Annotated in this window: 61 protein-coding genes and 3 tRNA genes (2 of these 64 running past the window's edge); 32 read left to right on the forward strand and 32 right to left on the reverse strand. The window is 64.2% G+C overall.

Annotation, left to right across the window (positions count from 1 at the left end; genetic code table 11):
- Positions 1–498: the 5' portion of an alpha/beta hydrolase gene (locus CB0205_RS0103700; RefSeq protein ID WP_010314470.1), read on the reverse strand. It extends 123 nt beyond the left edge of the window; 498 of the gene's 621 nt are visible here — the first part of the coding sequence; its start codon is at positions 496–498; its stop codon lies off the left edge, out of view.
- Between the two features lie 59 nt (positions 499–557).
- Here CB0205_RS0103700 and purH point away from each other — a divergent pair, with 59 nt between their 5' ends.
- Positions 558–2,117 (forward strand): bifunctional phosphoribosylaminoimidazolecarboxamide formyltransferase/IMP cyclohydrolase, encoded by a 1,560-nt coding sequence (gene purH, locus CB0205_RS0103705; protein WP_010314471.1) that lies wholly within the window; start codon positions 558–560, stop codon positions 2,115–2,117.
- Between the two features lie 38 nt (positions 2,118–2,155).
- On the forward strand, positions 2,156–2,620 hold the full coding sequence (locus CB0205_RS0103710) for a DUF4079 domain-containing protein (protein WP_010314472.1): 465 nt from the start codon (positions 2,156–2,158) through the stop codon (positions 2,618–2,620).
- Here CB0205_RS0103710 and CB0205_RS0103715 read toward each other — a convergent pair whose 3' ends face one another.
- From CB0205_RS0103715 to sfsA, 3 genes are all read right to left on the reverse strand, one after another.
- Positions 2,621–3,259, reverse strand: a complete 639-nt coding sequence (locus CB0205_RS0103715) for a DUF1997 domain-containing protein (protein WP_010314473.1) — start codon at positions 3,257–3,259, stop codon at positions 2,621–2,623.
- 95 nt (positions 3,260–3,354) lie between these two features.
- Positions 3,355–4,575, reverse strand: coding sequence for a 4-hydroxy-3-methylbut-2-enyl diphosphate reductase (locus tag CB0205_RS0103720; protein ID WP_010314474.1), 1,221 nt, complete (start codon positions 4,573–4,575; stop codon positions 3,355–3,357).
- Between the two features lie 25 nt (positions 4,576–4,600).
- On the reverse strand, positions 4,601–5,371 hold the full coding sequence (sfsA, locus tag CB0205_RS0103725; RefSeq protein WP_010314475.1) for a DNA/RNA nuclease SfsA: 771 nt from the start codon (positions 5,369–5,371) through the stop codon (positions 4,601–4,603).
- 45 nt (positions 5,372–5,416) lie between these two features.
- Here sfsA and murJ point away from each other — a divergent pair, with 45 nt between their 5' ends.
- A complete protein-coding gene (murJ, locus tag CB0205_RS0103730; RefSeq protein WP_029626094.1) occupies positions 5,417–7,039 on the forward strand; it encodes a murein biosynthesis integral membrane protein MurJ in 1,623 nt (540 codons plus the stop codon).
- On the opposite strand, the gene CB0205_RS0103735 is transcribed toward murJ, so the two are convergent.
- The 3 genes from CB0205_RS0103735 to CB0205_RS0103745 are packed head-to-tail and all read right to left on the reverse strand — an operon-like array spanning position 7,036 to position 7,866.
- Positions 7,036–7,290, reverse strand: coding sequence for a hypothetical protein (locus CB0205_RS0103735; RefSeq protein ID WP_010314477.1), 255 nt, complete (start codon positions 7,288–7,290; stop codon positions 7,036–7,038). The two genes, murJ and CB0205_RS0103735, sit on opposite strands and share 4 nt — an antisense overlap.
- A gap of 25 nt (positions 7,291–7,315) precedes the next feature.
- Positions 7,316–7,603 (reverse strand): DUF3181 family protein, encoded by a 288-nt coding sequence (locus CB0205_RS0103740; protein WP_010314479.1) that lies wholly within the window; start codon positions 7,601–7,603, stop codon positions 7,316–7,318.
- A 23-nt stretch (positions 7,604–7,626) separates the two neighbouring features.
- Entirely contained in the window at positions 7,627–7,866 is a 240-nt protein-coding gene (locus tag CB0205_RS0103745; RefSeq protein ID WP_010314480.1) for a hypothetical protein, read from the reverse strand.
- A gap of 80 nt (positions 7,867–7,946) precedes the next feature.
- On the opposite strand from CB0205_RS0103745, the gene CB0205_RS0103750 reads away from it, so the two are divergent.
- The 7 genes from CB0205_RS0103750 (at position 7,947) to CB0205_RS14225 (ending at position 14,511) form a co-directional block, all read left to right on the forward strand.
- Positions 7,947–8,020 (forward strand) — tRNA-Arg (locus tag CB0205_RS0103750).
- Between the two features lie 107 nt (positions 8,021–8,127).
- A complete protein-coding gene (glyA, locus tag CB0205_RS0103755) occupies positions 8,128–9,417 on the forward strand; it encodes a serine hydroxymethyltransferase (RefSeq protein WP_010314481.1) in 1,290 nt (429 codons plus the stop codon).
- Positions 9,418–9,533: 116 nt separating this feature from the next.
- A complete protein-coding gene (locus tag CB0205_RS0103760) occupies positions 9,534–10,631 on the forward strand; it encodes a glycosyltransferase family 4 protein (RefSeq protein ID WP_010314482.1) in 1,098 nt (365 codons plus the stop codon).
- Positions 10,621–11,862: a competence/damage-inducible protein A gene (locus tag CB0205_RS0103765; RefSeq protein ID WP_010314483.1), complete on the forward strand. Its 1,242-nt coding sequence runs from the start codon at positions 10,621–10,623 to the stop codon at positions 11,860–11,862. Before CB0205_RS0103760 ends, CB0205_RS0103765 begins: the two co-directional genes overlap by 11 nt.
- A gap of 32 nt (positions 11,863–11,894) precedes the next feature.
- On the forward strand, positions 11,895–13,304 hold the full coding sequence (gene leuC, locus CB0205_RS0103770) for a 3-isopropylmalate dehydratase large subunit (RefSeq protein ID WP_010314484.1): 1,410 nt from the start codon (positions 11,895–11,897) through the stop codon (positions 13,302–13,304).
- A 25-nt stretch (positions 13,305–13,329) separates the two neighbouring features.
- Positions 13,330–13,953, forward strand: a complete 624-nt coding sequence (leuD, locus tag CB0205_RS0103775; RefSeq protein ID WP_010314485.1) for a 3-isopropylmalate dehydratase small subunit — start codon at positions 13,330–13,332, stop codon at positions 13,951–13,953.
- Between the two features lie 93 nt (positions 13,954–14,046).
- Entirely contained in the window at positions 14,047–14,511 is a 465-nt protein-coding gene (locus CB0205_RS14225) for a pentapeptide repeat-containing protein (RefSeq protein WP_232197226.1), read from the forward strand.
- Here the strand turns inward: CB0205_RS14225 and CB0205_RS14230 are convergent.
- The 3 genes from CB0205_RS14230 to CB0205_RS0103790 all read right to left on the reverse strand — a co-directional run bounded on the left by CB0205_RS14230 (position 14,505) and on the right by CB0205_RS0103790 (position 17,973).
- Entirely contained in the window at positions 14,505–16,625 is a 2,121-nt protein-coding gene (locus CB0205_RS14230) for a DUF3769 domain-containing protein (RefSeq protein ID WP_050778419.1), read from the reverse strand. The two genes, CB0205_RS14225 and CB0205_RS14230, sit on opposite strands and share 7 nt — an antisense overlap.
- A gap of 20 nt (positions 16,626–16,645) precedes the next feature.
- Entirely contained in the window at positions 16,646–17,767 is a 1,122-nt protein-coding gene (locus CB0205_RS15040) for a hypothetical protein (protein WP_198001900.1), read from the reverse strand.
- Positions 17,768–17,853: 86 nt separating this feature from the next.
- Entirely contained in the window at positions 17,854–17,973 is a 120-nt protein-coding gene (locus CB0205_RS0103790; protein ID WP_010312075.1) for a photosystem II reaction center protein I, read from the reverse strand.
- Between the two features lie 100 nt (positions 17,974–18,073).
- On the opposite strand from CB0205_RS0103790, the gene CB0205_RS0103795 reads away from it, so the two are divergent.
- Positions 18,074–21,052 carry an alpha-mannosidase gene (locus tag CB0205_RS0103795; RefSeq protein WP_010314487.1) on the forward strand — a complete coding sequence of 993 codons (2,979 nt, stop codon included), beginning with the start codon at positions 18,074–18,076 and terminating at the stop codon, positions 21,050–21,052.
- Here CB0205_RS0103795 and psbN read toward each other — a convergent pair.
- Positions 21,049–21,189 (reverse strand): photosystem II reaction center protein PsbN, encoded by a 141-nt coding sequence (gene psbN / locus CB0205_RS0103800; protein WP_010314488.1) that lies wholly within the window; start codon positions 21,187–21,189, stop codon positions 21,049–21,051. The genes CB0205_RS0103795 and psbN overlap by 4 nt on opposite strands.
- Before the next feature lie 86 nt (positions 21,190–21,275).
- Here psbN and psbH point away from each other — a divergent pair, with 86 nt between their 5' ends.
- The 4 genes from psbH to CB0205_RS0103820 are packed head-to-tail and all read left to right on the forward strand — an operon-like array spanning position 21,276 to position 22,637.
- Entirely contained in the window at positions 21,276–21,476 is a 201-nt protein-coding gene (gene psbH / locus CB0205_RS0103805) for a photosystem II reaction center phosphoprotein PsbH (protein WP_010314489.1), read from the forward strand.
- 4 nt (positions 21,477–21,480) lie between these two features.
- Entirely contained in the window at positions 21,481–21,732 is a 252-nt protein-coding gene (locus tag CB0205_RS0103810; RefSeq protein ID WP_010314490.1) for a TatA/E family twin arginine-targeting protein translocase, read from the forward strand.
- 8 nt (positions 21,733–21,740) lie between these two features.
- Positions 21,741–22,373 carry an aminoacyl-tRNA hydrolase gene (gene pth, locus CB0205_RS0103815; RefSeq protein ID WP_029626095.1) on the forward strand — a complete coding sequence of 211 codons (633 nt, stop codon included), beginning with the start codon at positions 21,741–21,743 and terminating at the stop codon, positions 22,371–22,373.
- Positions 22,374–22,379: 6 nt separating this feature from the next.
- Positions 22,380–22,637 (forward strand): DUF3146 family protein, encoded by a 258-nt coding sequence (locus tag CB0205_RS0103820; RefSeq protein ID WP_010314492.1) that lies wholly within the window; start codon positions 22,380–22,382, stop codon positions 22,635–22,637.
- Here CB0205_RS0103820 and CB0205_RS0103825 read toward each other — a convergent pair.
- From CB0205_RS0103825 to rph, 4 genes are all read right to left on the reverse strand, one after another.
- Positions 22,634–23,071 carry a polyamine oxidase gene (locus tag CB0205_RS0103825; protein ID WP_010314493.1) on the reverse strand — a complete coding sequence of 146 codons (438 nt, stop codon included), beginning with the start codon at positions 23,069–23,071 and terminating at the stop codon, positions 22,634–22,636. The two genes, CB0205_RS0103820 and CB0205_RS0103825, sit on opposite strands and share 4 nt — an antisense overlap.
- A complete protein-coding gene (locus CB0205_RS0103830; protein WP_010314494.1) occupies positions 23,068–24,249 on the reverse strand; it encodes a DUF3084 domain-containing protein in 1,182 nt (393 codons plus the stop codon). The genes CB0205_RS0103825 and CB0205_RS0103830 overlap by 4 nt, the downstream gene beginning before the upstream one ends.
- A gap of 75 nt (positions 24,250–24,324) precedes the next feature.
- On the reverse strand, positions 24,325–25,065 hold the full coding sequence (gene ntcA / locus CB0205_RS0103835; RefSeq protein WP_029626096.1) for a global nitrogen regulator NtcA: 741 nt from the start codon (positions 25,063–25,065) through the stop codon (positions 24,325–24,327).
- A 64-nt stretch (positions 25,066–25,129) separates the two neighbouring features.
- Positions 25,130–25,864 carry a ribonuclease PH gene (rph, locus tag CB0205_RS0103840; protein WP_010314499.1) on the reverse strand — a complete coding sequence of 245 codons (735 nt, stop codon included), beginning with the start codon at positions 25,862–25,864 and terminating at the stop codon, positions 25,130–25,132.
- A gap of 117 nt (positions 25,865–25,981) precedes the next feature.
- Here rph and CB0205_RS0103845 point away from each other — a divergent pair, with 117 nt between their 5' ends.
- Both CB0205_RS0103845 and dcd read left to right on the forward strand, forming a co-directional pair.
- On the forward strand, positions 25,982–26,560 hold the full coding sequence (locus CB0205_RS0103845; RefSeq protein ID WP_029626097.1) for a cob(I)yrinic acid a,c-diamide adenosyltransferase: 579 nt from the start codon (positions 25,982–25,984) through the stop codon (positions 26,558–26,560).
- The gene (gene dcd, locus CB0205_RS0103850) at positions 26,560–27,153 is read left to right on the forward strand and encodes a dCTP deaminase (RefSeq protein ID WP_010314503.1); all 594 of its coding nucleotides are present in this window, start codon (positions 26,560–26,562) and stop codon (positions 27,151–27,153) included. The genes CB0205_RS0103845 and dcd overlap by 1 nt, the downstream gene beginning before the upstream one ends.
- A gap of 3 nt (positions 27,154–27,156) precedes the next feature.
- On the opposite strand, the gene thyX is transcribed toward dcd, so the two are convergent.
- Together thyX and CB0205_RS0103860 are read right to left on the reverse strand one after the other, a co-directional pair.
- Complete coding sequence (thyX, locus tag CB0205_RS0103855) at positions 27,157–27,879, reverse strand: FAD-dependent thymidylate synthase (protein ID WP_010314505.1); 723 nt, start codon at positions 27,877–27,879, stop codon at positions 27,157–27,159.
- A 54-nt stretch (positions 27,880–27,933) separates the two neighbouring features.
- Complete coding sequence (locus tag CB0205_RS0103860) at positions 27,934–28,473, reverse strand: thioredoxin domain-containing protein (protein WP_010314507.1); 540 nt, start codon at positions 28,471–28,473, stop codon at positions 27,934–27,936.
- Between the two features lie 84 nt (positions 28,474–28,557).
- Between CB0205_RS0103860 and CB0205_RS14235 the strand changes: the two genes are divergently transcribed.
- Together CB0205_RS14235 and CB0205_RS0103870 are read left to right on the forward strand one after the other, a co-directional pair.
- Positions 28,558–28,986 (forward strand): NIL domain-containing protein, encoded by a 429-nt coding sequence (locus CB0205_RS14235; protein ID WP_010314511.1) that lies wholly within the window; start codon positions 28,558–28,560, stop codon positions 28,984–28,986.
- Positions 28,986–29,513, forward strand: coding sequence for a hypothetical protein (locus CB0205_RS0103870; protein WP_010314513.1), 528 nt, complete (start codon positions 28,986–28,988; stop codon positions 29,511–29,513). Before CB0205_RS14235 ends, CB0205_RS0103870 begins: the two co-directional genes overlap by 1 nt.
- A gap of 9 nt (positions 29,514–29,522) precedes the next feature.
- Here the strand turns inward: CB0205_RS0103870 and CB0205_RS0103875 are convergent, their stop codons facing one another.
- Positions 29,523–31,538: a lytic transglycosylase domain-containing protein gene (locus tag CB0205_RS0103875; RefSeq protein WP_010314516.1), complete on the reverse strand. Its 2,016-nt coding sequence runs from the start codon at positions 31,536–31,538 to the stop codon at positions 29,523–29,525.
- Positions 31,539–31,635: 97 nt separating this feature from the next.
- On the opposite strand from CB0205_RS0103875, the gene glmM reads away from it, so the two are divergent.
- On the forward strand, positions 31,636–33,012 hold the full coding sequence (glmM, locus tag CB0205_RS0103880) for a phosphoglucosamine mutase (protein WP_010314518.1): 1,377 nt from the start codon (positions 31,636–31,638) through the stop codon (positions 33,010–33,012).
- On the opposite strand, the gene CB0205_RS0103885 is transcribed toward glmM, so the two are convergent.
- The 4 genes from CB0205_RS0103885 to CB0205_RS0103900 are packed head-to-tail and all read right to left on the reverse strand — an operon-like array spanning position 32,991 to position 37,241.
- Positions 32,991–33,950, reverse strand: coding sequence for an N-acetylglucosamine kinase (locus CB0205_RS0103885; RefSeq protein WP_010314520.1), 960 nt, complete (start codon positions 33,948–33,950; stop codon positions 32,991–32,993). The genes glmM and CB0205_RS0103885 overlap by 22 nt on opposite strands.
- The gene (locus tag CB0205_RS0103890; protein WP_010314522.1) at positions 33,943–35,250 is read right to left on the reverse strand and encodes an IctB family putative bicarbonate transporter; all 1,308 of its coding nucleotides are present in this window, start codon (positions 35,248–35,250) and stop codon (positions 33,943–33,945) included. The genes CB0205_RS0103885 and CB0205_RS0103890 overlap by 8 nt, the downstream gene beginning before the upstream one ends.
- On the reverse strand, positions 35,247–35,957 hold the full coding sequence (trmB, locus tag CB0205_RS0103895) for a tRNA (guanosine(46)-N7)-methyltransferase TrmB (protein WP_029626098.1): 711 nt from the start codon (positions 35,955–35,957) through the stop codon (positions 35,247–35,249). The genes CB0205_RS0103890 and trmB overlap by 4 nt, the downstream gene beginning before the upstream one ends.
- A 9-nt stretch (positions 35,958–35,966) precedes the next feature.
- Positions 35,967–37,241: an FIST N-terminal domain-containing protein gene (locus CB0205_RS0103900; RefSeq protein ID WP_010314526.1), complete on the reverse strand. Its 1,275-nt coding sequence runs from the start codon at positions 37,239–37,241 to the stop codon at positions 35,967–35,969.
- Between the two features lie 50 nt (positions 37,242–37,291).
- On the opposite strand from CB0205_RS0103900, the gene CB0205_RS0103905 reads away from it, so the two are divergent.
- Both CB0205_RS0103905 and CB0205_RS0103910 read left to right on the forward strand, forming a co-directional pair.
- Positions 37,292–37,909: a DUF3177 family protein gene (locus CB0205_RS0103905; RefSeq protein ID WP_010314528.1), complete on the forward strand. Its 618-nt coding sequence runs from the start codon at positions 37,292–37,294 to the stop codon at positions 37,907–37,909.
- A 9-nt stretch (positions 37,910–37,918) separates the two neighbouring features.
- Positions 37,919–38,233, forward strand: a complete 315-nt coding sequence (locus CB0205_RS0103910; RefSeq protein ID WP_010314532.1) for a hypothetical protein — start codon at positions 37,919–37,921, stop codon at positions 38,231–38,233.
- Here CB0205_RS0103910 and ileS read toward each other — a convergent pair.
- Positions 38,230–41,094 (reverse strand): isoleucine--tRNA ligase, encoded by a 2,865-nt coding sequence (gene ileS, locus CB0205_RS0103915; protein WP_304412080.1) that lies wholly within the window; start codon positions 41,092–41,094, stop codon positions 38,230–38,232. The two genes, CB0205_RS0103910 and ileS, sit on opposite strands and share 4 nt — an antisense overlap.
- A gap of 114 nt (positions 41,095–41,208) precedes the next feature.
- Positions 41,209–41,766, reverse strand: coding sequence for a Ycf66 family protein (locus tag CB0205_RS0103920; protein WP_010314535.1), 558 nt, complete (start codon positions 41,764–41,766; stop codon positions 41,209–41,211).
- Positions 41,767–41,817: 51 nt separating this feature from the next.
- On the opposite strand from CB0205_RS0103920, the gene CB0205_RS0103925 reads away from it, so the two are divergent.
- Together CB0205_RS0103925 and crtR are read left to right on the forward strand one after the other, a co-directional pair.
- Positions 41,818–41,899, forward strand: a tRNA-Leu gene (locus CB0205_RS0103925).
- 47 nt (positions 41,900–41,946) lie between these two features.
- Positions 41,947–42,972 carry a beta-carotene hydroxylase gene (gene crtR / locus CB0205_RS0103930; protein ID WP_010314537.1) on the forward strand — a complete coding sequence of 342 codons (1,026 nt, stop codon included), beginning with the start codon at positions 41,947–41,949 and terminating at the stop codon, positions 42,970–42,972.
- Positions 42,973–42,975: 3 nt separating this feature from the next.
- On the opposite strand, the gene gatC is transcribed toward crtR, so the two are convergent.
- From gatC to CB0205_RS16265, 3 genes are read right to left on the reverse strand one after another with little or no spacing between them, the layout of a single operon-like run.
- Positions 42,976–43,269 carry an Asp-tRNA(Asn)/Glu-tRNA(Gln) amidotransferase subunit GatC gene (gene gatC / locus CB0205_RS0103935; RefSeq protein ID WP_010314539.1) on the reverse strand — a complete coding sequence of 98 codons (294 nt, stop codon included), beginning with the start codon at positions 43,267–43,269 and terminating at the stop codon, positions 42,976–42,978.
- A gap of 9 nt (positions 43,270–43,278) precedes the next feature.
- A complete protein-coding gene (locus CB0205_RS0103940; RefSeq protein ID WP_010314542.1) occupies positions 43,279–44,055 on the reverse strand; it encodes a creatininase family protein in 777 nt (258 codons plus the stop codon).
- 47 nt (positions 44,056–44,102) lie between these two features.
- Positions 44,103–44,240, reverse strand: coding sequence for a hypothetical protein (locus tag CB0205_RS16265; RefSeq protein WP_010314543.1), 138 nt, complete (start codon positions 44,238–44,240; stop codon positions 44,103–44,105).
- Between the two features lie 95 nt (positions 44,241–44,335).
- Between CB0205_RS16265 and CB0205_RS0103950 the strand changes: the two genes are divergently transcribed.
- Positions 44,336–44,962, forward strand: a complete 627-nt coding sequence (locus CB0205_RS0103950; protein WP_050778425.1) for a DNA-3-methyladenine glycosylase — start codon at positions 44,336–44,338, stop codon at positions 44,960–44,962.
- 26 nt (positions 44,963–44,988) lie between these two features.
- Positions 44,989–45,990: an aspartate carbamoyltransferase catalytic subunit gene (locus tag CB0205_RS0103955; RefSeq protein ID WP_029626099.1), complete on the forward strand. Its 1,002-nt coding sequence runs from the start codon at positions 44,989–44,991 to the stop codon at positions 45,988–45,990.
- A 1-nt stretch (position 45,991) separates the two neighbouring features.
- Here CB0205_RS0103955 and CB0205_RS0103960 read toward each other — a convergent pair whose 3' ends face one another.
- From CB0205_RS0103960 to CB0205_RS0103975, 4 genes are all read right to left on the reverse strand, one after another.
- Positions 45,992–46,234 (reverse strand): DUF565 domain-containing protein, encoded by a 243-nt coding sequence (locus tag CB0205_RS0103960; protein WP_010314550.1) that lies wholly within the window; start codon positions 46,232–46,234, stop codon positions 45,992–45,994.
- Positions 46,235–46,428: 194 nt separating this feature from the next.
- A complete protein-coding gene (locus CB0205_RS0103965) occupies positions 46,429–46,629 on the reverse strand; it encodes a hypothetical protein (protein ID WP_010314552.1) in 201 nt (66 codons plus the stop codon).
- A gap of 103 nt (positions 46,630–46,732) precedes the next feature.
- The gene (locus CB0205_RS0103970; protein WP_010314554.1) at positions 46,733–46,894 is read right to left on the reverse strand and encodes a PCP reductase family protein; all 162 of its coding nucleotides are present in this window, start codon (positions 46,892–46,894) and stop codon (positions 46,733–46,735) included.
- Positions 46,895–46,926: 32 nt separating this feature from the next.
- A tRNA-Ala gene (locus CB0205_RS0103975) sits at positions 46,927–46,999 on the reverse strand.
- 54 nt (positions 47,000–47,053) lie between these two features.
- Between CB0205_RS0103975 and CB0205_RS0103980 the strand changes: the two genes are divergently transcribed.
- Positions 47,054–47,269: a DUF2555 domain-containing protein gene (locus CB0205_RS0103980; protein WP_010314555.1), complete on the forward strand. Its 216-nt coding sequence runs from the start codon at positions 47,054–47,056 to the stop codon at positions 47,267–47,269.
- Entirely contained in the window at positions 47,259–48,512 is a 1,254-nt protein-coding gene (coaBC, locus tag CB0205_RS0103985) for a bifunctional phosphopantothenoylcysteine decarboxylase/phosphopantothenate--cysteine ligase CoaBC (protein ID WP_010314557.1), read from the forward strand. The genes CB0205_RS0103980 and coaBC overlap by 11 nt, the downstream gene beginning before the upstream one ends.
- On the opposite strand, the gene CB0205_RS0103990 is transcribed toward coaBC, so the two are convergent.
- Positions 48,495–48,833 carry a hypothetical protein gene (locus CB0205_RS0103990; protein ID WP_010314559.1) on the reverse strand — a complete coding sequence of 113 codons (339 nt, stop codon included), beginning with the start codon at positions 48,831–48,833 and terminating at the stop codon, positions 48,495–48,497. The two genes, coaBC and CB0205_RS0103990, sit on opposite strands and share 18 nt — an antisense overlap.
- A gap of 142 nt (positions 48,834–48,975) precedes the next feature.
- Between CB0205_RS0103990 and CB0205_RS0103995 the strand changes: the two genes are divergently transcribed.
- From CB0205_RS0103995 to CB0205_RS0104010, 4 genes are all read left to right on the forward strand, one after another.
- Positions 48,976–49,797: a photosystem II manganese-stabilizing polypeptide gene (locus CB0205_RS0103995; protein ID WP_010314562.1), complete on the forward strand. Its 822-nt coding sequence runs from the start codon at positions 48,976–48,978 to the stop codon at positions 49,795–49,797.
- Between the two features lie 112 nt (positions 49,798–49,909).
- Entirely contained in the window at positions 49,910–51,079 is a 1,170-nt protein-coding gene (sat, locus tag CB0205_RS0104000; protein WP_010314564.1) for a sulfate adenylyltransferase, read from the forward strand.
- 49 nt (positions 51,080–51,128) lie between these two features.
- The gene (gene ftsH3, locus CB0205_RS0104005; protein ID WP_010314566.1) at positions 51,129–52,973 is read left to right on the forward strand and encodes an ATP-dependent zinc metalloprotease FtsH3; all 1,845 of its coding nucleotides are present in this window, start codon (positions 51,129–51,131) and stop codon (positions 52,971–52,973) included.
- Positions 52,948–53,304, forward strand: partial view of a bifunctional 4-hydroxy-2-oxoglutarate aldolase/2-dehydro-3-deoxy-phosphogluconate aldolase gene (locus tag CB0205_RS0104010; protein WP_010314567.1) — the 5' portion only. It continues 342 nt past the right edge of the window; the window shows 357 of its 699 coding nt (coding positions 1–357); the start codon lies at positions 52,948–52,950; its stop codon lies beyond the right edge, outside the window. The genes ftsH3 and CB0205_RS0104010 overlap by 26 nt, the downstream gene beginning before the upstream one ends.

Consider the following 53,304-nt stretch of genomic DNA (forward strand, 5'->3'; position numbering starts at 1 on the left):
GGCTTGGAGTTGCTGCAGCAGTTCTTCGCTGGCCATGAACGGCACCACCGGATCCTGGCGGCCATGGGTCAGGAGCACGGGGGGGCAGGCAGGCGGAGCTTGCCTGCCTTGATGGGGGTAGCCGCTGCAGGCGACGATGCCGGCCAAGGGCAGTGCTGTGCCGACATCAAGGGCCATGGCTGCTCCCTGGGAGAACCCCAGCAGCACGGTCCGCTCGAGGGGGACGCTCTCGGCGAGGGCGAGAAGCCGGGCACGGAGCTTGGAGCGTGCTGCGGGCAGGGCGTCCCAATCGATGGGCTGCAGGTCGTACCACTGCCGTCCGCTCCCATAGGGGTGGGGCTCTGGCGCCCGCAGGGCGACAACGCTGGTCTCTGGGTTGACGAGCAGTTCCCCGAGATCCAGTAGGTCATCGGCATCGGCTCCCCAGCCGTGCAGCAGAACGAGTCGCTGTTGCGCGTTCTCAGGCCCGAGTTGGAGCTGGTCGGGATGGCTGGTCATGGGCGGATCCGGGAGCTGCTCCTGCGTAGGTTGGACCTTCTGCCGACCTCTGCATCGCCATGGCGCCCACGGCCCTGCTCAGCGTGTCCAATAAGGAAGGACTGGTGCCCTTGGCCCAGGGGCTGTTGGCGGCTGGTTATCAGCTGATTTCAAGCGGCGGTACGGCCGCGGCGTTTTCGGCCGCTGGGGTTCCGGTGACCAAGGTCGCTGAGCACACCGGTGCCCCCGAGATCCTTGGGGGACGCGTGAAAACCCTGCACCCCCGGATTCACGGCGGAATCCTGGCAAAGCGCTCGGACTCCTCCCACCAGAGTGATCTGGTCGACCAGGGCATTGCCCCGATCGATGTGGTCGTGGTCAATCTCTATCCCTTCCGCGAGACGATTGCTCGGCCCGATGTCAGCTGGGACGCGGCGATTGAGAACATCGACATCGGCGGGCCAGCGATGGTGCGCGCAGCTGCCAAGAACCATGCGGACGTGGCGGTCCTGACCAGTCCGGCGCAATATCCCACGTTTCTGAAGGCCCTGGCAGCTGGAGCGATTAGCCCTGAGCTGCGGCGTCAGCTGGCCCTGGAAGCCTTCAGTCACACCGCTGAGTACGACACCGCCATCAGCCAGTGGCTGAGTGCGCAGCTGGCATCCCAGAGCGCCGGCACGTTCAGCCTGGAGTTGCCCGCGCGCCAAAGCCTGCGCTACGGCGAAAATCCCCACCAAAGCGCCACCTGGTACGCCCAGCCTGGGGCTGGTCTGGGTGCTGGCGAGCAGCTCCAGGGCAAGGAGCTCAGCTACAACAACATCCTCGATCTCGAGGCTGCCCTCGCCACGGTGCGCGAGTTCGGCTACGGCGGACAGCCTGCGGGGGGTAACGCCTTTAAGCCTGCGGCGGTCGTGGTCAAGCACACCAATCCCTGCGGCGTGGCCACTGGGACAGGCAGCGCCAATGCGATTGAGCGAGCACTCGATGCCGATCGCCTCTCGGCGTTTGGCGGCATTGTTGCGATCAATGGTCCCGTCGATGGGGCCACCGCAGGGCATTTGACCAGCCTGTTCCTAGAGTGCGTGGTTGCGCCCTCCTTTGATCCGGAAGCCCGCGAGCTGCTCTCGGCGAAGGCCAATTTGCGTTTGCTCGAGCTGGCACCGGAGGCGATTGAGCGGGCCAGCCGGCAACAACTCCGCAGCATCCTGGGTGGACTGCTAGTGCAGGACCTGGACGATCAGCCCGTCGACGAGACCGCTTGGCAGGTCGTCAGCAAGCGTCAGCCCAGCCCCCAAGAACTGGCGGATTTGGCCTTCTGTTGGCGCTTGGTGCGTCACGTGCGCTCCAACGCCATCACCGTTGCCCGTGGCGGTCAAAGCCTCGGCATCGGCGCCGGTCAGATGAACCGCGTGGGTTCGGCCAAGATTGCCCTGGAGACCGCTGGGGACAAGGCCCGTGGAGCCGTACTGGCCAGCGATGGCTTCTTCCCCTTCGATGACACCGTTCGCTTGGCGGCCCAGTACGGCATCACGGCCGTGATTCAGCCCGGGGGCAGCGTCCGCGACGCGGACTCGATTGCCGCCTGCGACGAGTTGGGCCTGGCGATGGTCACCACGGGCCGCCGCCATTTCCTGCACTGATCTAGCGTCGCGCGGTCCGTCCACCACGCCAGCGCTCCATGCCGGAAGCTCTCGCCTTCAATCTCAACTTCCTGCACCCGCTGGCCATGTGGGGCCTGCTGGCCCTGAGCGGCTACGCGATGTTCCTTGGCATCAAGGCCAAGAAAACGCGTACCGCTGATGCCGAAGCGCGTAAGACCCTGATCAAGGGGCAGTTCGCGAAACGCCATTACCTCTATGGCAGTGCCGTCTTGGCGGTGATGGTGCTGGGCACTTTTGGCGGCATGGCCGTCACCTACTTGAACAACGGCAAGCTGTTCGTCGGCCCTCACCTGCTTGTGGGCATCGCCATGACCTGCGGACTCGCGATGGCGGCTGCCCTGTCCCCGCTGATGCAGCAGGGCAATCTGATCGCCCGCAAGCTGCACGTGATGCTGAACATGGGTGTCTTCACCCTGTTTCTTTGGCAAGCCGTGAGCGGCATGCAGATCCTCAACAAGATCTGGGAAAACCGCCCCGCTTGATCAGAACTGGGCCCGCCGTCTTGGCGGGCAGTCCAGCCCATGGGTGGCGTGGAAGTCCTCTTGGACTTTCCAGGTCAGGCGCCTGGAGATTTGGCGCACGATCTGACGCAGTAGATGGTCTCCGCTGCTCTGAACCAGGCTCTCGGGCAGGAGGCCAATCACCGCCGGGAGCTTGATCCAGACGCTGAGGTCTAGTTCCCAGCGCACATCGGTCTGGGGGATCTCGGCGTTTTGCTCTTCCAGGCGGAGGGCTGCATTGAACTCCACGTCATACAGGTCCCGCAGGCCCGGTTGGAACTGCTCGGGCGGCACTGTGCAAATGCGGTAGACCCCTTGACTTTGAGGCAGGAGCTCAAGGCCAATCGTCGGTTCCACTTCGAAGCCAAAGTTGCCGAAGCGGCCGAGGGTGAGCCGATAGCCGTTTTGTCCCAGGCTGTTGACCTCCATGGGCGCCGCGCAGCGGCGGAACCAACCTTCGTGGCGATCGAGGTAGGCCGCCACGGTTTTGGCGGGGGCCCGCATCTCCATCACATCAGCGAACTGGCTGCTGTAGCAGCGCACCCGCGTGTCCTCACTGCGCCGTAGGGGCAGGTCGCTGGCGTCGACCTCAGGTTCTGGTGTGGTCACCGATGAGATCAACGCAGAAGGCTCTGTTGGAGGGCCTGGCTGTGGGTCAGATGAATCAATGTAAAGCGCGCTCGGGGCCCGGCTCTGCAGCGTCTGTGACAGCTCGACTAGGCGTCGGCTAAGGCCATTAAGCGGCTAATCACATCCTCTACAACGCGATCGGGAGTGGAGGCGCCGGAGGTGATGCCCACCCGCAGCGGACCGCTAGGGAGGAAGGGCTCAACGACCTCCAGCTCGGTCCCCAGGGGCTTGTGCTCAATTCGGTTGCTGGGGCCAATGCGCTCAGGGGTGTCGATGTGGAACGAGCGAATCCCGCGCGTGATGGCGATCTCCTGCAGGTGGGTGGTGTTGGAGGAGTTGTAGCCGCCAATGACCACCATCAGATCGAGGGGCTCATCCACCAGGGCGAACATCGCGTCCTGTCGCTCCTGGGTGGCATCGCAGATGGTGTTGAAGGCCAGGAAGTGGTCGTTGAGCTCAGCGGGACCAAAGCGCTTGAGCATCGTGCGCTCGAACAAGCGACCGATTTCTTCGGTTTCGCTCTTGAGCATGGTGGTCTGGTTCGCCACGCCGACGCGAGCGAGATCCCGGTCGGGATCAAAGCCCGGTGAGCAGGCATTAGAGAAGCGCTCCATAAACGCCTGACGTTGCTCCGCGCTGGGGCTTGCTCCACCGCTGCTGGCGAGGATGTAATCGCAGACCAGCTGTGCTTCGGCCAGATCGAGCACCACTAGGTAGGTGCCGGCAAAGGAGCTGGTGGCGAGGGTCTCCTCGTGCTTCACCTTGCCGTGAATGATCGAGGTGATGTCGTGCTTCTTGTGCTTCTCCACGGTGTTCCACACCTTGGAGACCCAGGGGCAGGTGGTGTCGACGATGTGGCAGCCCCGCTCGTTGAGCAGTTGCATCTCCTGGACGGTCGCGCCAAAGGCGGGAAGGATCACCACATCCCCACTGGCGACCTTGGAGAAGTCTTTGACTCCGTTCTCAACGTCGATGAACAGCACGTCCATCTCCCGCAGGTGATCGTTCACCGAGGGGTTGTGAATGATCTCGTTCGTGATCCAGATCCGCTCAGTTGGATAGTGCTTGCGGGTTTCGTAGGCCATGGCCACAGCCCGCTCGACCCCCCAGCAGAAACCGAAGGCTTCGGCCAACTTCACCTGAAGTCGACCATGTTTGAGCTCGTATCCGTTTTCACGGATGCTGGCGATCAGATTGCTTTGGTAAGCCTGCTCAAGGCTGCCGGCCACCTCTTCCCCCAGACCAAAGCCGCGGCGGTTGTAGCGATCTGAGTGATGCAGCGATCGCTTAAACGCGCGGGTATCCACAACGGCTGGCTCGAGGTCCCTAACTCTATGAGCCCTCGCTCTGGGCTTGGACGCTGGCCATTCCAAGCCAGTTGATGTGCGTTGCACTGAAGCTGTAGCGGCAGGGCAGGACTTCCACGCCTGCCTCTAGAGCTTCTCGGAAGAGTTCGCCGTAGCGCGGGTCGGCTTGATCGCCGGGGGCGAAGCGCCCGAGATCGGAGCGGCTCAGGCAGGGCACCAGCACTGCCCGGGCCTCTGGGAGGACCCCCATCAGCTCCTGCAGGTGTTTCTGCCCCCGTTCTGTCACCGTGTCTGGGAAGAGCGCTAGATCGCCGTCGCACCAGGTGGTGTTTTTGACCTCGAGGTAAATCGGTCGCGGGTCCTCCGCCCCCTCTGCTGGGCTGAGCAGCAGGTCAATGCGGCTGCGGCGATTGAGGCCATAGGCCACCTCCGCGCGGATGCTCTCGATCGGACCCAGCCAGGGTTCAAGGCAGCCGGTCTCGATCGTGGCGCGCACCAGTCGGTTGGGCAGGGCCGTATTGATCCCGACCCAGACCGGCTTGCCGCCGGCACCGGGCACCTCGGCCTGCTCCCAGGTCCAGGCGAGCTTGCGGGTCGGTGATGGGGCGTAGCGCAGCCGGACTCGCCCGCCGACGTGCAGCACGCCGGTCATCGGTCCGGTGTTGGCGCAGTGGGCCGTGACGACCTCGCCGCTGCTCAGCTGTACATCCGCGAGAAAGCGCTTGTAGCGCTTGAGCAGGACCCCCTCATGCAGGTCCTCCAGTGCCAGGACTGGCAGGGAAGTGGCAGCTGGCATGCAGAGCGGCAAGAATCGCCCGAGTTTGGGCCCTGCGGCGCCTCGATGAGCCAATCCAACCGCTCACTGCGGCGAATCGCCCTCATCGTGGCGGTCGCAACGGCCCTCAGCAAATTGGCTGGCCTGGTGCGCCAGCAGGCCATCGCCGCTGCCTTTGGCGTGGGGGCGGCCTACGACGCCTACAACTACGCCTATGTGCTCCCGGGCTTTCTGTTGATCCTGCTCGGAGGGATTAACGGCCCGTTCCACAGCGCCATGGTCAGCGCCTTGGCCCGTCGTCCCCGCGAAGAAGGTGCCCATGTCCTCGCCGCCATCAACACCCTGGTCGGTGCGGCGCTGATTGGCGTCACCCTGCTGTTGTTTGTGGCTGCTGATCCGCTCATCGACCTGGTGGGTCCGGGGCTGGATGCCGAGCGCCATGCGATCGCGGTGCTGGAGCTGCGTTGGATGGCGCCGATGGCGCTGTTCGCCGGCTTGATTGGGCTGGGTTTTGGGGCCCTGAACGCCGCCGATGAGTTCTGGCTGCCCTCGGTCAGTCCCCTGCTCTCCAGCGTGGCGGTGATCGCCGGCCTGGGGATTCTGTGGTTGCACCTGGGTTCCGACATTGCTCTTCCCCAGTACGCCTTCCTGGGCGGTGCGGTCTTGGCAGGAACGACCCTGCTGGGGGCCATCTTTCAGTGGTTGATTCAGCTGCCGGCCCTTGCCAAGCAGGGGCTGAACAAATTCCAGCTGGTCTGGGATTGGAAGCACCCTGGCGTTCAGGAGGTGCTGCAGGTCATGGGTCCGGCCACCCTCTCATCGGGGATGTTGCAGATCAACGTCTTTACCGATCTCTTCTTTGCCTCAGGGATCGTCGGTGCGGCGGCGGGTTTGGGATACGCGAACCTACTGGTGCAGACCCCTTTGGGTCTGCTCTCCAATGCGCTGCTGGTGCCGCTTCTGCCGGTCTTTGCCCGGCTAACCGCCCCTGGGGATCGCCCGGAGCTGATCGCTCGGATTCGACAGGGCTTGATGCTCTCCAATGCCTCGATGCTCCCGCTTGGGGCGCTCATGGTGGCTTTGGCGGGACCCATCGTCGCGTTGGTCTACGAGCGCGGCGCCTTCAACGCAGGAGCGGCGGCCCTGGTGGGTGGGTTGTTGATGGCCTATGGCGTGGGGATGCCGGCCTATCTGGGGCGGGACGTGCTGGTGCGTGTTTTTTATGCCCTCGGCGATGGCACGACCCCGTTTCGCTTCTCGATGGCGGGGATCGCGCTGAATGCCCTGTTCGATTGGGTCCTGGTGGGTGGCCCGACGCCCTGGGGGCTGCAGCTGCCCGCGTTGAACTTCGGGGCGCCTGGGCTGGTGCTCGCCACGGTTGGCGTGAATCTGATCACCTGCTTTGGTTTGCTGTTGGCCCTGCAGCGCCGCGTTCCAGGGATGCCGCTCGCCAACTGGGCACGGGACAGCGTGCTCTTGCTGGCGGCCGCTCTGGTGGCTGGTTTGATCGCTTGGGCGACGGCCCAGGCAATCGCCTGGCCCCAGGATCTGCTCGGCTTAGTGCTGCAGTGCAGCTTCAGCGGTGGCCTGGGCCTTTTGGCTTATGGCTTGATTGCAGGCGGCGCGAAGGTGCCTGAGGCCCTAGAGATCGGCCGTCAGCTGCGTGCCCGTCTGCCCGGCCGAGGTTAGAGCTCGACGACCCGCTCCTCGCGGACTTGGATCGGTAGCTCCAGGTGGCTTTTGCCGACCATCGCTGGACCATCGACGGAGTAGATGCGGGCTTCGATGCCGAAGTCGCGAAAGGCCGTTTCCATTTCTTGGATCAAGGCTTTCTCGACCTGGGCCTCCGCATCGACGACTTTGCCGATCAAACGGCTGCCCAGACGACCGATGCGCTGACGCACCACCTCGCGAGCGTTGGTGACCTCGATGACCAGCACTGGGCCCTGGCAGGTGGGAGCAACCCTAACTGTGGTTCTCCAGCAGATCCTCCAGGTCCTGCAGTTGTCCGGCCGGGACCAGGCGGGCCAGGGGAAGCTTGCTGCTCCCGCCACCAATCGGCACTTGCACGGCTTCGAGGGACTGCCGTGCGCAGACACCGGCGCCTTGATCGAGCCTGGCGGCGCATTCAATGGCAAGGGTTTCGGCGAGGCCAGCGTCTCCGAGGTAGAGATGCCAGCCTCCGATTTGGATGTAGAGGCGATCGGCAATCGCGAGTTGAAGGTCGCGGATCTCGCCAGGGGAGAGGGCCATGCCAGCCGAGCTCAGAGCTGCGCTCAGGATGACGCCTTCGGACGTTGCGCGGCCACGCTGATCAGGTGGGCCATCAACAGCACGGCCCAGGTGCTGGTGAGCCAGTTGAGGTGGCTCCAGGGGTGCCGCATTTCCTGGACAAACCAGAGGCCGCTGTTGAGGGCGGCAAAGACCATGCCGTGCAGCACCAGATTCACGATCCGGTTGAAGTGCCGGTAGGTGGGGTCCTCAGGGTTGGCAGGGCCATACCAACGGATCGGCATGTCTGGGCGGCTCCTCGTTGACTCCAGTCTGGTCGGTTGACGTGTGGGCCCTCGATGTGGGCAGAATGTTGCAAGCGCAGGCGCTTGTAGCTCAGCGGATTAGAGCATCTGACTACGGATCAGAGGGTCGGGAGTTCGAATCTCTCCAGGCGCGCCTTCAAAGAGTCGTCCTTCGGGGCGACTTTTTTATTGGCGAGGCACCGGCCAGCGTGCAGTGCTGCGGTTTCTTACGATTCAGGTCAACCTGAGCCCTGGTTTGTCATGGCGGAGTCCACCGCAGCAGCCACCAATCGCCCCTTGGCTGCCAGCGATCCCGCCATCGCTGCCCTGATTGGCAAGGAGCTGCAGCGTCAGCAGACCCACCTGGAGCTGATCGCCTCGGAGAACTTCGCCTCCCAGGCTGTGATGGAAGCCCAGGGCTCTGTTCTCACGAATAAGTACGCCGAAGGTCTGCCCTCGAAGCGCTACTACGGCGGTTGCGAGCACGTCGATGCGATCGAAGAGCTGGCGATTGAGCGGGCCAAGGAGCTCTTTGGAGCGGCCTGGGCAAATGTCCAGCCCCACAGCGGTGCTCAGGCCAACTTCGCGGTGTTCCTGGCGCTGTTGAAGCCCGGCGACACGATCATGGGGATGGACCTGAGCCATGGCGGTCACCTGACCCACGGTTCACCGGTCAACGTCAGTGGCAAGTGGTTCAACGTTGTCCAGTACGGCGTCGATGAGACCACCCAGCAGCTCAACTTCGAGTCCATTCGCAAGCTGGCGCTCGAGCACAAGCCCAAGCTGATCGTCTGCGGCTACTCCGCTTATCCCCGCACGATCGACTTCCAGGCCTTCCGCGCCATCGCCGATGAGGTCGGCGCTTACCTGCTGGCTGACATGGCCCACATCGCGGGTCTGGTGGCTGCGGGCGTGCACCCCAACCCCGTGCCCGTCTGTGATGTGGTCACCACCACCACCCACAAGACCCTGCGCGGTCCCCGCGGCGGCCTGATCCTTTGCCGCGATGCGGAGTTCGCCAAGCAGTTCGATAAAGCCGTCTTCCCCGGCAGCCAGGGCGGCCCCCTGGAGCACGTGATTGCGGCCAAGGCGGTGGCCTTTGGTGAGGCCCTGCAGCCCAGCTTCAAGGCCTATGCCAAACAGGTGGTTGCCAACGCTCAAGCCCTGGCGGCTCGCATCAAAGAGCGCGGCATTGACGTGGTGAGTGCGGGCACCGACAACCACATCGTCCTGTTGGATCTGCGGGGCATCGGCATGACCGGCAAGGTCGCCGACCTCCTCGTGAGCGATGTGCACATCACGGCCAACAAGAACACCGTTCCCTTTGACCCCCAGTCCCCCTTCGTGACCAGTGGTCTGCGGTTGGGAACGGCCGCATGCACCACCCGCGGCTTCGACGAAGAGGCCTTCCGTGAGGTGGCCGATGTGATCGCCGATCGCCTGCTGAATCCCGAGGACTCCGGCATCGAGGAGCGTTGCCGCCAGCGCGTCGCTGCACTGTGTGAGCGCTTCCCCCTCTACGCCCACCAGCGCGAGCTGCAGCCCGCTTGAGCGACTGGCCCCTCAGGGGTGCCTTGGCTATCGCCGAACTCCCAGGCCCTGCTTAAGCTTTGGCTGGCAGGGCCTTTTGTTTGGGCTACTGCGCACTGCATTGAGCACCGCCTTCGATGATTTCCAGCCGGCCGGATCTTGCCGCTGTTCTGGCCTTCGGAAGCGCTGCACTGCTGACCGCCTTGATCGTCCCTCTGGTGCGGCAACTCGGGCTGCGCTGGGGCCTGATTGACCAGCCTGACCCCAGAAAGCAGCACACCACGCCGATGGTGCGCCTGGGGGGTGTTGGCATCGTTTCCGGCTTTGTGCTCGGGCTGCTCTTGATCTGGCGTCTGGGTGGCTTTGTGGAGCTGCCGCCTCAGCGGGATGCACTGATTTGGACCACCCTGGCCGGTTCCCTTTGCTACTTCGTCATTGGCTTGGCCGATGACCTGTTTGCCTTGCCCCCGTTGCCCCGCCTCGCAGGTCAGGTCGCTGTGGCCATGGCGGTTTGGAGCCAAGGCGTTCGTATTGGTGCCATCGACCTGCCCTTCGCAGGCAGTGCAGGGGTCATTCCCCTCTCTGAACCGCTGAGCTTGCTGTTCACCGTGATCTGGCTTGTGGGGATCACCAACGCCATCAACTGGCTCGATGGCTTGGATGGCCTGGCCGCCGGTGTTAGCGGCATTGCAGCGGTTGCCTTGCTTTCGGTGAGCTACAGCCTCTCTCAGCCGGCCCCTGGTCTGCTGGCCGCGGCATTGGCTGGAAGTTGCCTCGGCTTCCTGCGCCACAACTTCAATCCAGCCAAGATTTTTATGGGCGATGGCGGCTCCTATTTCTTGGGCTTTGCCTTGGCCGCCATCAGCATCATTGGCCCGGCAAAGGGTTTGACCAGCGTCAGCCTGCTGTTCCCCTTATTGATCCTGGCGTTGCCGCTGGCGGACATGTCCGCCGTGATCATGGGCCGGGTGAGCGAGGGGCACTCCCCCTTCTATCCCGATCGCCGCCACCTGCATCACCGCTTGCTCAGGGCGGGCTTCAGCCATCGCCGCACGGTGCTGTTGATCTATGCCTTCACCCAGTGGCTGGCGGCTCTGGCTTTGGTCTTTGCCGGGGCGGAACTGCGTTTCCTTTGGTTGACGTTGGCCACCGCGGTCTTGATTGCGGCGGTGACGATCTGCCGCCGCAGCTTGAGCCGTGAGCGGGCCCAGCAGGACCAGGGCGTTGACGGCTGAGCTCCTCTGCATCGGCAGCGAATTGCTGCTGGGCAACATCACCAACGGCAATGCCCGCTGGATTGCGGAGCAATTGGCAGCCCTTGGGGTGCCCCACCAACGCCAGATGGTGGTGGGGGATAACCGAGAGCGCTTAATGGCTGAGGTGCGGCAGGCGGCTGGGCGGTGCCGCGTCTTGATCACCACCGGGGGGCTGGGTCCCACCCCCGATGACCTCACAACGGAGGCCATCGCCGCTGCTTTTGGGACCCCCTTGGTGGAGCATCCCGAGATCTGGGCCGAGATCCAGGCACGCCTGTCTGCTCGCGGCCGAATCTGCTCCCCGAGCAACCGCCGCCAGGCCTTTTTGCCCAAGGGTGCTGCCGTGCTGCCGAACCCCACCGGAACGGCCCCGGGAATGATCTGGAGCCCAGTTCCAGGCTTCACGGTCCTGACCTTCCCGGGCGTTCCCAGTGAGATGAAGGCGATGTGGCAGCAGACCGCGGCCCCCTGGCTGCGTCAGTCCGGCTTGGCCGCGGGGGTCTTTGCCAGCCGGATGCTGCGGTTCTGGGGGGTCTCGGAATCAGCCTTGGCGGAGGAGATGGCGGATCTGCTTGAGCAGGCCAACCCGACCGTGGCCCCCTATGCCGGTGCCGGGGAGGTTAAGTTGCGCATCACGGCCAGGGCCGAGCATCAGGCGGATGCTGAAGCCCTGCTTCTGCCCGTGGAGCGCGAGATCCGACGCCGCACCGGGCAGAGCTGTTTTGGTGTGGATGAGCAGAGCCTGGCTGAGGTTGTTCTGCAACAGCTGCGGCTGCGGGGGCAGACGGTCGCTGTTGCCGAGAGTTGCACCGGTGGTGGATTGGGCGCGGCCTTGGCCGCTGTTTCTGGGGCGTCTGATGTGTTCCTGGGTGGGGTGATTGCCTATGCCAATGGCGTGAAGCAGGGACTGTTGGGCGTTCCGGCGGAGCTGTTGCAGGCCCACGGTGCCGTGAGTGATCCGGTCGCGCAGGCGATGGCGGAAGGAGCGCGGCGCGCAACGGGTGCTGATTGGGGGCTGGCGATTACCGGTGTGGCTGGACCCGGTGGTGGCAGCGACGAGAAACCCGTGGGCTTGGTGCATCTGGCGATCGCGGGTCCGGATGGCTGCAGCAGCGAGGGGGTGCGCTTCGGTACAAGTCGCGGGCGGACCTGGATTCAGACCCTCAGCGCCGGTGAGGCCCTCAACCGATTGAGGCTGCAGTTGGCCTGAGTAGGCTCGTCGATTCCGCTGCAGGCATCGGCGTGAGCTCCGGCACCCTCTACGACAAGGTTTGGGATCTACATCAGGTCTCCCAACTGCCGGGTGGGGCCACCCAGCTTTTTATCGGCCTGCATCTGATCCACGAGGTCACCAGTCCCCAGGCCTTTGCTGGTTTGAAGGACTTGGGCCTGGCGGTGCGGCACCCCGAGCGCACGGTCGCCACGGTGGATCACATCGTTCCGACCACCTCCCAGGCGCGCCCCTTTGCCGATCCCCTGGCGGAGGAAATGTTGGCGACCCTCGAGGCCAACTGCGCCGAGCACGGCATCACCCTGCACGGCATCGGCAGCGGTCGCCAAGGGATCGTGCACGTGATTGCACCCGAGCTGGGTTTGACCCAGCCGGGCATGACCGTGGCCTGCGGCGACTCCCACACCTCCACCCACGGGGCCTTCGGCGCGATTGCGTTTGGCATCGGCACCAGTCAGGTGCGTGATGTGCTGGCGAGCCAGAGCCTGGCGATGGGCAAGCTCAAGGTCCGCCGAATCTGGGTGGATGGTCAGCTGCAGCGTGGGGTCTACGCCAAGGACCTGGTGTTGCATGTCATCCGCACCCTGGGGGTGAAGGGTGGTGTGGGCTACGCCTATGAATTCGCCGGTCCAGCGATTGAGGCCCTCTCGATGGAGGAGCGCATGACCCTCTGCAACATGGCGATTGAGGGCGGCGCCCGTTGCGGTTACGTCAATCCCGACCAAGTCACCTTCGACTACCTCGAGGGCCGGCCCTTCGCTCCGAGCGGTGAGGCCTGGGCTGAGGCGGTGCGCTGGTGGAGTGGCTTGGCCAGCGGCAGCGACGCGGTCTTTGACGATGAAGTGCGCTTTGACGCAGCCTCCATTGCTCCGACGGTCACCTGGGGCATCACCCCGGGCCAAGGGATCGGGGTCGACGAGGCCGTGCCTACCCTCGAGCAGACCGAGCCCGATGAGCGGCCCCTGGCGGAAGAGGCCTACCGCTACATGGATTTGCAACCCGGCGCCCCGATCGCCGGTTTGCCCGTGGATATTTGCTTCATCGGCAGCTGCACCAATGGCCGCTTGAGCGATCTTCAGGCCGCGGCAGCGGTGGCGAAGGGACGCCACGTGGCAGAAGGGATCAAGGCCTTTGTGGTCCCCGGCAGCGAGCAGGTGGCGGCCGCCGCTGAGGCTGAAGGTCTCGACAAGGTCTTTGAAGCGGCGGGCTTTGAGTGGCGCGAGCCGGGCTGCTCGATGTGTCTGGCCATGAACCCTGATCGTTTGGAAGGTCGCCAGATCAGCGCCAGCTCTAGCAACCGCAACTTCAAGGGACGTCAGGGCTCTGCCAGTGGCCGCACCCTGCTGATGAGCCCAGCGATGGTGGCCGCGGCAGCCATTCATGGCTGCGTCAGTGATGTGCGCGCGTTGCTCAACGCCTGATTGCTCGCGTTTTTCTTCTCAACCGATGGCTAGCTCCACTTCGTTCCCCTCCGGTTCAATCGGCCGCGTCTCTGGCACCAGCGTTGTGGTGCGCGGCGATGACATCGACACCGACCGGATCATTCCTGCCCGTTTCCTCAAGTGCGTCACCTTTGATGCCCTCGGGCCCGCGGCCTTCGCTGATGACCGCGCTGAGTTGGCCGGTGCCCATCCCTTTGATCGCCCGGAGCATCAAGAGGCCTCCGTGCTGCTGGTGAACCGCAATTTCGGCTGTGGCTCCAGCCGCGAGCATGCCCCTCAGGCCTTGATGCGTTGGGGCATTCGGGCCGTGGTCGGCGAGAGCTTCGCTGAGATCTTCTACGGGAACTGTTTGGCGCTGGGGATCCCCTGTCTCTCAGCCGACCACGACACCATGCTGGCCATTCAGGCCGTCGCTGAATCCAATGCGGCCGCTTCGTTTGTCGTTGATGTTGAGGCCTTGACGCTCTCGTGCGGCGACCAGCAGTGGGCGTTGACCTTGGCGGCGGGTCCCAAGCAGATGCTGCTGAGCGGCCAGTGGGATGCCACGGGCCAGTTGCTGGCCAATGACGACGCACTCAAGGCCACGGCCCAGCGCCTTCCCTATCTGCGTCAGTTCCAAGCCGCCTGATCCGTGGCGGACAGTTGCTCCACTGTCTATGAATGAGATAGCGGCGTAGGGGCCATGGCGAGCGATTGGCTGAGGGGCGGATCGCTCGCTCTAGTGCTCGCTTTCATTGGCGGTCCTGGCGCCGGGCGATCTGCTCCCTTGACAGTGGAGCCGTTTCCGGCGGCGCCGGCGCTCGTTGCTCCGGCTTGGTCTGACTGCCGAGGCTGTGATCTGCGCGGGGCGGACCTGAGTGGATTGATGCTGAACGGCATCGATCTGCGTGAAGCGGATCTGCGCGGGGCTGACCTAAGGGGCAGCAACTTGGAGGGGGCTGACCTCAGTGGAGCCAACTTGGAGGCTGCACGGCTGCAGGAGACCCGGCTGAGCAATGCGGATCTATCGAGAGCCAACTTGAGCAGCGCCGATTTGAGCGGAGCTGTGATGATTCAGGCCCTGACCCCTGGGCTGAAGCTCGATCAGGCCATCCTTGTCGGTGTTGATTTCACCGGCAGCCAGGTGATGGTCGGCGGTGAACTGCTGGATGGACCCAGCCCGTTGCCGGCGTTACCGCCTCAATAGAGGCCCTGGCGTTGTTTGGTGAAATCGGTTGGGGTGTAAGGCACAAATGGCAGGCCCGTCCCCCTGTAGTTGAAGTCGTTCAGCTTCACGCGAACGCCACCGACCTGCTCGTAGGGGCTGTAGTAGATGGCGAATTCGTAGCCGCGGCGCTGCCAGATCAGCTCAGCGAAGGATCCGGTGATGTCGCCGTAGTAGCCCGAATTGCCATCGACGTTGAAGCCGATACCACCGCTGAAGAGCAATGGACCAAAGAGCTGTTGCTTCCAGCCGAAGGCCAGGGTGGCGAGGTCGACATTGCGATCAAAGCTGAAGGGGCTTTGTCCTTGCTGGAGGCTGCCGCCGCCTGAGATGGAGATCTCGGTGAAGTCGAAGAAGTTTTTCTCAAGCCGGCCCAAGGTGAGCGTCGGACCGCCGGTCAGGGTGATGGTGTTTTGGCTTGTTCCGTCGCCGTAGTAGTCGAGCCGGACGTTGGTGTTGGTGTTGAGCCGAAGTCCGGGCTCGATCGGACGGGGAGTGTTTTGGGTGGTCCTGGGGTTGTCCCGATCCCCCGCTTTGCCTCGCCAGAGCTGCAAGCTGCTGTTCACAGCCCCATAGAAACTGCCCCGGGTGCTGTCGATCAGGTTGGAGGTCTCGAATTCGGTGCCTTGGAAATTGCCGAAGGCTGCGCGCCAGTAATAGTTGTGGTTGATCTTTCCCCAGGGCCTTAGCTCACCTTTTTTCTCAAGAGATGCCCCCAACGCGGAATACACATCCTGTTGGCCTAGGGAGCCATTGTAGGTTTTGTAGCGATAGGCCCCGAAGAGTCGTGTGGTGTAAGTTCCGCCTCCAATGAATCCGAGTTTCGGGATGAAGATCTCCCTGGAGAAATCGCCCCAGCTCCTAGTCCCGTTGGCGATGTTTTGGGGATTTAGTGTTGGCAGGCTGACGGTAAAGTCGCTCGTTGAGTAGCCAAATATGGATCCTTTTAGTTTGATGAGTGCGCCAAACAAATCGCCAATCTGAGCGGGTTGTGATCCTGTAGGACCGCCAATGGGATCTCCGGGGAGAACGAAGCTATTGACCTGCCCATTCAGAGCTCGAGCCACCATGAACTGAGGCTGTAGCTCAAGTCTCAAGGACTGCTGATCGACTTGAATCCCGTTTGCTTTCTTAAAGCTCTTTGCTTTGACGAGCTCAATCGGTTTGAGGTTGTAGCCGAAGTAGATGCCGCTGCGATCCACGCCGTCATCCGCAATGACCCAAGGGTTATCGGCGGGTTGATCCTTTTCGAGGACGATGTTCTTCCGCATCGGAATCGGAAGACGGTTTTCAAGAATCAAGCGACTGCGCTTGGCGCTGATCTTGGTGCGTTCATCGCTTTCTTGAACAGCGACGACGCTCTCGAGATCGATCCAGGATTGCGCTGGCGTGAACGGGTCGTTGCTGAAGGCGGCGCGATTTGCGGTCCATCCCTTCGGCGTGATCCAGATGCGGGCCGCCTGAAAGCGCCAGCGACTGATGAAGCCTTCAATCAGTTTTTGATCCCCATTGGGGTTCGCCAACTGACTTGGCTCAACCGTGCCGAATTCCTCCTCTTCTTCGGCGCGGCTGGCGAACTGTGTTCCCGCGCGCCGCTCCACTTTCAAGCTGCGGACGTAGTAGAGGTCGCTCACGCGCTGATCGACTGTGGCTTCGATCGCCTTGTGCCGTTCCGCCTCGAGTTCCGCGGCTGGGACAGTCGAAAGGGCTGGCACTGCAGGGGGTTGGCTAGCACTGGTGGCCTGGGAGGGCATGGCCTCAGCTACGGCGTTCAGCTGATCGGCCAGGGGCTTCATGTCCTCTTCGGCCTCTGGGCTTGGTGCGCCAGAACAGCCGGCCGCCGGAGGCATCAGCGGCGCAATCCGCGGCGGCTGGGATTGGCCGTAGCGGTAGCGAACCCCGACGAGATACGCGTTGCTGCCTTCGCTGACGCCGCTGTAGGTGCCGTAGGCACCAGAACGGTGATGCAGGCGGCCGACCACGGACCACTGGGGTTTGACCAGGGCCTCGACTTCAAAGCCCAAGTAATTGAGGAAGGTCTGATAGTTCTCGCGGAAAGTCTGCTCGTAGAGGCTGTTGCTTGTGAGAAGGCTCACGCCTTCGAAGAAACCCAGACTCAGCCAGGGCTGCAGCCATGCCCGTAGACCCAGGGCTGCAGTGAACTCCCCAAAGGTTTGGGGGGGAGCGGAGCAAAGGGTTCGCTGTTGTTGAACTCCCCGCCGGGCTGCCAGCTGGTCTTGTGCAGCAGGGCGTTGGAGTCAAATTCCAGGGCCAGGGGACCCGCATCGACCAGGCGTTTGTTGAAGTTCAGGCCCCAGACGTTTTCTGGGCGCCAGCGCCCGTTGAAGGTGAAGGAGTCGCCGAAGTTGGCATCGATCGCTTGTCCGTAACCCCAGGCCGTGAGGGCAAGGGGATAGGGATGCCAATCCGGAACGGGCGGGATCAGTGGCGCGCAGGCCATCGACTGAGCCGCAGGAGCAACAGCAATCGGTGGAACGCGCCACTCCGCGAGGTCCGGGCGCTCCGGTAGACCCAGGAGTTGTTCGGGGCTGGTGACTCCGTTGAGGGCTAACCCCGGCAGCAGTGATTCGCCGGATCTTTCGAGCGGCGATTGAGTCAGCGCCAGCTCAGCCGTGCTGGCTTGGTTGCTCCAGTCGGCACTGACCAGAATCTCTCCGCGGGGGCCTTTGCGAATCAGCTCTGGCGTTGCTGTTCCAAACGTCGCTTTCTCGTAGGGGCTGGAGGTTGGCCAGTAGCTCAGCGAGGGCAGAGCGACGGAGGGGTAGGCCTTGAGATCGAAGTCGACCTCACTGGTGTCGAAATCAAGGACGCCATAGACCGCATCGGCATCGCCGCTGTTCTCGATCAGGCTGTAACGCAGGCTGTTGGCCTGGAAGTACTGCTCACCGCGCTGGAAGCGAACGCGCCCGCTCAGCAGCAGGGTGCGTGTTGCGGTCTCGTATTCCAGCCGATCCGCCAGAACCCGGCCCCCGGCCAGGTCAATTTGGACATCGCCTCGCGCGACGAAACGGTTGATGCGTTGATCAAAGCCCTGCTCGTTGGCGAGCAGCTTGATCACCACAGGTGGGGACTGATCAGCGCTGGCCTGGGTGAGCACTGAAACAGGGGTGACCGCTGCCGGCTCTGCCGCCCAGGCAGCACCCAAGGGGACCAGGCTCGTGGCGGCAATGGAACATGCAGAAACCCCTTGGATCAGTCTCTTCCGGAGCTGAGTCACCAAGGGGTCGCGTAAGGCCGCGATCTTGCCACGGCTAACTGGTCAAAAAGGCCGAGGTGGTGCCGGTTGCTCAGCCCACCTGAGGATCACTCCTCCAGGTCTTTGCGGCTGGGCGTCCGGCTGGGATCGCTGGCCAGAAAGCCGAAAACGAAGATCCCGATAAAGAAGAAAACGACCGAGTAAACCGAGATCTTGAGGGCAAGCATGGGTCTGTCCGGCGGGTGACAGGGAGTGACAAGCGCCAAATGGGCCCTGAACGAGCCGGCGGCAGCCGCATCATCCTATGGGTCGTGAACGCGTTGACCGATGTCAGAGGGGCCAGAGGGCGCTGTTCGCTCCTGGATTGAAACGTTTCAGGCACAAACCCGTTGGGACCTGCTGCCGCTCTGGAGCGTGCAGGCGCCTGACGGAGACAGCGTTTTGGCCCTGGATGACCCCTGGGGTGCATACCACCGCCCCGACTGGCATCAACGTGGATTGCTGAGCTGGCCGCGCGGCGGGCGATGGATCAGCCTGCGCCTGCAGCTGGTCTGCCCTGAGTCCTGGCAAGTGGCTCAGCGCAGTGATCGGCGTGCCCGTCTGGCCCTCTGTTGGTGGGCCGATGCCGTGGAGCTATGGGCTGATGGGGCCTTGGTGCACCAGGGCGACCTGTTCGACAGCGCCTGCCGCTGGGCCCTGCCGTCCCCTTGGTGGGAAGGCCAGCCGTTGCAGCTGGAGCTGCGGCTGCGCTCCCCGCTGCATGACGACGGGGCCTTGATTCACAGCCGGCTCGAGCAGGAGCCAACGGATCTCTCGGACCCCACTGGGGTGTTGGCGGCCCAAGCTCTGTCTCTGGGCGCCTCGCGTTTCTCTGGGGATGCCTTGGCAGCGTTGCAGCCAGAGCTCGAGAAGGGAGCCCTTCCCAACCTGTTGGCGCGGATGGCCCAGGCTCGCCCCCCGGGCGGTTTCCATCTCTTGGGCCACGCCCATTTGGATTTGGCCTGGCTCTGGCCGGTGGCGGACACCTGGCAGGCGGCGATTCGCACCTTCGATTCGGCCCTGACGTTGATGGAGCGTTTCCCAGAGCTCCACTTCGCCCACTCCACCCCGGCGCTCTACGCCTGGATGGAGCAGCACCGTCCGGCGCTCTTTGCCCGGCTGCAAGCGGCCGCGGCACAGGGTCGTTTTGAGCCGGTCAATGGCCCCTGGGTGGAAACCGATTGCGTCTTGGTTGGGGTCCCCTCGTTGCTGCGGCAGTTTGAGGAGGGGCAGGCCTACAGCCACAGCCGCTTCCCCCAGTGGACGCATGAGCTCTGTTGGTTGCCCGACAGTTTTGGCTTCGCAGCCGGGCTTCCTGCCATCGCCCAGCTGAGCGGAGTGCGTTGGTTCTGCACCCATAAGTTGGCCTGGAACAGCAGCAACCCTTTCCCCCATCGCCTGTTTCGCTGGCGCAGTGCCGATGGCTCGGAGCTGTTGGCCCTGGCTACGGCTCCCATCGGTACGGGCGGCGATCCCCAGGGGATGGAGACCTACCGCCAGCAGTGGCAGGCGGCGACTGGTGTTGATCAGGCCCTATGGCTCCCGGGGGTTGGCGACCACGGCGGTGGCCCAACCGCCGAGATGCTGGAGCAGCTGGCCCTCTGGCAGCAGCAGCCCGTGGCCTGCCCCCAGCAGCACGGAACCCTGCGCAGATATCTCGAGGGACTGGAGCCCCTGGCTAGCCGATTGCCGGTCTGGCGAGACGAGCTCTACCTCGAACTGCACCGCGGCTGTGCAACCACCCGCCCGGATCAAAAGCGCCATAACCGCACCCTCGAGCGCTTGCTTCGGGAGCTCGATTGGGTGCAGGCCCTGCTGCACCTCCGCGGCAGCGAGCAGCCCGGTGCGGACTGGCGAACGCTGCTGTTTCAGCAGTTCCACGACATCCTTCCAGGCACCTCAATTCCTGAGGTGTTTGAGCAGGCGGAACCGCAGTGGCGCCAAGCGCGGCGCTTGGCAGCCCGTCAGCGCGATCACGGGCTGCAGGCGCTGCTGCCCGCGCGCGGCGGAGCTGAACCTTGGTGGCTGGTGCAACTCCAGCCCCAGCCTGCGGAGCGGGTCACCCTGCGCCTGCCCGCTGGCGCCTGGTGCATCGAGGGGGCCCCGGAGCAGCTCCCCAGTCAGGGGCGTCCAGCCGGTGGGACATGGGTTCAGCTCCCCTTGGACTCGGCTGTTCAGGCGGTTCCTCTGGAGCGCGCGGATGGGCTGCCGCAGGCCGCGGCAGCAATCACAGACCCGGTTGTGTGCGAGGCGAGCGCTGGGCACTGGCGCCTGGACAACGGATTGGTGCGCGTCGAGATCGGGGCGGACGGCGTTCAGCAGCTCTGGGGAGCCGATGGTGTGCCCGAGCTCTCGGGCCCTTTGCAATGGCGCCGTTGGAGCGATCAGGGCGAGTTTTGGGATGCCTGGGACATTGCGGCGGACTACCGCGAGCAGCCACTGCCTTTGACTTGGCAGGGAGCACCGGAACTGGTGGAGCAGGGGCCGCTCTGTTGCCGCTTTGTCGTCCGCGGCCGCTGCGGCCAAAGCACGCTTCGACTCGACATTCAGCTGCGGGCCGCCTCGCCGTATCTGGAGCTGGCGTTGTCGGTCGATTGGCGCCAGCGCCATGAGCTGTTGCGGCTGGAATTGCCCTTGGCGCAGGTTGCTCAGCGCTATGCCGCAGATACCTCTGCGGGGGTGCTTGAGCGGCCGGCCCAGGCCCTGACGGCCAGGGAGCAGGCACGCTGGGAAGTGACGGCCATCAGTTGGCTGGCCAGTCAGGCGAAGGCCGGAGCGGGTGGTCTGGCGGTGTTGCTGGATGGGCCCCAGGGCGTCTCCGCCACCCCCGATCAGCTGGGGGTGTCCTTGCTCAGAGCACCCACATGGCCTGACCCCTCGGCCGATAACGGACACCAACGGCTTCGGCTCGCGTTGGTCCCTTGTGCAGCCGGGTGGGCGTCGGCCGGGGTGCCTCGTTTGGCGCAGCGTTTTCGAGAACCGCTATGGATTCGCCCGGCCCAAAAGGCGGCCCAGCAGGCGGAGGTCTTCGCTCCGATCGACTTGATGGAGTGCATGGGTCCAGCCAATCCCCAGATCCGCGTGCTCAGCTGCAGGCCCGGCTCAACCCCAGGTCAGCTGGCGCTGCGGCTGCAGAACCTCAGCCCTCAGCGACAGAGTTGGACTCTGGACTCGCCACGGCGTTGGCGCCGGGGGAATGCTGAGACCTGGCAGAGCGGAGCTCTTGTGCTCAAGCCCTGGCAGGTCGTCGCGTTAGAGCTGGTTTAGTCGTCGTGGTCGTCAAAGGGGTCGCTGAGCTGCTTCGACGGAGGACCAAAGGCGGTGTAGATCCCGAAGCCGGTGAGGCCCAGCAGCACAGCCAAGACGGCCAGTGCCACGGACATGGCTGGGGAGGTGGTTTCCATCACAACTCTCGACGGGGCCAGCCGCTCAGGCGGCCAGGCCCCTTACAGTAACGAGACCTACTCCTTGCCAGAGAGCACAGCCCGACATGGCTCAACGCACCCGCCTGGGAGATCTGCTTCGCCCCCTGAACTCCGAGTACGGCAAGGTTGTGCCCGGCTGGGGCACGACCCCCGTCATGGGCGTGTTCATGGCCCTGTTCCTGGTGTTCCTGCTGGTGATCCTCCAGCTGTACAACAAGTCCCTGATCCTCGACGGCATCACCGTCAACTGGAACGGCATCGGCTGATCCGATGAACGTCTTTGGGATCGGATTGCCTGAGATGGCGGTGATTGCCGCCGTGGGTCTTTTGGTGTTCGGTCCCAAGCGCCTACCCGAACTGGGTCGCACCCTTGGAAAAACCCTGAAGGGTTTTCAGTCGGCCTCGAAGGAATTCGAGCAGGAGTTCCGAAAGGCGGTCGACACGGTGGAAGCGGAAGTCACCCAGGCTTCTTCAGAGCCCCAGCCTCAACTCAAGGCCGACGACGAGCAAGCGGCCGGTTGAAGGACTCCATGGCTCCTTTGAGTCTTGTTGTTGGTTTAGGGAACCCGGGCGAGAAGTACGCCGGAACCCGCCACAACGTCGGATTTATGGCGCTGGAGCAGCTGGCCAAGCGTCAAAACAGCAGCTTTAAGCAGCAGTCCAAGCTCCACGCCCTCGCTGCGGAGGTGGGACAAGGGGCCGAACGCCTGCGTCTGTTGATGCCTCAGACCTACATGAACGACAGCGGTCGTTCGATTCGTGCTGCTCTCGATTGGTTTGGCTTCGAGCCCAACCAGATGCTGATCCTGGTGGACGACATGGATCTCCCCCTCGGTCGCTTGCGCCTGCGGCTCTCGGGCGGTGCTGGCGGGCATAACGGTCTTCGCAGCACCATTGCCCATCTCGGTGGCCAAGAGTTCCCCCGCTTGCGCATCGGGATTGGCGCTCCTGCCTTGAATCCGGTGGAGCGTAAGCAGCGCACTGTCGGCCACGTCCTCGGCCGCTTTGCCGTCGCCGAACAGCCGGTGCTCGAGGAGGTCATTGATGAGGTCTTGGCTGGTCTGGATCTGATTCAGCGCCTGGGGTTTGAGCGGGCTGGTAACAGGCTCAACGGTTTTGTTGCTCCCTCTGCCGCCAAGCTGGTCGAGCAACCCACTGCCTGAGTCCGCGTGAGTCGCCTCCCCACGACAACGGCGCAATTGCGGGTGCTGCGCCAAAGCTTTAGCCAGCGGGTGCTGGAGGGTGAGGTCAGCGCTGGAGGGTTCGAGTGGACGTTCGCCTGGTTCTTTGACCGCGGCGAGCTGCAGGTGGAACCTTCCCTCGGCCGGGCCTTGATCCAGGACGCGCTGCTGCGCTTCCTGTTGAAAACGGACTACCAGCTGGAGGCGGGTGGGGACTACGCCTTCAGCGTGCGGGCCAGGTTTTAGGCAGCGAGCTGGCGCAAGACGACCAAGCCAGGTTCCCGCTTGAGCTCCGTTCCCCAATGGCGCTCCAGCAAGAGTTGAGCCACGACATCGTCGTAGTCCCTTGGGGGCAACCTCAGGCCTTCTGGAAGCAATCGCCGCCAGCCCCTGGGGGGCTCCAGCTGCCAGTAGCGGGCTCGTGCGGCCAGGGTGGTTCCCGCTTCAGGGATGACCTGGACAGCCAGGCCAAGGTCGTTGAGTTGCCGCTGCCAGTGCTTGCTGCCCGTTCCATCGCCGAGCACAACACCCTCAAGACCCGGACGCTCTCGCCAGATCGCAATCTGCTTGAAGCACTCTTCCGGGGAGAGCACGGCGGCAACCTCGATCTGGCCTGTGGTCTGGTCAGAGCGCACCAAGCCGCATTTGCTGCGGCCGGGATCGAGTCCGATCCAAGTCATTGCGGGCGCTGCCAGCGAATGTCGACGGCAATCGGGTCGGCCAGATCACTGTTGCCTCTGGAGACGGCCTCGAGCTTGGCGGTCTCGCCCAGGGGGCGGTTGACCAGGGCCTCAGCCAGTTGATTGAGGCGTGCTGGGTCAAATTGAAGGCCGTTGGCCAGGGCCCCTTGGCGTTGGGCTCGGGTAAAGGCTGCTGCCAGGAGCAGGTTCAGGCGGCTACGCACCTGGTCTGGGGAGCGCTCATCGGCCTCCAGCACGGTGGTGGCCAGTTGTTCTCCACTACGTACCACCCGTTTGTTGGGTCTGACATCCGGGAAGGCCACGACCTGACGCTCCCCTTTGAGCACATTGGCCGCTGAGATCAGACTCACGACCCACTCGCCGCGTTTGCTGAGGGTGGTCTCCAATTTGCTGATGTCGCTGCGCGGCACCAACAGGATTTGACGGTTCGGTGTTTCGCCTGGCAGCACCCGCTGGTAGACGTTCAAATTCGTGCGCTGCAGCAGGGCGTGGATCACGTCTCTGGCCTGGCTGGGCTTCTCGATCCGTACCTTGGCTACCTCCAGGATTTGGCCACTGCTGATCACCACATCACCCTGACGTAGGGCAATCAGGTTGCGTTCGAGACGCTCGAGCTCTTGGCTGCTGCTTTTGATCTTGCTGTTGAGCTTGGCGAGCTCAGAGCGGTTGCGCTGGAGATCGGAATCCTTCGCGGCGATGTCACGGCTCAGGCGATCGCGCTCGGCCTCCAGTTGTTTGCGTTGCTCCATCAGGGGAGCCAGTTCCTTCTGCAGTCGGCTGGCCTGCTCGGCCACCACCTTGAGTTGGCGTTGGGCCTCGCTGCGCTCGTTCTCTGCGCTGCGCAGGGCGCTCCGACTTTGGGCCAGGTCCTTGCGACTTGAGCTCAGGGCATCGCGGCTGTCCCGCAGGCGCTGTTCGATCTGATCGAGTTCAAAGAGCCCCGTGCGCAAGCGATCACTGACCAGCAGCATCAGCCCAAGGGAGATGGCACTGATCAAGCTGCCGGTCAGCACCGTGATCACCACGGCGGTCTTCTTGGGCCGCAACCGGAACAGGCTCAGCCGCGCCTTGCCGACCTTGGATCCCAACCGATCCCCCAGGGTGGAGAGCACTCCCCCGAGGATCAGCAACGTCAGGATCAGGATCCAGCCGGACACGACGTTGGGCGACGACGATCAGTATCGGTTGTGGGGGCTTGGAACGCAGCTGGGATCGGCCACCAGTTCAGCCGTTTAGCTGAAACGTTTGGCGAGGGCCAATGGATCGAAGACGGTGATTTTTTTGCGGTCGATTTGCACCAGGCCGTCGTTGCGGAGGTCGCCCAAGAGCCGGGTGATCGTGACGCGGGTCGATCCGATCGCTTCGGCAATGGCCTGGTGGGAGAGGCGCAGGTCGATCGTGATCCCTTCGCTGCTGGGCACGCCAAAGTCGCGGCAGAGCACCAGCAGGAAACTCACCAGTCGCGAGGACATGTCGCGGTGGGTGAGGGTTTCGATCATGGTCTCGGTTTGCAGGATCCGAGAGGAGAGACCTTGCAGAAGCAGTAGACCAACCGCCGGGTCCTGCTCAATCGCCTTGCGGACGGAGGTGGCGGGAGCCGTCACCAGCTCGACGCGAGTAAAGGCAATCGAGTGATAAAAGCGGTCTGAACGCTGGCCTGTCAGTAAAGACAGGACGCCGAAGAGGCTGTTCTCCCGCAGCAGTGCCACGGTGATTTCTTCGCCGGATTCGTAGACCCTGGAGAGCCGGACCGCACCCCGCTTCAGCAGATAAACCTTTTCGGCGGGGTCGCCGGGGAAAAAGATTGTTTTGCCGCGCTCAACGATCTCGGTGGTGCTACCGCTCAGGCCCCGGATGACATCCAGAAGCGTGGCATTGGGTGGCAGGGGACTGCCCGCGATCGGTGCGATCACTGACGTACCGGTCGTAGGGCTAGGGGAGTAGCGGCTGAATCCTTGCGTTGCCACGACCATTTCAGCGCGACTGAGTTGCCTGGAACCTACGGATCAGTCCAGGGCCGCCCTGTAGCCATTGAAACTAATTTGCTGCCTCTGCCAAGGCCTGCTTCTGGGCCTGCATTAGTTGATCGATGCCGCTTTCCGCTAGGTCAACCAGGCTGGAAAGCTGTTGGCGACTGAAGGGTGCGCCCTCCGCGGTGCCTTGAATTTCGAGCAAATGTTGCTCTTGATTCATCACCACGTTCAGATCGACCTCTGCTCGGCTGTCCTCGCTGTAGTCGAGATCGAGGAGTGCGGCGCCATCCACGAGGCCAACGGAAACCGCCGCCACCTGCCCCACCAGGGGCGATCGTTCCAGCACTCCGCGCTGTTCCAGGCGTTGCAGGCCGACGGCTAAGGCGGCCCAGGCTCCAGTGATGCTTGCGGTGCGGGTGCCGGCATCGGCTTGAAGGACGTCACAGTCGATTTGCAGGGTCCGCTCCCCTAGCGCCTCCAAATCCAGGCAGGCCCTGAGGCTGCGGGCGATGAGGCGTTGGATTTCTTGGGTGCGACCGGAGAGCTTCATCAGCTCCCGTGGCTGCCGGCTGGGGGTGCTGGCGGGGAGCAGCCGGTAGTCAGCGCTCAGCCAGCCCTTGCCGGAGCCTTTACGCCACTTCGGAACACCCTCCTCTAAGCAAACGCTGCAGATCACAGCCGTGTTGCCCGTGTACACCGTGACGGAACTCAGGGCGAAGCCCATCGGATCCCAAGCGAAGCGCGTGCTGCGCAGGTCCGTTGCGCTGCGGCCGTCCCGCCTGGGTTGGGTGCTGCTCATCGCGGGCTGGCTCAGTGCCTCGATGGTACGGGTGTTTGCACTACAGGTAGTGCTTGTTGCTTGCCGGACGGCCTAACGCCGCTACATTCAGGATCCCAAGCGGCAGCCATGCACTCGATGACGGCCAGCATTGCAGCCACGCCCCGTGCTGGACACCTGCGTCCGTTGGCTGTGGTCCCGGCGTCGGCCCCCGCGCGCAGCGTGCGCCTGGCGGCCCAGCAGGAGGGCCAGCTCCAAGTGCACACCGCTCCCTTCCGCGGCAGCTTCAGTGGGGTGTTCAGTCAGGCCCTGCGCAGTGCCGGGCTTGGTAGCCGCGTTCTGGTGAGCCAATTCCTCAAAGGTGGGGTCGATCAGGGGCTGGAGAGCAGTGTTTGGCTCTGTGGCCGCCTTCAGTGGCTGAGGCCAGCCGTGGCGGGTTGCCTGGCTGATCCCGTGCCGGCATCCCAGGCCGATGTCGAGGCTGTGCGCGAGATCTGGGCGTACACCCGTGAGCAGCTGCTGAGCGGTCAGCTGGATCAGTTGGTGCTCGATGAGTTGGGCCTGGCCGTCGAACTGGGCTACTTGTCCGAGGCGGAGGTCGTTTCAGCCCTGGAGCAGCGGCCGTCCCACCTGGATGTGATCCTGACGGGGCCCTCCATGCCCACCGCTCTGTTGGCCATGGCCGATCAGGTCACCCAGCTGCGCCGAGGTTTCTGATGCTCAAAAACGACCGTTGGATCAACGAGCAGGCCGCCTTGGGCATGCTCGAGCCCTTTCAGCCGCAGCTGGTTCGTCATCTTGATCCGGAGAACAGCGAAAAGCCGGTTCTCAGCTTTGGCTGCTCGTCCTATGGCTACGACCTGCGCCTCTCCCCGCAGGAGTTCCTGATCTTCCGGCATGTTCCCGGAACGATCATGAATCCCAAGCGCTTCAACCCCGCCAACCTGGAGCCGGTGCCTCTGCACGAGGACGAGGACGGCTCGTACTTCATCCTCCCAGCCCACTCCTACGGATTGGGTGTGGCGCTCGAGAAGATGTGCGTCCCTCCCAACATCACCGTGATTTGCCTGGGCAAGAGCACCTATGCCCGCCTGGGGATCATCGTTAACACCACCCCAGCTGAGGCCAGTTGGGAAGGTCACCTGACCCTGGAGTTCAGCAATTCCTCCGGAGCGGACTGCCGCATCTATGCCAACGAGGGCATTTGCCAGCTGCTCTTCTTCGAGGGTGATCCCTGCGAGACGACCTACAAGGACCGGGCTGGCAAGTACCAGCACCAGCCCGAGCGGGTCACCTTGGCCAAGGTCTGAGCCCTAAGGCGCCAGGCGCGCCTTGTGCAGGCGGGTCTTTTCGTACCAAGCCGCGATCTCTGGGGCCCAGGCCTGGAGGTGGGGCCACATGAGATCGCAGAGCACCCGGATTTCCTCCTGGGCATCGAGCTTGGCGCGCAGGTCCATGAAGTGCAGGAACGCCCGCAGCGAGAAGCTCACCACGAAGTGCTGGCGGTAATCGAAGGGCAGGATGCCGCGGGCGTGCTCCTCGGCGAACCCCGCCGCGAGCATGTCGCGATAGCGCTCGGCCGCGGCTTGGCAGAGGGCGAGATCCTTGGCGCGCTCGTCTGCGCTGTAGGTGTATTTCTTGCCTTGTCGATCGCTGTACTGCCCTTCGGGGCGTAGGTAGAAGACCTCTTCGAGTTCCAGCTCGCCGTTGGCCGCCCGGCAGATGCGCTCGCCGGTGTAGCGCATGGATTGGACGTCAAAGCTCACGCCCACCCGGTGGGTGCGGGCCTGCTGCATCACGGAGTGGGGGAACCAGCCCACGTTCAGCACGATCTGGGCGTGCTCCAGCGGACCGTAGTGACCGCGCTCACCGGCCAGGAGACGTTTGACGCAGATCTCGCCGGCCTTGGTCTCATCGGGCCATTCAGCGCGATCGGCCGCCACAAACCCTTCGCTGTAGTCCTGGTGCATCCCCGCATAGACGCACTGCTGGGGGTTGGGGGTCGCTGCAATCAGCTCAACCCGAAAGCGTTTCATGGGCGGGCGATGGCGTGGGGAGCTGGTGCTGCAGGGTAACGGGCTTTGGGGAACTCAGCTGTGGCTGCGGGGGCCTGCCATGGTGGTTGCCTCCGCTTGAGGCAGGAGGCTGGTCTCGGCAACACCCGCCATGGCCGGCAAGGGGGTGCCTGCCACCAAGGCTTCAGTCAGGGCTTCCAATTCGCTTTGGCTGCGGGCGCCGACGGCGCGGCCCACGCGGGTGCCACTGGCATCGAAGAATTCCAGCTGCGGGATGCCGTTGACGTCGTAGCGATCCACCTCCGGTTGCCAGCGGGGGTTGTCGACGTTCAGCAGCACCACATCGAGTTGATCGTGGTGTTGGCTCTCGACCTTCTCCATCGCTGGGGCCATGGCTTGGCAGGCCTCACACCAGTCCGCGTAGAACTCGACCACGCTGGGCCGGCCATTGCTGAGGGCAACGGCGGGCTCCAGCGACTGGCGGGCCAGCTTCTCCAGGGGTGCCGCCGGTGAGAGCCCGCCGCGCAGAAGGAAGAGCCCTAGGGCCAGAAGGGCGGCCACCGCAGCCAGCAGCATGCGCTCGCGCCGTCCCAGGGCTGCCGTGTTGCTGTCCACAGGTGGTGTGTTGATGCTTGGCGCCAATCTGCCAGGGCTGTTCCCATTCCGCGTCGATACCCTGACGGTGGCTGAGTTGCGCCCTTGAAACGCCGCATCACCCTTCACTTCCCGCGGGAGGCGGTGCATCAGCCGATCACCTATCGCCTGGCGGTCGAATTTGATATCGCCGCCAAGATCCTGCGGGCGCAGATCGCTCCGAACCAGAGCGGAACGATGGTGGTGGAGCTCTCCGGCGACATCGATGATCTCGATGCGGCTGAGCAGTGGTTAGAGGGCCAAGGCCTGGGCTTGAACCGGGCCTCCGGTGAGATCGCGATTGATCCCCAGCGTTGTGTGGACTGCGGCATCTGCAGCAGCGTTTGCCCGAGTGGTGCCCTGAGTTTCACTGCTCCCCATTGGCGACTGGAGTTCAATGCGCAGCGCTGCCTGGTCTGCGAGCAATGCATCCCCTCGTGTCCGTTTGAAGCGATCGCCCTGGTGTTGGATCAAGCTGTGGGCGCTGCCCAGTGATGCGCCCGTCCATGCGCCCTGTGACTGCTGTTCTTCGCTTCCTGGTCCTGCCGTTGCGGGCACCGATGTTGCTGGTGCTGTTTGCTGTCAGCGCCTTCATGGGATTGCACTGGGCTGATGTGTCTCCGCAGTTGCTGACCCAGGCCAGCACGCCGGTGCAGCAGGAGTTCGCAGGGCCTTGGTTCTGGCCGCTGCAGTGCATGCAGGCCCTTCTGGTGGTTGTGCTCTGCACCATGCCCGATCTGCTTTTGCGGGAGCTCTCGCAGTTGATGGCGGCCAGTAAGGCGCTGACCCTGGTGGTGACCTTGCTGGTGGTGATCACCGGGGGCCTTTACCTCCTGCACCTGGCGGTGCTCTCTGAGGTGTTGGTCTTGGCCTCGGCGGTCTTGCTCGCCCGGCTTGATCTCACCCGGCTTCGGATTGCACCGGCGCCCCTGCTCGGAGCCTTTGTCCTTTGCAGTTGGGTATTAGCGGGAATCCTGGTGGGCCGCTCCCTGTATGCCCATCTCGGGTTTGTCTTTGCTTAGGGGCCGGTATCAGCGGCAGAGGGTCTCGGCGCTTTCTGCGAGCCGCCGATAACTCCAGTAGTTGCCCAGCACTTTTTTGGTGTACAGCCGGGTTTCGGGGTAGGGGATGGCCTCGGTCCAGAGCTCCGGTTCGCGCTGCAGATCAAAGCCCCGAGAGTGGAGCCAACTGACGACGGCACCGGGGCCAGCGTTGTAGCTGGCGATGGTTTGGAACAGGTTGCCCCCGCTGCTGCTGAGCAGTTGTTTGAGGTAGGCCGCCCCTAGGGCTGCGTTGCGGGCTGGATCGCTCAGGGCCTGATGGTCCAGGGGTTCGCCCGCTAGTTCGCTGGCGGTGGCTGGCATCAGTTGCAGCAGGCCACTGGCTCCAGCCCCTGAGCGCACACTTGGGCTGAAGCGGGATTCCTGCTTGGCGACCGCCAGCAAGAGGGCGAGATCGACACCCGTCGCTTCACTGGCGGCGCCCAGTTCCGCGCCAAAACGCCGGGGGTGCAGCTGCCGTTCCCGCTCGAGTTGTCCCCGGCAGCCGATCTGGGGTAGGCGAAAACTGGCCCGCTCGAGTTGTCCGAGTCCGGTCCAGTCATCGCCGATTGCCGTGCGCAGGCGACCTTCGATCAGAACGTCCTCAGGTCGGCTGGGGGACCTGCCCCCTTGCTTGGTGCGCCAGCTTTCCCAGGCCTCCAGTGCTTGCCCCCGCTGCCAGAGGGCATCGATGCGTGCGTCACCACTGGCCAGGGGTTGCCAGGGCTGAAGCGGCTCTGTGCTGGTGAGTTCCTGGTGAGACTGTCCCAGACGTTCGCTGGCCCGCCAGCTGTAGTAGCCCAGGGGTTGGCTCCGTTGGCTTTGCCGCCAGAACTGCTCCGCGCTCGCCTGGTCTCCCTGCTGCTGGGCACTCCAGCCGCGCCAGAACAACTGGCGCGCCGCTAGAGGTGCGGGCAGGTTGGCGCTCTCCAGATGGCTGAGCCAGCCACTCGCTTGGCGCCAGTCCCGCTGCAGCAAGGCCTTGCGCGCCTCGCTCCACTGGAGTTCCCAGCTGGCTGGGTCATTGGGCCAGCGGCTGAGCACGGTGGCCGGATCGACCTGTCCTGCTTCGGCAAGGCGAGCCTGCACGGGGGCGCTGTCCTGGAGGGTTGGCGGCAGTTGTTGGAGCCGTTCAACCGCTCCTGCTGCCGGAGATTGCGCCAAGAGGCGTGCTGCCTCTGCACCCTGCGGGCCTTCGCTCTGGGCGATGCGCAAGAGCCAGTCTTCGGCCTGCGTTTGTTGCGCGCGGTTCCCCCGCAGCAGGGTTTGAGCCAGGCGCAGCTGTAGTTCTGCTGTGGCGGGCGTGTCCCCAAGGCAGCGCAGGGCGGCTTCACTCCGTCCCAGTTGCGCGAGCCCCGCGGCGAGTAGCTGCTTGTCTTCGGCGCTGAGCGCAGCGGCACGGGTCTCGCAGGTTTGCAGCAGGAGCGCTTCGGCTCCGGGCCAGCGGGCACCCCAGCGGGCGAGGTGCAGGGCATCGCCTGCTTCGAGGGCTGCCGCCAGGGCCGCCGGGTGGGCGGCAAAGCGCTCCAGCAGCGTCAGCCGCAACTTGGGTTGCTGCCGGCCCAGGGCATAGAGGGCATCGGCACTGGCGGGTTCCCGCGGAAAGCGCCGCAGCAGTTCTGCCCAGAGGGCCTGGGCTTCCTGGGGACGTCCACTCGCTTGGGCTGCGAGGGCCGCGCGTTTGAGGCTGATCGCCGCCAGCACCTTGTTGCTGCCGCGGTTGCCCCAGCCCTGGCCCTGGAGCCAATGGCGCCGATCCTCAGGGCTGCTCTTGGCTTGAGCGCTCAGCAGCAGTGCCGCATCCCTTCGCCGGTCTGGATCGAGGCTGTGTTTGCGGCTGCGGGTCAGCTCGGCTGGGCTGCTGTTGGGGGTGAGGGGCGGAGCCAGCTGCACCAGAACCTGCCGCCCGGCGGCCAGTGCAACACCCGTTCCCAGGCAGCAGAGACCCAGCAGTGCTGTGCCCAGAAGGCTTTGGCGTCCTTCAGCGGAACGGGGGCGCTGGGCCAAAGCAGTGGGATAACTCTGCGCATTCTTGGTGAGATGCGCTCCGCTTGCATCGCAAACCCGGCGTAACCTGCCGCGAGCCTTGATCCATCAGCTCGCCATGTCTCCGCTTGGGGCGCCATTCCCGTCTGGTACGGCGAGTTTTGGAACCGATGGCATCCGCGGCCGGGTTGGGCAGGTGATCACGCCCGCCCTGGCCCTGCAGGTTGGCTACTGGTGCGGTCGGGTCCTCCCTGCCGGTGGTCCGGTCGTGTTGGGAATGGATTCCCGCAGTAGCGGACCGATGTTGGTGGCCGCCTTGGCTGCTGGGCTGACCGCAGCGGGCCGTGAGGTGTTGGATATCGGCCTGTGTCCCACGCCTGCCGTTCCCGGCGCCATTCGTCAGCTCGGAGCCAGTGGCGGCCTGATGGTGTCGGCCAGCCATAACCCGCCCCATGACAACGGCATCAAAGTCTTTGGAGCCTGCGGGGCCAAGTTGGCCAAGCAGCAGCAGGCCGAGATCGAAGCGGGCCTGCATGGCAGTGGCGATGTGCTGGGCGGCTTCAGCGCCAATGGACGGATTGAGCAGCGCCCGGATTTACTGAACGACTACCGCCAGCGCCTGCTGGAGAGCGTCGGCTCAGCTCGGCTGGATGGCGCCAAGGTCGTGCTGGATCTCTGCTGGGGTTCGGCGACCAGCTGCGGCGAACGGGTCTTCCGTGAGTTGGGAGCCGACGTAACGGTGCTCCATGGCCAGCCCGATGGGACCCGGATTAACCAGGGCTGCGGTAGCACCCATCTCGAGGCTCTCCAGGCGGAGGTGATCGCCCAGGGGGCGGCCATGGGTTTTGCCTTTGATGGCGATGCCGATCGGATGCTCGCGGTCGATGGCCGTGGTCGGGTCGTCGATGGCGACCAGATCCTCTACCTCTGGGGCCAGGCCCTGATGGCCGAGGGGGCCCTTCCGGACAACCGGATCGTCGCGACGGTGATGAGCAACCTCGGCTTTGAGCGTGCGTGGCAAGCGCGAGGTGGCGTGCTGGAGCGCACCGCCGTCGGTGATCAATACGTGCATGCCGCCATGGAGCAACTCGGCGCGTCCCTGGGCGGTGAACAATCCGGTCACATCCTCTCGGCCCGCCACGGCATGAGTGGTGATGGTCTGCTGACGGCGCTGCAGGTGGCGCGATTGATTCAGGCCCAGGGGGGTTCCCTGAGCGACTGGCTCGATGGCAGCTTCCAGCCCTATCCCCAGAAGCTGGTGAATGTCACCGTTCCGGATCGCAGCAGGCGCACCGGTTGGGAGAGCTGCGCGCCGCTGCTTGAGGCTGTGCAGGCTGCGGAAGCGGCGATGGACGCTACTGGGCGTGTGTTGGTGCGGGCCAGCGGTACCGAGCCGTTGCTTCGGGTGATGGTGGAGGCGGCTGAGCAGGCTGATGTCGACCATTGGAGTCGCCAGTTGGCGGAACTCGCCGATCAGCACCTCAACGCCGCCTGAACGGCCATTTGCAGGGCGCCATCACAGGCATCGCCCTTGGGGGCCACCAAGGCAGCACCGGGGCAGCGTTGCTCGAGGTCCGCGGCGAAGGCGCGGCGCAGTGTCCCCAAGTGTGTGAGCGCGCCGCCGCTGCAACAGACCCGCGGAGCTTGCAGCTCGAGGGTGGAGGCAATGGTGCGCACCATCTGGCTGAGGGCCAGCGCTGAACGTTCAACGATGCGTTGGGCGTGGTCATCCCCGCCTGCGGCGCAGGCGTCCACCACGGGAGCTAGCCGGGCAAAGCCGGCCGCGCCAAACCCTTCGGCTACGACGGCGGCCTTGAGCTCTTGCGGGGTGCTGACCCCGAGGGCTTGCCAGAGCTGGTGCTTGAGGGAGGTCTCGCTCAGCCGTCCATCGGCCATCTGCACGCTGATCGCTAAGCCGTCCCGGCCCAGATCCATCGCGGAGCCCGCCCCATCCAGCAGCCAGCCCCAGCCACCCGTGCGATGCCAGTGTCCGGAGCTCGTTTGCCCTAGTGCAATGCAGCCCGTGCCACTGATGACGAGCACGCCAGCGGCTTCGCCATGGGCGCCCAGCAGGGCGGTGTGCTCATCACCGCTGACTTGAACAGCGGGCTGGGGAAGCTTTAGGGCGGCGGCCGCCAAGGCCTCCCCTTGGCTTTGGACGGCGCTGCCCCTCTCAATGCCGCTGGCCCCCACTCCGGCTGCGGCGAGGGGCTGCTCGCCGCCCAGCCCGGCCTGCATCAGCCCATCGCGCAGGCTCGTTTGGAGAGCATCTTGGAAACAGGCCTCAGCTCCTGGTGCGGCCAGATGGCGAACCCCCGGACCCTGGCCCAGGGCGATGGGGATCAGCGCTCCCGTGCTCGTCAGTCGAGCCAGTTTGCAGCTGGTGTGGGTTTGTCCGGCATCAAAGCCAGCGAGCAGCTGCCCTTCAGCCATCGCTGCTGCTGGCACTCAAGGTTGCCAGGCAGAACCAGCCGGTGAGTTGGACTTCGGGCCGGAAGAAGATCGTGTCGGTCGCGCCCTGGACGCAGAGGCCAGCGATGGCGGCCACCGCGGCCAGGGCCGGCAGGGCCCAGTTGGACTCGCCTTTGAGTTGGCTCAGGCCAGCCCTGAGGCTGGCGAAGAGCAGGCCGAGGGCCGCGATGAGATTGGGGATGCCTCCTTCCACCAGCAGCTCAAGCGGCACCGAGTAGGCGCTCAGGGCGTTGAACTTCGGCTGTTGATAGAGGGGATAAATCAGGTTGAAGGCGCTGTTGCCGGGGCCGATCCCCAGCCAGGGCCGCTCCTGGATCATCTCGATGGCGGCGAGCCAGACGTTGATGCGGAAGTTGTTGGAGCTATCCCCGCGGCCTGCCGCGAGGCTCATGACCCGGATCCGTAGGGGCTCGATTTGCGTCACGGCGATCACCAGCACGCAGACGGCTGCCGCGATCAGCAGCAAGGGGAAGAGGCGGCGCCAGAGGGGCGGCCAATGGCGCGTTTGCCGCAGCACCAGCAGCAGCACCGCGGCCCCAAGGGCTGCCACCATTCCAAGCCAGCCGCCCCGGCTGTAGCTGAGGAAGAGGGCGCTACAGCCCAAGAGCAGGGCACTGGCGGCAAAGAGGCGCTGGGGCCATGAGCGCCAGCGCAGCAGAGCGATCAAGGCAATGGGCAGGATCGGGATCAGGTAGCCCGCCAGCAGATTCGGGTTCTCCAGGGGGCCGTAGACCCGGATCGTTCCGTCGGCGACGGAGTTGGGATCGGCCCAGCGGGCCAGCTCACTGGTGTCGCCATAGAGCTGCCGTATGGCGAGGACGCTGCTGAGCAGCTCACCCCCCAAGAGGGCTGCCACGAGCCGATCCCACCAGAGCGGCGCCTGCTCGAGCAGCTGCCGCAGTAGGGCGTAGACCCCCAGATAGCTGATCAGCTTCAGCAGACCTTTGAACGCGGCTGGGGTGACCGGTGAAAACCCTGTGGCCAGAACGGCGATGCCGAGCATCAGCAGGAGCCAACCGCTGATGCGGCCGATGCGACCGGCGGGTAGGCAGAGCGACCACACCAGCCAGAGCAATCCCGACGCGAGGATCAGCAGGCTGAGGCCTGCCCGCGTGACGAAGGGCATTGCGGCCAGCAGCACGCAGAGCACGCTTCCGGCGATCAGGCTCAACCGTGATCCCAGGGGCCCCTCGCTGGCGTCGCCCAAGATCCCCTGCCAACGCAACAGCCAGGGGGTGGATGGCGCCGATCCTGCGCTCATGCCGAGGGGTGGGTTGATGTCTCGGGATTATCGGCGGCTTCGAGCTGTTGCTCCAGCTCTTGGAGGCTCGGCAACGGCGTTTCGTTGCGTTCATAGAGCACTCGGTAGACCGGTAGCCCTTGCTCGAGGACGTAGGTCTCCCGCTCGGTTGGCACGGGCAGGGGGTTGGTTGCCCGCCAGGGGCGGGCGTCAGTTGCCGGTCGGCTGAAGCAGCCGCTCGCTTCGGTGACGGCGACCATCGGTTCGATGACGTCCAAAATGTCGCTCTGCATAAAGAGCCGCTTACCCGGCTCCAGGGCCGCGGCGATGGCCAGCAGCAGCGCAGGCTGCAGGACCCGTCGCTTGTGGTGCCTTTTTTTGAACCAGGGATCGGGGAATTGGATGGAGACCAGATCCAACTGACCCGGAGCCAATGCCGTCAGCCAACCCTCAACGCTGATGTTGGCGTTGCAGAAGAGGTAGTGCAGATTGCCAAGGCCGAGCTGCTGACGGTCCGCTTCCGCTGCGGCCACCAGTGCGCGCCGGATCTCGACCCCCAGGTGGTTGAGCTCGGGTTGCTGCTGGGCCAGCGCCAGGAGAAAGCGGCCCCGGGCACAGCCAATGTCGAGGTGCACTGGTCGGCCTGGATCGCTGAACAGCTCCTGGGGTGGGGGCAGCTCCAGCGGCAACTGGAAGAAGCGGCTCAGCGGGTTGACGTGTTGGCGCACCATCGGAAGTCAGGGAGTGTTCGGCACCAGAAAGCCCCAGCTGGCGGTGTAGCCATGCAGGTGGGTTGCACCGGCGACGGGGCCAATCTCGCCGTTGCAGAAGGCACCGCTGATGGGAACAGCAGGGAATTGTTGACGGCATCCGTCCACATCGCCATTGGGGGAGCCGTAGAGCCCCTCGCCGCGGCCTAGGCAGGCAAAGAGCAGTGCGGCCATTGGCTCGGCGTTACGGCTTCGCTGTTGCCCCAGGAGTTGCTGTTGTTCCTGTCTGGAGGTCTCGGCGTCCCGCAATTGAAACTGCACCTGCTGCCCCACCCGCAGCCGCTCGGCCACCGCCACGGAACCGGTGCGTGGGTCGACGCCGATCAGGTTGCGGACCAGGACCGCTGGCCCTGATGCCGGGGCGCCATCGCTGGGCAGCTGGAAGTTGGTTTTGGCCACCCCTAAAAACAGCGAGTGCCGCACGAGCTCCTTCTCCTCTGGAGAGAGGCCCTTGAGGATTGTTTGCAGGCAGGCCACGGGCGTGTCGGCTTCCCCGTCATGGCTGAGACGCAGCAGCACGTTGCGTTCGGCCTGCTCAATTTCAAAGACTGGGCCGATCGGCTTGCAGCCCTGAGCGACAACCGGATCAAGGCGCCAGTCCCCTTTGATCAAACAGCCAACGGCACCATCGACGACGCCATCGCCGATCAAGAGTGAGCCGTGCTGGGCGCTGTGTTGTCCGGCAATGCCTCCGATCTTTTGGGCCTCGGGGTAGGCGAAGTCCAAACCGCTGATGACGTCGTTGATCGACGTACAGGTGGGATCCAGGAGCAGAAGCATGGAATGCCCGCCGTTGGGGTCGACCCCGGCCCAGTTGATCCAGCTCTGCCGGGATCCGTCGAGATCAGGCAAGGTCTCGCTGTTGAGGCTGAAGAGCTCGATCTGCGTCTGGGGCAGGGTGAGCAGGGTCACGCTGATGGCGGGCTGGTGTTCCAGCTCCTGGGCCAATCCCTCGGTGTTGGTGCCGACCACGCCGCCGCCGCAGCACCCCAGCCAGTGCTGGGCTCCGATGGCCTGCTTCAGCAGGGGCATGAACCGCTGCAGATCGCTGGCATAGGCGCTGGAGCAGAAGACCAGACCAAGGTCCGCCGGGCCCCTTTGACCGGCCTGTTTGAGCTGCTGTGCCAGATCGGCGATGGCGGCTTCGAGGGCGGGTTCGCAGCTCAGTGCCGTGGTGCACTGCGCCTGCTGCGGCGCTTGTCGCCAGGGCAACAACGAAGAGAGGCGAGCGGTCCAGGCCATCGGCGGACCTTACAGCCGCTGGATAATGACCACTGACTGCCTGTTGCTGAGTGCCAGATCTGCTGCTCTATCGCACCCTCGTCTGGCTGGATTACCGCTTGGCTGCGGTTTTTGCCCTGGGGTTGCCCCTGGTGCTGCTGATTTGGTCGGCATTGAAGCGGGAGCAGGCGCTCACCCGCTTGATGGGGATCTATTGGAAGGTCGCCAGCCTGCTGCTGATCACGGTGCTGCTGCTGACGGACAACCGTCCCCTGGGTTATCTGCTGGCGGTCCTCTCCCAGCTGCTGGTGGTGATCAGCGTCTGGTTCTGGGTGGATCTCAACGAGGAGTTGGCGGACTTGCCCCCCTGGCGCCCTTTGCCCTTTGTGGTGCGCGCCTGGCGTTGGGGGCTCACGGTGTTCGGCCTGCTTGGTGCGGCCTTGAGTGCCGTGGCCCTCAACTGCGTTGGTGGCGGATTGACCCGTCCGATCTGCAGGGTTTGGCTCGAGGCCCCCGATGATCTCCATGGTGGAGTCGCCGGTTTCTTTGATTTCGTCTTTGGTGGCAGCTGGACCGCGGCCATCGCTGCCTTTGTCGGCTACGTCTCCCTCGTGGCCTATGGCGTTGGCCTTCTGCAATGGCTGATCGTGCGCCTGCCCAAGCAGGGCCGGGTCGCAGGCGGCTTCTAGGGCGTGCCGATGGGCATCAGCGTGGCTGAACTGCTGCAGCAGCTGGAGGAGATCAGCCGAAGCCGGGCTGATCGGGTCTTGCGTTTGCGGGGTGCTTTGCCGGTAGGTGAGGGATGTGAGCCGTTTGAGCTGCTGATCTTCCGTGGCTTCTCCAGCAGCGTCTCCCACCCCACGGATTTCGATCCTGATCAGCCCCTGCTGCCTGAGGCAGCCCGGATCGAGCAGGCCGAGCTGCTGCAGGGCCCGCTCAAGCCACAGGCCGAGCAGTGCCTCGCGCGCGCCTCCGGGGCCGAGACTTACCTCGACCCATCCGCCTGGCTTTAAGAGAGAACCTCGACGCAGCGGCCGCAGAGGGTCGGGTGCGCAGCGTGCTCGCCAATGTCGCTCTCGTAGTGCCAGCAGCGCTCGCACTTCTGACCGGCCGCTTTGCGGATCTGGACGGTGATGCCGTTCTCACTGGCTTCGGCCAGCACGGCTTCGGGGTTTGAGCCGCCGATTTCCAAGGCCGAGACCAGGAGCCAATCCGCCAGGTTGTCGACCTTGGGGTGGGCGCTGTTCTCCAGCCAGGTGAGGGCTGCCTGGGTGGACTCGCTCCCTTCGCCGAGGCTCAGCTGAACCTGCGCTTCCAAGGAGGCCCCCAGCTTGGCGGCGCTGCGGCAGCTTTCCAGTTGCCGATTGACCAGGGCGCGCAGCTCCAGGATCTGGTTCATCGGTTGCTCAAGGGCACTGTTGCGCCATTGCTCGGGTGCCGTGGGCCAGCCCCGCTCAAACACCGAGGTCTCGGCAACGGAGTAGGGCAGGTTCTGCCAGATGTCCTCCGCCATGTGGCACAGCACTGGGGCGATCAGGCCGGCGAGCCGCTCGACCACCAGCGCCAGAACCGTTTGGCAGCTGCGGCGGCGGAAGTCGTTGGCACCGCTGACGTAGAGGCGATCCTTGGCGATGTCCAGGTAGACGTTCGAGAGATCGACGACGCAGAAGTTCTGCAGGGCCTGGAAGAAGCGGTAGAACTCGTAGCGCTCGAAGTCTCCGCTGACGCTGTCAATCAAGGACGCGGTGCGCTGCAGCATCCACTGATCCAACAGCGGGAGCTCTTCGTAGGGAATGGCGTCTTTGCTGGGGTCAAAGTCGTGGAGGTTGCCCAGCAGGTAGCGCGCAGTGTTGCGCACCTTGCGGTAGACGTCCGCCAGCTGTTTGACGATGCCGGGGCCCAGGGGGACGTCGGCGGAGTAGTCGACGGAACTCACCCAGAGCCGCAGGACATCGGCGCCGTAGGGAGGCTCCTGCTTCTGGTTCTTGCCGCCCGAGACCAGCACCGCCGGATCGACGACGTTCCCCAGGGATTTGCTCATCTTGCGGCCCTTCTCATCGAGGGTGAAGCCGTGGGTGAGCACCCGCTTGTAGGGGGCGTGTCCGTTGACTGCAACGGAGGTGAGCAGGCTGCTTTGGAACCAGCCGCGGTGTTGATCGCTGCCCTCGAGGTAGAGATCAGCCGGGTAGTGCAGTTGGGGTGCGCGGCTGCTGGTGCCCTCGATGCCGCCGAGCACGCCGGCCCAGGAGGAGCCGGAGTCAAACCAGACATCCATCGTGTCGGTGCCCTTGCGCCATTGGCTGGCTTCCGCGGCGTAGGTCTCAGGTAGAAGCCCGGCTTCGTCGCGCTCCCACCAGACATCGGCGCCGTGCTCGGCAATCAGCCCTTGGATGTGGCTGAGGGTGGCTTCGTTGAGCAGCACCTCACCGGTTTCACGGTGATAGAAGACGGGAATCGGCACACCCCAGGTGCGCTGACGGCTGATGCACCAGTCCCCCCGCTCGCTCACCATCGCTTCGATCCGGTTGCGGCCGCTGGCCGGCAGCCACTCCACCTGGGCAATGGCATCGAGGGCGGCCTGGCGGAAGCCCTCCACCGAGGCGAACCACTGCTCGGTGGCGCGGAAAATCGTCGGCTTTTTGGTGCGCCAGTCGTAGGGGTAGCGGTGCTCGTAGCGCTCCTGCTTCAGCAGCAGGCCCGTCTCTTCCAGGGCGCTGATGATCGTTGGGTTGGCGTCCTTGAGGACATTGGTTCCGGCGAAGGGGCCGGCTTCTGCCGTGAGGTTCCCGGCCTCATCCACCGGGCAGAGCACCGGGAGTTTGTACTTGCGGCCGGTATTGAAGTCGTCGACGCCATGGCCCGGGGCGGTGTGGACCAGGCCGGTGCCTGCTTCGGTGGTGATGTAGTCCCCGCCGATCACGACCGGGCTGGTGCGCTCCAGCAGGGGATGGCGGTATTGCAGGCCTTCAAGGGCACTCCCTTTGACGCTGACCAGGGGTTTGAGGCTCAGCCCCAGGCTGGTTTCCAGGCTTTCCCGCAGTTCGGCGGCCACCACCAGGTGGCTGGCGGCTGGTGCGGGGGTGTCGCCCTGGGCCTCAATGGCACAGATGGCGTAGTCGAGCCGTTCATTGACGGAGACCGCCAGGTTGGCCGGCAGCGTCCAGGGGGTCGTGGTCCAGATGGCGACAGCCAGGCCGCCTTCGGCCGTGGCTTGTGCGGGGCTTAGGCCCGCCTGCTCGAGAGTGTCCGCCAGCTCGCTAGGGAGCTCCACCGCCGGGAAGGCCGCAAACACGCTGGGGGAGCTGTGGCCGTCGGGGTACTCGAGCTCGGCTTCAGCAAGGGCCGTACGGGAGCTGGGGCTCCAGTGGACCGGCTTGAGGCCCCGGTAGATGTGACCGGCCAGCACCATGGCTCCGAACACCCCGATCTGGGCGGCCTCGTAGTCCTTCTGCAGGGTCAGGTAGGGCTGATCCCAGTCGGCCCAGATGCCCCAGCGGCGGAAACCAGCCTTCTGCCCTTCCACCTGCTCGAGGGCGTAGGCATGGGCCTTCTTGCGCAGGCTGACGGGGGTGAGCTCGGCCCGCTCGCTGCTCTTGAGCCCCTGCAGCACCTTCAGCTCAATCGGTAGGCCGTGGCAGTCCCAACCGGGGACGAAGCGAGCACGCTTGCCCTGCAGCAGGGCGGTCTTATTAATGATGTCCTTGAGGATCTTGTTCAACGCGTGCCCGACGTGCAGGGCGCCGTTGGCGTAGGGCGGCCCGTCGTGGAGGGTGAAGCAGGGACCTGTGTTCTCTTCGCTCAGGCGTTCATAGAGCCGCTGCTCAGCCCAGAAGGTCTGGATCTCGGGCTCGCGCACCTGTGAATTGGCCCTCATGTTGAAGGGCGTCTTCAGCAGGTTCAGGGTGTCCTTATAGGAGATCTGCCCGGCGTTGGCGGAGGACTCGGAAGCAGTGCTGGCGGTCACAGCGCTTGGGGCAGCAAGGGTCGATTATCCCGCTTGGGGGCTGGAGGCCTCGATCAGCTCCTCCACCTCATCAAAGGAAGCCACCACAGTGGGCTCAACAGTGGGTTCGATGGTGGGCTCAACAGCGGAAGGGGGTTCAGCGGCGTTCTCGGTTTCAGCGCGAACCCAGCGCTTGCTGCTCTTGCCCGGTTTGGGCCCGCCTTTGAAAGCGTTCAGGAGCGATCCACCCGTCTCGTTCAGGACCGAAGCGGCCTGGGTGCTGCTGCTGAAGAGTTCGCTCAGGCTGGTTTGCCAGCGCTCGATGGACGCGATGCGCTGCTGTTCCTCGAGGCTGAGCATGCGCCAACGGCTTTGCAGCACCTCGCTGCCAAGGCGGGCAATGAGTAGGCCTCCGCAGAGGACGGCCAGCATCGGGGAGCCCGTCAGCCGGTCCGCGCTGGTGACCAGGGTCAGCCCCAGCAGCAGAACCACAGCCCCCCAGGCGGCATCGCGGGGGCGACTGAGCTCGGTGGCGAGCAGCGGCAGCAGCATCACCGTCAGGCCCACCAGCAGGGCAAGGGTTCCGCCAAGGGTGGCCAGCATCGGAATTGAGGCGTTGACCCCATTCTGGGCCGCTCTCTACAGTCGTCGCCTGCCCACCTGGCGGAATTGGTAGACGCGCTGGTTTTAGGTACCAGTGGCTTCGGTCGTGGGGGTTCAAGTCCCCCGGTGGGCATCCGTTCGAGACGTCGGTTTTTCTAAGCTGGCCCTTATTCAGTAGGAATGACGCAAACCTTGGCCCCATCTGAGTTACAAGAGCTTGGACGCCAAGAGGTGCGTGCTTCCGTCAGCGCAGTGCCTCGGGAGTACCTCGATCCCCCGGCGTCCTGGAACCCAACGGTGGGTCTGTTCCTCGGGGGATATGCCCTTGCGGCGTTGAGCATCGCGGGCTGGTTCCTCTGGGGGTGGCCCCTGCCTGTGCTTCTCGCCACGGGTTTTCTCGCCCTGCATCTCGAAGGCACGGTCATTCATGACGCCTGCCACAACGCGGCGCACCCCAGTCGCTTCTGGAATGCCTTCATGGGGCATGGGGCCGCATTGCTGTTGGGCTTCAGCTTTCCGGTCTTCACCCGGGTGCATTTGCAGCACCACGCCCATGTGAATGATCCGAAGAACGATCCGGATCACATCGTCAGCACCTTCGGTCCGCTCTGGCTGATTGCGCCCCGTTTTTTCTATCACGAATACTTCTTCTTCCAGCGCAAGCTTTGGCGCGGATATGAACTTCTTGAGTGGGGGATTGCCCGGGGAATCTTCTTCACGATTGTGCTAGCTGGGATCAAATATGGCTTCATTGATTTCATCTTCAATGTCTGGTTCGCGCCAGCCCTGATGGTCGGGGTGACCCTGGGCTTGTTCTTTGATTACCTCCCCCACCGCCCCTTCTCGTCGCGCAACCGTTGGCACAACGCCAGGGTCTATCCGGGGCGTTTAATGAATTGGCTGATCATGGGTCAGAACTATCACTTGGTTCATCACCTATGGCCTTCAATTCCCTGGTTTGAATATCGGCCGGCCTATCACGCCACCAAGCCAATCCTGGATGCCAAGGGCTCGCCTCAGCGCCTCGGTTTGTTTGAAACCAAGAGCGATCTAACGAACTTCCTCTACGACATCGTTCTTGGCGTGCGCAGTCACCGCCGCCGCCGCAGCAAACTTCGTCCGATTGCTGGACTGTTGCCGTCCTTCAGGGCAAGGCGCCACGTGGTGGCTCTGCTCCACCGCACGGCTGTCTCGCCCAGGCGCTGAGATTCACTCAGCCAGGATTTTGGGAACCCTGAAGAAGTCGCCTTCGCGCAGAGGGGCTTCGTTGAGCAGTTGCTCCCGCACGTCGGTCGCAACAACGGTGTCTTCGCGCGTCACGTTGACCACTTCGACAGCCCGGGTGGTGGCGGGAACGCCATCGGTATCGACGGCCTGCAGGTGGTCGACGTAATCGAGAATCCGCTCGAGCTGACCGGTGTAGGTCGCGATTTTGTCTTCGGGCAGATCGAGGCGAGCCAGCTTGGCCACCTTGCGGACGTCGTCAGCGCTGATGTTGCTCATGGGGTGAACCTAGCTGGCCGACTCGCTTAAAAAGCGCTCCAGATCAGCCACCAGCCCCGTCGCGGCCACGTCCAAAAAGCGGCGGCCGTCCTTGGCCGTGGCCAAGGAGGGATGGGAGCCCATGCGGCCATCAGGGTGGCGGCGGCGGAAGTCCTCGGGGCTGTGAATTGGTCCGGCGGGTGCTGGGTCGGGCAACGGTTGTTGCTTGCTCTCCAGGCTGGGCTCGAGCGCCAGGGTGATGGCGATTTCACTGGGGGTGGCGTGGTGTCCTTCCTTGTCCCCGTAGAGCTCTCGGGCCAGGCCCATGGCCTCTGAGGTCATGAACCAGTTGGCCAGCTTGCAGCGCAGTCGAGCGGCATTGGGTAGTCCGCGGGCGGCAGCGGTGCCGTAGGCCTGGGCAAAGGCTGCCTTGCAGGTGGCGATGTTTCCGCCATGGCCATTGATCACGTAGATCCGCTCAAACCCGTGGCGGGCCAAGGAGAGGATCAGGTCATGCAGCACCGCCAACAGGGTGGAGGGCTGCAGGCTCATGGTCCCGGCAAAGCCCAGATGGTGCTCGGCCATTCCGAAGGCCTGGGCCGGGGTGACCAGGACGCCTAGGCGCCGGCCGACCTCTAAGGCGACGGCTTCGGCGGTGAGGGCGTCGGTGCCGATGGCTCCGGTGGGTCCGTGCTGCTCGGTGGAGCCCAGGGGAATGATCACCCCTTTCTTTTGGGTCAGATAGGCCTCCACTTCAGGCCAGCTCCGCAGCTGCAGTCGGATGTCTTCGGTGCAGTGAGCAGTCACGGGGGTGAGGCGTGAGATCGCTTCAGTATCCCTAGATCTCGGCCGCGTCAGTGCGCGGTGCCGTTGCCGTCGTACTTGTCCGTGTCGTAGTAGCCGCCTTTGGTTCCGAAGAACAAGGTGGCCAAGACAAACAGCCCGCTGCCGCCAATCAAGACCGTTGCCAGGGTGAATCCTTCGCTGTGCATCGCCGGGGCTGAGCCGATGGGCTGATTCTGGCGTCCGCGGCTTTCGCGCGCAGCGCAGGGTCGGTTAACTGTGACCTGCCTGCTTGGTGGTGGCGATGCCGAAGCAACCTCCAGCGCTCTCCCAAGCCTTCTTCGCCCGCCCCGCCGAGCTGGTCGCCCCCGACTTGATTGGTTGCCTGCTGGTGAAACGCCAAGAGGATGGCGAGTGGCTTTGGGGAGTGGTGGTGGAAACCGAGGCGTATTCCCAGGAGGAGCCTGCCTGCCACGGCTTCCGCCGCCGCTCCCCCAGCAACGAAACGCTCTTTGGTGAGCCAGGGCGGTTTTATGTCTATGTGAGCTATGGCATCCACCACTGTGTGAATGTGGTGACAGGCAGGGCCGACTGGGCCAACGGCGTTCTGCTCCGTGCCCTGGCGATGCCGGGGGAGCCGGAGCGGATTGCCGCGGGTCCGGCCCTGCTGGCTCGCCGCTTTGGCCTGGACCGCAGCCATGACTGCTGCCCCAGCAGCCCTGCGCAGGGGCTTTGGCTGGCCCCTCGCTTGCCAGAGCTAAGTGAAGCGGAGCTGGTTCAAACCACCCGGATCGGCATCAGTCAGGGGCAGGACTGGCCTTGGCGTTGGTACCTCCGCAGCAGCCGCAGCATCAGTCGACGTGCCAAGGGAGATCGCAATCCACCTCTGGCCCAGGCCTGGGACGTGGCCTCTTGCGTCATGGGCTTCTAGCCTGCAGTTGACGCTTGCCTCAGACCTTGAGCGACTGGACCCACCGCCATGTGCTGGATCTGGCGGCCTTCTCGCTTGAGGACTACACCACTGTTTTAGAGCTGGCCCAGCGGTTTCGGGCGATGCCCACCAGTGGCGCCCGCAAGCTGCCAGCCCTACAGGGCAAGCTCGTCACCACCCTGTTTTTTGAGCCCAGCACCCGCACCCGCAGCAGCTTCGAGCTGGCGGCCAAACGGTTGTCGGCTGATGTCCAGAGCTTCTCTCCCTCCTCCAGTTCCCTCAGTAAAGGGGAGAGCCTGCTCGACACGGTGCGCACCTATGTGGCGATGGGTGCTGACTTGCTGGTGGTGCGTCACCGCTGCACCGGGATCCCCGCCTCGTTGGCCCATGACCTTGACCTCAGCGGTGATCGTGTGGCGGTCTTAAACGGTGGAGACGGTCTGCACAGCCATCCCAGCCAGGGACTGCTGGACCTGTTTTCCCTGGCGCGTCAGTTCAACCCCGAGAGCCCAACGCCTGAAGCGCTGCGGGGCCGGCGGATTGTGATCGTCGGCGACATCCTCCATTCCCGTGTGGCCCGCTCCAACCTCTGGGCCCTGACCGCCTGCGGCGCCGAGGTGGTGCTCTGCGGGCCCGCCACCCTGCTGCCGCAGGCCTTTGAACAGTTCGTGGACGCCCCGCCGCCAGGGCAGGCCAGCGACCCAGTCGCCAAACGGGGCCGCATCCGGATTGAGCGCGATCTCGATCAGGCCTTGGTCGGCGCCGATGCGGTGATGACCCTGCGCCTGCAGAAGGAGCGGATGAACCAAAACCTGCTCACCAGCCTGGAGAGCTACCACCGCCGCTTTGGCCTTACCCATGGGCGCCTGCGGGGCAAGATTCCTGTGCTCCATCCCGGTCCGGTCAACCGTGGCGTGGAGATGAGTGGGGCTCTGTTGGATGACCCAGCGCTCTGTCTGGTTGAGGAGCAGGTCACCAACGGCATTCCGATTCGGATGGCCCTGCTGTATCTCCTGGCCGCCGGCTAGCTCAGAGCAGCTTGAAGCCTTCCAGCAGCAGGCCGTAGCAAAAACCCACCCGGCTCATGTCCAAGAGCTGTAGCCCCAAACGGTTGCTGGTGTTGCGCAGCAGTGGGCCCCTCAGGCGAATCGCGGCTTCGATTGCCAAGACGCAGAGCAGGGCGGCTGGGGGATCCAGAAAGGAGCGCGCGCCCGTGAGGGTGGCGATGGCATTCCCCAGGAAGAAGGTGCTCAGCAGCACGATCAGCAGCACCGAGAGCCGTCGCCAGGGATTGCTCGCCCAGCGCTCCAGGCGTGGCCAGGCTCCACCCAGGTTGCGCTGCAGCCTGGTGCGCTGAGGTGGGGGCGTCAGGGTCAGGGGAGTCGGTGCGGGCGGTTTGCCTTGAGGTTTACCGCAGGGGCATTAAAAAAGCCCGGGGATACCCGGGCTGAGTGGATCAGCTGACTTCAGCTGTCGGCATCTTTGGCTTTGCGGCTGCCCTTGCCTTCCAGCAGTTCCAGCAGTGCCTCCATCTGGGCCATCACGCCACGCACCTCGCCGGCTTCAGGCAGGAGACCGTCTTCCATCACGCCTTGATGCATCTCGCGCAGTTCTTGGCGGATGTAACGCAGGTGGCTCACCACTTGCTCGCGCTTCGACTGCGACATGAGCGGGAAAGGTCTCGAAAGCTAAACCCTTTTACCCCATCGCCCTTTAGCAGAGACTTGGCCGCAGCCAGCCCGTCAAACCCCACAAGGGTGGATCGCGGCCCTACTTCTGGCCGAACTTGGCCTTGGCGTCCTCGAAAAAGGCTTCGTCGATCACATCCAGGCCAGCCTCGTTGGCCATGCCTTCAATCCGTTTGCGGGCGGCTGGGCGCACAAAAAAAGGGATCTCCTTGAGCTTGGCCTCTGCTTCTGGTTTCCAGTTCATGGCCAGATCCGCACAGGGACTTCAAGGGTGGATGGAGAATAGGGGACTCGAACCCCTGACCTCTGCGGTGCGATCGCAGCGCTCTACCAGCTGAGCTAATTCCCCTAAAGACCAGGAAGAATCCTTGTCCTGGCCAGAACTTATCAGTCTTCAACGGCCATGACCGCTTCCCCTTCCATCACCCCTGAGTTGATCGCTGCCCAGACCGAGGCCTCGATGGAGGAACTGGGGCGTCGTTTGGATCAGGACGACTACCCCAGTCCGTTTGCCGCCTTGAACGATTGGCACCTGCTCCGTGCCATTGCCATTCACCGTCCGGAGCTTGCGCGGCCCTACGTGCACCTGGTGGATCAAGAGCCCTTCGATGAGGACTGAGTCCTTGGCTGATCCCCTCAAGGGGCGTCGGGTTCTGGTCGGGATCAGCGGCAGCATCGCCGCGGTCAAGCTCCCGCTGGTGGTCAGTGCTTTGGCCAAGCGCGGCGCCGAGGTGCGTTGTGTCCTGACCCCCAGCGCTGCGCAACTGGTCAGTCCGGTGGCCCTGGCCAGCCTCAGCCGTCAGCGCTGCTATCTGGACGCCGACCAGTGGAGTCACACCGCCGCCCGCCCGCTGCATGTGGAGTTGGCCGAGTGGGCAGAGCTGGTGCTGCTGGCCCCGTTGTCGGCCACCAGCCTGGGCCGCTGGGTCTACGGGCTGGGCGACACCCTCCTGGCCTCTCTGCTGCTGGCCACGGAAGCGCCAGTCCTGGCGGCTGCGGCGATGAATACAGCCATGTGGTCTTCACCGGGGGTCAGCCGCAATTGGCAAACCCTCCAGGATTTCGAGCGGGTCTTGCCCTTGGGGCCCGGCGCTGGACTGCTGGCCTGTGATCGCGAAGGGGCTGGGCGGATGGCCGAGCCTGAATCCCTGCTGCTGGCGCTGGAGTCCCTGGCGCTCTGGGGTTGGCAGCGCGATTGGCAGGGACGCCGGCTGCTGGTGAGTGCTGGCCCCACCCGCGAGTGGTTTGATCCAGCCCGTTGCATCACGAATCCCAGCAGCGGTCGCATGGGGGTCCTGCTCGCCCAGGCCGCTCGTCTGCGCGGGGCTGAGGTGGATTTGGTGCATGGGCCCCTCCAACTCGAGCCGGCTTGGCTCGAGGGTCTGCACTGCCATCCGATTGAGACCGGAGCGGAGCTGCAGGCGTCCCTCGAGGCGCTTCAGCCCAAGGCCGATGCGATTGCGATGGCCGCGGCTGTTGCGGACCACCGCCCCAAGCAACGCTTCAGCCACAAACCCGACAAGCAGGACCTAGCGCTGGCGATGGAGGCGGGTTGGGAGCCCATCCCGGATGTTCTGCGGGGACTGGTGGAGCGCCGTCCGGCTGGGCAAGGGATCCTCGGCTTCGCGGCCCACACCGGGGATGTGCTGCCTCAGGCCCAGGCCAAGTGGGCTCGCAAGGGATGCGACCTGCTTTTCGCGAACCCGATTGATGCGCCGGGAGCAGGATTTGGTGGCTTGTCCAATGAGGGCTGGATCCTTGGCCCTGGTGAGGCGGTTCAGCGGGTTGAACCGATGGGCAAGCTCGCCTTGGCGCATCGGCTGCTGACCGCTCTGGCGGCCTGTTCAGGCGGCCATGGCTGAATCGTCGTCGTTCTGAAGCAGATCCATAAAGGTGCGGAGCTGCAGGCGTGGGATGTAGGGCCAGCCGCCGCTTTTCTCCATGCCCTTCAGCAGGTTGAAGAGCTCGCCGCGATCAGAAGGGAGGCTGGAGCGGAAGGCACCGTCCTGGATCGTGCGGTGCAGCTCCTCGAGGCGGCGCAGCAGCAGGAGAAGGGCCTGTGCTTCACCATCCACCTCGGCAGCCAGCTCTTCGAGGCTCTCCAGCTCTGAGCTCAGGCGGGCTTCCCAGTCGCCTCGGACCAGGCTCTCGTCGATCTGTGTGGTGGTGCTGGCGTCGCTCATAAAGGAATTCAATCGGCCGCTCTCGCATACAGGTTGTTGAGAGCCGCGACATGGTACGCGGAATGGGCGTTTTGCACCGGTAGTATCCCGATCGGGCGTACCCCAATCCCTGAGGTTTTCCCCGCCAGACCGGTTTCTCCCCATGCGTTTCCGTCCTTTGCTGGCCGTCGTGCTGGCCCTTTGTTTGACCCTCGTGACCGCTTGCAGTGGCGGCGCGAAGGCTATTGATCGGGCTGATCTGACCTACGACGACATCCACAACACCGGTCTGGCCAACGACTGCCCGACCCTTCCTGACTCCGCCCGCGGGTCCATCCCCCTCGACAGCAACACCAAGTACCAGCTGCGCGAGGTCTGCATGCACCCCGCTGAGGTGTACGTGAAGGGCGAGCCCGCCAACAAGCGTCAGGAGGCCCAGTTCGTGGCCACCAAGATCCTGACCCGTTTCACCACCAGCCTCGATCAGGTCTACGGCGATCTGGCTGTGACCGGTAACGGCATCAACTTCAAGGAGCTCGGCGGCATCGACTTCCAGATCGTCACCGTGCTGCTGCCCGGTGGTGAGGAAGTGCCTTTCACCTTCTCCTCCAAGGAGCTCGACGCCACCGCTGATGGCGCCGCCATCAGCACCAGCACCGACCTCAACGGTGCTTATCGCGTTCCCAGCTACCGCACCTCCAACTTCCTTGATCCCAAGGGTCGTGCACTGACCACCGGTGTTCAGTACGCCCAAGGTCTGATTGCTCTGAACGGTCAGGACGATGAGCTGGCCCGTGAGAACAGCAAGCGCTACATCGACGGCACCGGTGAGATGAACCTCTCCATCACCAAGGTGGATGCTTCCACCGGTGAGTTCGCAGGCGTCTTCACCGCTGTTCAGCCTTCTGACACCGACATGGGCAGCCATGACCCTGTCGACGTCAAGATCGTTGGTCAGCTCTACGGCCGCCTCGAGAAGGCCTGATCCCCTTCCCGGTCTCAGAACGTTTGATTAGGGGGCTCTTCGGAGCCCCCTTTTTCATGGTTTCCCGAGTGCTCTGGGAGAATCGCCGGCATTGGATCCATCCCTCGCCGCCATGACCTCCGCAGCTGCAGCAACCCGTTCGGGTTTGATCGCTCCCCACGGCGGCACCCTTGTGGACCTGCGGGTGCCTGCCGATCAGCGTGATGCGCTCAAGGCCGGCGTGGATCACGTGGTCGAGTGCTCCGATCGCAATGCCTGCGACGTCGAGCTGCTGATGGTGGGTGGCTTCTCGCCGCTGCGCGGCTTCATGCACCAGGACGACTATCTCTCGGTGGTGGAGAAGAACCGCACCACCAGCGGCCTTCTCTTTGGCCTGCCGATCGTGATGGATACCGATCGCGAGGACATCGCCGTCGGCCAAAAGCTGCTGCTGACCTATCGCGGTCAAGAGCTGGCGGTGATGACGGTCGAGAGCAAGTGGGAGCCCGACAAGGCCCGTGAAGCCGTCGGTTGCTACGGCACCTCCTCCCTGGAGCACCCTGCAGTGAAGATGATCGCCACCGAGCGCGGTCGCTTCTACCTGGGTGGCTCGATCCAAGGCCTGGAGCTGCCCGAGCGTGTCTTCCCCTGCAAAACCCCGGCTGAGGTGCGCGCCAACCTGCCTGAGGGCGAGGACGTCGTGGCCTTCCAGTGCCGCAATCCGATCCACCGCGCCCACTACGAGCTCTTCACCCGGGCCCTCGATGCCACCAATGTGAGCGATCAGGGCGTGGTCCTGGTTCACCCCACCTGCGGACCGACCCAGGACGACGACATCCCCGGTGCTGTTCGCTTCCAGACCTATGAGCGCCTGGCCGCTGAGGTGAACAACCCCCGCATCCGTTGGGCCTACCTCCCCTACTCGATGCACATGGCTGGGCCCCGGGAGGCGCTGCAGCACATGATCATCCGCAAGAACTACGGATGCACCCACTTCATCATTGGCCGCGACATGGCTGGCTGTAAGTCCTCCATCAGCGGTGAGGACTTCTATGGCCCCTATCAGGCCCAGGACTTCGCCCGTGAGAACGCTCCTGAACTGGGGATGGAGACCGTGCCGTCCTTGAACCTTGTCTACACCGAGGAAGAGGGCTACGTGACGGCTGAGCACGCCGATGCCCGCGGTCTGCACATCCGCAAGCTGAGCGGCACCCAGTTCCGCCAGATGCTGCGGGGCGGTGAGGAAATCCCCGAATGGTTCGCCTTCAAGAGCGTTGTCGAGGTTCTGCGTTCAGCAGCCTGAGTCCGGTTAACATTCCTTAATCACTGTCCTCGAACAAGCGGAGAAGCAAGTGAAGAAGCGCTGGCGCAATGCGGGGCTTTACGTCCTCCTAGCTGTAGTGGTGATCGCCGTTGGCACGGCCTTCCTGGATCGTCCTGATCCCGCCAATGCGCCGCGCACCCTCCGCTACAGCGACTTCGTGGAAGCCGTTGAAGCCAACGAGGTCTCCCGTGTGCTGATCGCTCCCGATCGGGGCACGGCCCAGGTGGTGGAGAACGATGGCCAGCGCGCCGTGGTCAACCTTGCTCCTGACAAGGACCTGCTGAAGCTCCTGGAAGGTCACAAGGTCGATATCGCCGTTGAGCCCTCCCGTCAGCCCCAGGCTTGGCAGCAGGCCATTGGTTCCCTGATCTTCCCCCTGCTGCTGCTGGGTGGCCTGTTCTTCCTGCTGCGCCGCGCCCAGGGCGGTGGCGGCAACCCCGCGATGAACTTCGGCAAGAGCAAGGCCCGGGTTCAGATGGAGCCCGAGACCCAGGTCACCTTTGGTGATGTGGCCGGCATTGAAGGCGCCAAGCTCGAGTTGACCGAGGTCGTCGACTTCCTCAAGAACCCCGACCGCTTTACCGCCGTCGGCGCGAAGATCCCCAAAGGTGTCCTGCTGGTGGGTCCTCCGGGCACCGGTAAGACCCTTCTGGCGAAGGCCGTTGCCGGCGAGGCCGGTGTCCCCTTCTTCTCGATCTCCGGTTCGGAGTTCGTCGAGATGTTCGTTGGTGTGGGCGCCAGCCGTGTTCGTGACCTGTTTGAGCAGGCCAAGAAGAACGCCCCTTGCATCGTCTTCATCGACGAGATCGACGCCGTCGGTCGTCAACGCGGCGCTGGACTCGGCGGTGGCAATGACGAGCGTGAACAAACCCTCAACCAGCTCCTGACGGAGATGGATGGCTTTGAGGGCAACACCGGCATCATCATCGTCGCGGCAACCAACCGCCCTGACGTTCTGGATGCAGCGCTGATGCGTCCCGGTCGTTTCGATCGCCAGGTGGTCGTCGATCGCCCGGACTACGCCGGTCGTCTCCAGATCCTTGGGGTCCATGCCCGCGGCAAGACCCTCTCCAAGGACGTTGATCTCGACAAGATTGCCCGCCGGACCCCTGGCTACACCGGCGCCGATCTCGCCAACCTCCTCAACGAAGCCGCGATCCTGGCGGCTCGCCGTCAGCTCACCGAAGTCTCCATGGACGAGGTGAATGATGCGATTGAGCGGGTCATGGCTGGTCCTGAGAAGAAGGACCGGGTGATGAGCGAGAAGCGCAAGCGCCTTGTGGCCTATCACGAGGCGGGTCACGCCTTGGTTGGCGCCCTGATGCCCGACTACGACCCGGTGCAGAAGATCTCGATCATTCCCCGCGGTAACGCTGGCGGTCTGACCTTCTTCACCCCCAGTGAAGAGCGCATGGAGTCTGGTCTCTACTCCCGCGCCTATCTCCAGAACCAGATGGCTGTTGCCCTGGGTGGCCGGGTTGCCGAAGAGATCGTCTATGGCGAAGACGAAGTCACCACCGGCGCCTCCAACGACCTCCAGCAGGTGGCCCGGGTGGCCCGTCAGATGGTCACGCGCTTTGGCATGAGCGATCGCCTCGGTCCTGTGGCCCTGGGCCGAAGCCAGGGCGGCATGTTCCTCGGCCGTGACATCGCAGCTGAGCGTGACTTCTCGGAAGACACCGCCGCTGCGATCGATGAAGAGGTCAGCTTGCTGGTGGCAGAGGCCTACAAGCGGGCGATCGCCGTTCTCAACGGCAACCGCAGCGTTCTTGATGAGCTCGCCGAGATGCTCGTTGAGCGCGAGACCGTGGATGCTGAGGATCTTCAAGAGCTGTTGATCCGCAGCGATGTCCGAGTTGCTGAATACGTCTGAGGTCTTCGCCTCAGATCCCTCTGGGCTTCTCAGGGGATTGCACCGCCAGCCTGTGCTGGCGGTGCTTCGTGTTTCTGAGCTTCAGCAGGCCCAGCACCAACTGAACCTGCTGGTGGAAGTAGGGCTCCGCCATGTTGAGCTGGCGGTTGCGCTCACTCCCGCCTGGGTCGAGTTGGCGATCAAGCTGCGCCAGTCCTTTCCATCACTGCGCCTGGGTGCTGCGTCGGTGCGATCCCTGAAGGGATTGGCGGCGGCTCAATCCGCCGGTTTGGACTATGTCGTCTCGCCCATCCTTGAGCCTGACCTTTTGGCGAAAGCGCAACAGGCCGGG

Origin of the sequence: Synechococcus sp. CB0205 (assembly GCF_000179255.1) — a bacterium.
Lineage (GTDB): Bacteria > Cyanobacteriota > Cyanobacteriia > PCC-6307 > Cyanobiaceae > Vulcanococcus.

Excerpts from the sequence above, each read along its gene's own strand:
- purH (WP_010314471.1), top strand. The coding sequence starts at position 558 with ATGGCGCCCACGGCCCTGCTCAGCGTGTCCAATAAGGAAGGACTGGTG.
- CB0205_RS0103710 (WP_010314472.1), top strand. The coding sequence starts at position 2,156 with ATGCCGGAAGCTCTCGCCTTCAATCTCAACTTCCTGCACCCGCTGGCC.
- sfsA (WP_010314475.1), bottom strand. The coding sequence starts at position 5,371 with ATGCCAGCTGCCACTTCCCTGCCAGTCCTGGCACTGGAGGACCTGCAT.
- murJ (WP_029626094.1), top strand. The coding sequence starts at position 5,417 with ATGAGCCAATCCAACCGCTCACTGCGGCGAATCGCCCTCATCGTGGCG.
- CB0205_RS0103740 (WP_010314479.1), bottom strand. The coding sequence starts at position 7,603 with ATGGCCCTCTCCCCTGGCGAGATCCGCGACCTTCAACTCGCGATTGCC.
- CB0205_RS0103745 (WP_010314480.1), bottom strand. The coding sequence starts at position 7,866 with ATGCCGATCCGTTGGTATGGCCCTGCCAACCCTGAGGACCCCACCTAC.
- glyA (WP_010314481.1), top strand. The coding sequence starts at position 8,128 with ATGGCGGAGTCCACCGCAGCAGCCACCAATCGCCCCTTGGCTGCCAGC.
- CB0205_RS0103760 (WP_010314482.1), top strand. The coding sequence starts at position 9,534 with ATGATTTCCAGCCGGCCGGATCTTGCCGCTGTTCTGGCCTTCGGAAGC.
- leuD (WP_010314485.1), top strand. The coding sequence starts at position 13,330 with ATGGCTAGCTCCACTTCGTTCCCCTCCGGTTCAATCGGCCGCGTCTCT.
- CB0205_RS0103790 (WP_010312075.1), bottom strand. The coding sequence starts at position 17,973 with ATGCTTGCCCTCAAGATCTCGGTTTACTCGGTCGTTTTCTTCTTTATC.
- CB0205_RS0103795 (WP_010314487.1), top strand. The coding sequence starts at position 18,074 with ATGTCAGAGGGGCCAGAGGGCGCTGTTCGCTCCTGGATTGAAACGTTT.
- psbN (WP_010314488.1), bottom strand. The coding sequence starts at position 21,189 with ATGGAAACCACCTCCCCAGCCATGTCCGTGGCACTGGCCGTCTTGGCT.
- psbH (WP_010314489.1), top strand. The coding sequence starts at position 21,276 with ATGGCTCAACGCACCCGCCTGGGAGATCTGCTTCGCCCCCTGAACTCC.
- CB0205_RS0103810 (WP_010314490.1), top strand. The coding sequence starts at position 21,481 with ATGAACGTCTTTGGGATCGGATTGCCTGAGATGGCGGTGATTGCCGCC.
- pth (WP_029626095.1), top strand. The coding sequence starts at position 21,741 with ATGGCTCCTTTGAGTCTTGTTGTTGGTTTAGGGAACCCGGGCGAGAAG.
- CB0205_RS0103825 (WP_010314493.1), bottom strand. The coding sequence starts at position 23,071 with ATGACTTGGATCGGACTCGATCCCGGCCGCAGCAAATGCGGCTTGGTG.
- ntcA (WP_029626096.1), bottom strand. The coding sequence starts at position 25,065 with ATGGTCGTGGCAACGCAAGGATTCAGCCGCTACTCCCCTAGCCCTACG.
- rph (WP_010314499.1), bottom strand. The coding sequence starts at position 25,864 with ATGAGCAGCACCCAACCCAGGCGGGACGGCCGCAGCGCAACGGACCTG.
- CB0205_RS0103845 (WP_029626097.1), top strand. The coding sequence starts at position 25,982 with ATGACGGCCAGCATTGCAGCCACGCCCCGTGCTGGACACCTGCGTCCG.
- dcd (WP_010314503.1), top strand. The coding sequence starts at position 26,560 with ATGCTCAAAAACGACCGTTGGATCAACGAGCAGGCCGCCTTGGGCATG.
- thyX (WP_010314505.1), bottom strand. The coding sequence starts at position 27,879 with ATGAAACGCTTTCGGGTTGAGCTGATTGCAGCGACCCCCAACCCCCAG.
- CB0205_RS0103870 (WP_010314513.1), top strand. The coding sequence starts at position 28,986 with ATGCGCCCGTCCATGCGCCCTGTGACTGCTGTTCTTCGCTTCCTGGTC.
- glmM (WP_010314518.1), top strand. The coding sequence starts at position 31,636 with ATGTCTCCGCTTGGGGCGCCATTCCCGTCTGGTACGGCGAGTTTTGGA.
- CB0205_RS0103885 (WP_010314520.1), bottom strand. The coding sequence starts at position 33,950 with ATGGCTGAAGGGCAGCTGCTCGCTGGCTTTGATGCCGGACAAACCCAC.
- CB0205_RS0103890 (WP_010314522.1), bottom strand. The coding sequence starts at position 35,250 with ATGAGCGCAGGATCGGCGCCATCCACCCCCTGGCTGTTGCGTTGGCAG.
- CB0205_RS0103900 (WP_010314526.1), bottom strand. The coding sequence starts at position 37,241 with ATGGCCTGGACCGCTCGCCTCTCTTCGTTGTTGCCCTGGCGACAAGCG.
- CB0205_RS0103910 (WP_010314532.1), top strand. The coding sequence starts at position 37,919 with ATGGGCATCAGCGTGGCTGAACTGCTGCAGCAGCTGGAGGAGATCAGC.
- ileS (WP_304412080.1), bottom strand. The coding sequence starts at position 41,094 with ATGAGGGCCAATTCACAGGTGCGCGAGCCCGAGATCCAGACCTTCTGG.
- CB0205_RS0103920 (WP_010314535.1), bottom strand. The coding sequence starts at position 41,766 with ATGCTGGCCACCCTTGGCGGAACCCTTGCCCTGCTGGTGGGCCTGACG.
- crtR (WP_010314537.1), top strand. The coding sequence starts at position 41,947 with ATGACGCAAACCTTGGCCCCATCTGAGTTACAAGAGCTTGGACGCCAA.
- gatC (WP_010314539.1), bottom strand. The coding sequence starts at position 43,269 with ATGAGCAACATCAGCGCTGACGACGTCCGCAAGGTGGCCAAGCTGGCT.
- CB0205_RS16265 (WP_010314543.1), bottom strand. The coding sequence starts at position 44,240 with ATGCACAGCGAAGGATTCACCCTGGCAACGGTCTTGATTGGCGGCAGC.
- CB0205_RS0103950 (WP_050778425.1), top strand. The coding sequence starts at position 44,336 with ATGCCGAAGCAACCTCCAGCGCTCTCCCAAGCCTTCTTCGCCCGCCCC.
- CB0205_RS0103965 (WP_010314552.1), bottom strand. The coding sequence starts at position 46,629 with ATGTCGCAGTCGAAGCGCGAGCAAGTGGTGAGCCACCTGCGTTACATC.
- CB0205_RS0103970 (WP_010314554.1), bottom strand. The coding sequence starts at position 46,894 with ATGAACTGGAAACCAGAAGCAGAGGCCAAGCTCAAGGAGATCCCTTTT.
- CB0205_RS0103980 (WP_010314555.1), top strand. The coding sequence starts at position 47,054 with ATGACCGCTTCCCCTTCCATCACCCCTGAGTTGATCGCTGCCCAGACC.
- coaBC (WP_010314557.1), top strand. The coding sequence starts at position 47,259 with ATGAGGACTGAGTCCTTGGCTGATCCCCTCAAGGGGCGTCGGGTTCTG.
- CB0205_RS0103990 (WP_010314559.1), bottom strand. The coding sequence starts at position 48,833 with ATGAGCGACGCCAGCACCACCACACAGATCGACGAGAGCCTGGTCCGA.
- CB0205_RS0103995 (WP_010314562.1), top strand. The coding sequence starts at position 48,976 with ATGCGTTTCCGTCCTTTGCTGGCCGTCGTGCTGGCCCTTTGTTTGACC.
- sat (WP_010314564.1), top strand. The coding sequence starts at position 49,910 with ATGACCTCCGCAGCTGCAGCAACCCGTTCGGGTTTGATCGCTCCCCAC.